The organism is Lachnoclostridium sp. An14, from assembly GCF_002160755.1.
GTDB lineage: Bacteria > Bacillota > Clostridia > Lachnospirales > Lachnospiraceae > Lachnoclostridium_A.
The window spans coordinates 1-57671 of record NZ_NFLE01000019.1 but is presented as its reverse complement, the minus strand read 5'-3'; the positions used below and the strand labels follow the sequence as shown (position 1 = coordinate 57671).

Annotated in this window: 51 protein-coding genes (1 of these 51 running past the window's edge); 15 read left to right on the top strand and 36 right to left on the bottom strand. The window is 53.4% G+C overall.

Features of this window, described 5'->3' with window-relative positions; genetic code table 11:
- The 6 genes from B5E84_RS21085 to B5E84_RS11835 all read right to left on the bottom strand — a co-directional run.
- A protein-coding gene (locus B5E84_RS21085; RefSeq protein WP_242963357.1) for a DUF6128 domain-containing protein crosses the window boundary here: on the bottom strand, nt 1-645 show its 5' portion. The gene continues 1713 nt to the left of window position 1, outside the view; the window shows 645 of its 2358 coding nt (coding positions 1-645); the start codon lies at nt 643-645; its stop codon lies off the left edge, out of view.
- 291 nt (nt 646-936) lie between these two features.
- Nucleotides 937-2367 carry a metallophosphoesterase gene (locus B5E84_RS11855; RefSeq protein WP_087222996.1) on the bottom strand — a complete coding sequence of 477 codons (1431 nt, stop codon included), beginning with the start codon at nt 2365-2367 and terminating at the stop codon, nt 937-939.
- A complete protein-coding gene (locus tag B5E84_RS11850) occupies nt 2364-4040 on the bottom strand; it encodes a glycosyl hydrolase family 18 protein (RefSeq protein WP_087222994.1) in 1677 nt (558 codons plus the stop codon). Before B5E84_RS11850 ends, B5E84_RS11855 begins: the two co-directional genes overlap by 4 nt.
- A gap of 664 nt (nt 4041-4704) precedes the next feature.
- A complete protein-coding gene (locus B5E84_RS11845) occupies nt 4705-4938 on the bottom strand; it encodes a hypothetical protein (protein WP_087222992.1) in 234 nt (77 codons plus the stop codon).
- Between the two features lie 62 nt (nt 4939-5000).
- A complete protein-coding gene (locus B5E84_RS11840; RefSeq protein WP_143469214.1) occupies nt 5001-5528 on the bottom strand; it encodes a hypothetical protein in 528 nt (175 codons plus the stop codon).
- 23 nt (nt 5529-5551) lie between these two features.
- Nucleotides 5552-6964 (bottom strand): serine/threonine-protein kinase, encoded by a 1413-nt coding sequence (locus B5E84_RS11835; RefSeq protein WP_087222988.1) that lies wholly within the window; start codon nt 6962-6964, stop codon nt 5552-5554.
- A gap of 221 nt (nt 6965-7185) precedes the next feature.
- On the opposite strand from B5E84_RS11835, the gene B5E84_RS11830 reads away from it, so the two are divergent.
- Nucleotides 7186-7914 carry an adaptor protein MecA gene (locus B5E84_RS11830; protein ID WP_087222986.1) on the top strand — a complete coding sequence of 243 codons (729 nt, stop codon included), beginning with the start codon at nt 7186-7188 and terminating at the stop codon, nt 7912-7914.
- Nucleotides 7915-8108: 194 nt separating this feature from the next.
- Nucleotides 8109-8726 (top strand): flavodoxin family protein, encoded by a 618-nt coding sequence (locus B5E84_RS11825; protein WP_087222984.1) that lies wholly within the window; start codon nt 8109-8111, stop codon nt 8724-8726.
- A gap of 212 nt (nt 8727-8938) precedes the next feature.
- On the opposite strand, the gene B5E84_RS11820 is transcribed toward B5E84_RS11825, so the two are convergent.
- Nucleotides 8939-9640 carry a MarR family winged helix-turn-helix transcriptional regulator gene (locus B5E84_RS11820; RefSeq protein WP_204248581.1) on the bottom strand — a complete coding sequence of 234 codons (702 nt, stop codon included), beginning with the start codon at nt 9638-9640 and terminating at the stop codon, nt 8939-8941.
- Between the two features lie 293 nt (nt 9641-9933).
- Between B5E84_RS11820 and B5E84_RS11815 the strand changes: the two genes are divergently transcribed.
- The gene (locus B5E84_RS11815; RefSeq protein ID WP_087222982.1) at nt 9934-11121 is read left to right on the top strand and encodes a MalY/PatB family protein; all 1188 of its coding nucleotides are present in this window, start codon (nt 9934-9936) and stop codon (nt 11119-11121) included.
- 46 nt (nt 11122-11167) lie between these two features.
- Nucleotides 11168-12400 carry a dicarboxylate/amino acid:cation symporter gene (locus B5E84_RS11810; protein ID WP_087222980.1) on the top strand — a complete coding sequence of 411 codons (1233 nt, stop codon included), beginning with the start codon at nt 11168-11170 and terminating at the stop codon, nt 12398-12400.
- Between the two features lie 180 nt (nt 12401-12580).
- Here B5E84_RS11810 and B5E84_RS11805 read toward each other — a convergent pair whose 3' ends face one another.
- From B5E84_RS11805 to B5E84_RS11780, 6 genes are all read right to left on the bottom strand, one after another.
- On the bottom strand, nt 12581-13111 hold the full coding sequence (locus B5E84_RS11805; RefSeq protein WP_087222978.1) for a GNAT family N-acetyltransferase: 531 nt from the start codon (nt 13109-13111) through the stop codon (nt 12581-12583).
- Nucleotides 13112-13378: 267 nt separating this feature from the next.
- Nucleotides 13379-13636, bottom strand: a complete 258-nt coding sequence (locus B5E84_RS11800; protein ID WP_087222976.1) for a glutaredoxin — start codon at nt 13634-13636, stop codon at nt 13379-13381.
- 26 nt (nt 13637-13662) lie between these two features.
- On the bottom strand, nt 13663-14910 hold the full coding sequence (locus B5E84_RS11795; RefSeq protein WP_087222974.1) for a dicarboxylate/amino acid:cation symporter: 1248 nt from the start codon (nt 14908-14910) through the stop codon (nt 13663-13665).
- A 52-nt stretch (nt 14911-14962) separates the two neighbouring features.
- Nucleotides 14963-16138, bottom strand: a complete 1176-nt coding sequence (locus tag B5E84_RS11790; protein ID WP_087222971.1) for a MalY/PatB family protein — start codon at nt 16136-16138, stop codon at nt 14963-14965.
- A gap of 452 nt (nt 16139-16590) precedes the next feature.
- Complete coding sequence (locus tag B5E84_RS11785; RefSeq protein ID WP_087222969.1) at nt 16591-18711, bottom strand: sigma-54 interaction domain-containing protein; 2121 nt, start codon at nt 18709-18711, stop codon at nt 16591-16593.
- Nucleotides 18712-18794: 83 nt separating this feature from the next.
- A complete protein-coding gene (locus B5E84_RS11780; RefSeq protein ID WP_087222967.1) occupies nt 18795-18995 on the bottom strand; it encodes a DUF1858 domain-containing protein in 201 nt (66 codons plus the stop codon).
- Between the two features lie 294 nt (nt 18996-19289).
- Here B5E84_RS11780 and pflB point away from each other — a divergent pair, with 294 nt between their 5' ends.
- From pflB to B5E84_RS11750, 6 genes are all read left to right on the top strand, one after another.
- Nucleotides 19290-21398 carry a formate C-acetyltransferase gene (gene pflB / locus B5E84_RS11775; RefSeq protein ID WP_087222965.1) on the top strand — a complete coding sequence of 703 codons (2109 nt, stop codon included), beginning with the start codon at nt 19290-19292 and terminating at the stop codon, nt 21396-21398.
- Nucleotides 21399-21456: 58 nt separating this feature from the next.
- On the top strand, nt 21457-21702 hold the full coding sequence (gene grcA3 / locus B5E84_RS11770) for an autonomous glycyl radical cofactor GrcA3 (RefSeq protein ID WP_087222963.1): 246 nt from the start codon (nt 21457-21459) through the stop codon (nt 21700-21702).
- A gap of 54 nt (nt 21703-21756) precedes the next feature.
- Nucleotides 21757-22515 carry a pyruvate formate-lyase-activating protein gene (gene pflA, locus B5E84_RS11765; protein ID WP_087222961.1) on the top strand — a complete coding sequence of 253 codons (759 nt, stop codon included), beginning with the start codon at nt 21757-21759 and terminating at the stop codon, nt 22513-22515.
- A gap of 77 nt (nt 22516-22592) precedes the next feature.
- The gene (locus B5E84_RS11760) at nt 22593-22760 is read left to right on the top strand and encodes a DUF362 domain-containing protein (RefSeq protein WP_087222959.1); all 168 of its coding nucleotides are present in this window, start codon (nt 22593-22595) and stop codon (nt 22758-22760) included.
- Nucleotides 22761-22820: 60 nt separating this feature from the next.
- A complete protein-coding gene (locus tag B5E84_RS11755; RefSeq protein WP_087222957.1) occupies nt 22821-23537 on the top strand; it encodes a gamma-glutamyl-gamma-aminobutyrate hydrolase family protein in 717 nt (238 codons plus the stop codon).
- 297 nt (nt 23538-23834) lie between these two features.
- Nucleotides 23835-24422 carry a 50S ribosomal protein L25 gene (locus B5E84_RS11750; protein WP_087222955.1) on the top strand — a complete coding sequence of 196 codons (588 nt, stop codon included), beginning with the start codon at nt 23835-23837 and terminating at the stop codon, nt 24420-24422.
- 139 nt (nt 24423-24561) lie between these two features.
- Here B5E84_RS11750 and B5E84_RS11745 read toward each other — a convergent pair whose 3' ends face one another.
- Nucleotides 24562-25149 carry a GNAT family N-acetyltransferase gene (locus tag B5E84_RS11745; protein WP_087222953.1) on the bottom strand — a complete coding sequence of 196 codons (588 nt, stop codon included), beginning with the start codon at nt 25147-25149 and terminating at the stop codon, nt 24562-24564.
- A 485-nt stretch (nt 25150-25634) separates the two neighbouring features.
- Between B5E84_RS11745 and B5E84_RS11740 the strand changes: the two genes are divergently transcribed.
- The 3 genes from B5E84_RS11740 to B5E84_RS11730 all read left to right on the top strand — a co-directional run bounded on the left by B5E84_RS11740 (nt 25635) and on the right by B5E84_RS11730 (nt 29909).
- Nucleotides 25635-26681, top strand: coding sequence for a Fic family protein (locus B5E84_RS11740; RefSeq protein ID WP_087222951.1), 1047 nt, complete (start codon nt 25635-25637; stop codon nt 26679-26681).
- 315 nt (nt 26682-26996) lie between these two features.
- A complete protein-coding gene (locus B5E84_RS11735; protein ID WP_087222949.1) occupies nt 26997-28211 on the top strand; it encodes an ATP-binding protein in 1215 nt (404 codons plus the stop codon).
- A 312-nt stretch (nt 28212-28523) separates the two neighbouring features.
- The gene (locus tag B5E84_RS11730) at nt 28524-29909 is read left to right on the top strand and encodes an MATE family efflux transporter (protein WP_087222947.1); all 1386 of its coding nucleotides are present in this window, start codon (nt 28524-28526) and stop codon (nt 29907-29909) included.
- Nucleotides 29910-29987: 78 nt separating this feature from the next.
- Here the strand turns inward: B5E84_RS11730 and B5E84_RS11725 are convergent, their stop codons facing one another.
- From B5E84_RS11725 to B5E84_RS11680, 10 genes are all read right to left on the bottom strand, one after another.
- Nucleotides 29988-30980 (bottom strand): Fic family protein, encoded by a 993-nt coding sequence (locus tag B5E84_RS11725; RefSeq protein WP_087222945.1) that lies wholly within the window; start codon nt 30978-30980, stop codon nt 29988-29990.
- Between the two features lie 246 nt (nt 30981-31226).
- Nucleotides 31227-32624, bottom strand: coding sequence for a uracil-xanthine permease family protein (locus tag B5E84_RS11720; protein WP_087222943.1), 1398 nt, complete (start codon nt 32622-32624; stop codon nt 31227-31229).
- A complete protein-coding gene (locus B5E84_RS11715; RefSeq protein WP_087222941.1) occupies nt 32621-33154 on the bottom strand; it encodes a shikimate kinase in 534 nt (177 codons plus the stop codon). The genes B5E84_RS11720 and B5E84_RS11715 overlap by 4 nt, the downstream gene beginning before the upstream one ends.
- Nucleotides 33155-33158: 4 nt before the next feature.
- On the bottom strand, nt 33159-33725 hold the full coding sequence (locus B5E84_RS11710; RefSeq protein ID WP_087222939.1) for a flavin reductase family protein: 567 nt from the start codon (nt 33723-33725) through the stop codon (nt 33159-33161).
- Between the two features lie 189 nt (nt 33726-33914).
- Nucleotides 33915-35573 (bottom strand): putative manganese-dependent inorganic diphosphatase, encoded by a 1659-nt coding sequence (locus B5E84_RS11705; RefSeq protein WP_087222937.1) that lies wholly within the window; start codon nt 35571-35573, stop codon nt 33915-33917.
- A gap of 444 nt (nt 35574-36017) precedes the next feature.
- On the bottom strand, nt 36018-36962 hold the full coding sequence (locus B5E84_RS11700) for an ROK family glucokinase (RefSeq protein ID WP_087222935.1): 945 nt from the start codon (nt 36960-36962) through the stop codon (nt 36018-36020).
- A gap of 31 nt (nt 36963-36993) precedes the next feature.
- Nucleotides 36994-38253 (bottom strand): DUF5711 family protein, encoded by a 1260-nt coding sequence (locus B5E84_RS11695; protein WP_087222933.1) that lies wholly within the window; start codon nt 38251-38253, stop codon nt 36994-36996.
- Nucleotides 38254-38332: 79 nt separating this feature from the next.
- Nucleotides 38333-39937, bottom strand: coding sequence for a LysM peptidoglycan-binding domain-containing protein (locus B5E84_RS11690; RefSeq protein ID WP_087222932.1), 1605 nt, complete (start codon nt 39935-39937; stop codon nt 38333-38335).
- Between the two features lie 61 nt (nt 39938-39998).
- Nucleotides 39999-40598, bottom strand: a complete 600-nt coding sequence (gene yyaC / locus B5E84_RS11685) for a spore protease YyaC (RefSeq protein ID WP_087222930.1) — start codon at nt 40596-40598, stop codon at nt 39999-40001.
- A gap of 152 nt (nt 40599-40750) precedes the next feature.
- Nucleotides 40751-41848, bottom strand: coding sequence for a hypothetical protein (locus tag B5E84_RS11680; RefSeq protein ID WP_087222928.1), 1098 nt, complete (start codon nt 41846-41848; stop codon nt 40751-40753).
- Nucleotides 41849-42012: 164 nt separating this feature from the next.
- On the opposite strand from B5E84_RS11680, the gene B5E84_RS11675 reads away from it, so the two are divergent.
- Together B5E84_RS11675 and B5E84_RS11670 are read left to right on the top strand one after the other, a co-directional pair.
- Complete coding sequence (locus tag B5E84_RS11675; RefSeq protein WP_087222926.1) at nt 42013-42279, top strand: hypothetical protein; 267 nt, start codon at nt 42013-42015, stop codon at nt 42277-42279.
- A gap of 74 nt (nt 42280-42353) precedes the next feature.
- Nucleotides 42354-43271 (top strand): ketopantoate reductase family protein, encoded by a 918-nt coding sequence (locus B5E84_RS11670; RefSeq protein ID WP_087222924.1) that lies wholly within the window; start codon nt 42354-42356, stop codon nt 43269-43271.
- Between the two features lie 103 nt (nt 43272-43374).
- Here the strand turns inward: B5E84_RS11670 and B5E84_RS11665 are convergent, their stop codons facing one another.
- The 12 genes from B5E84_RS11665 to B5E84_RS11610 form a co-directional block, all read right to left on the bottom strand.
- A complete protein-coding gene (locus B5E84_RS11665) occupies nt 43375-45234 on the bottom strand; it encodes an AAA family ATPase (RefSeq protein WP_087222922.1) in 1860 nt (619 codons plus the stop codon).
- 159 nt (nt 45235-45393) lie between these two features.
- A complete protein-coding gene (locus B5E84_RS11660; RefSeq protein WP_087223029.1) occupies nt 45394-46647 on the bottom strand; it encodes a diaminopimelate decarboxylase family protein in 1254 nt (417 codons plus the stop codon).
- A gap of 209 nt (nt 46648-46856) precedes the next feature.
- Nucleotides 46857-47504: a lactate utilization protein gene (locus B5E84_RS11655; protein ID WP_087222920.1), complete on the bottom strand. Its 648-nt coding sequence runs from the start codon at nt 47502-47504 to the stop codon at nt 46857-46859.
- An 18-nt stretch (nt 47505-47522) separates the two neighbouring features.
- A complete protein-coding gene (locus B5E84_RS11650) occupies nt 47523-48470 on the bottom strand; it encodes a carbohydrate kinase family protein (RefSeq protein ID WP_162612857.1) in 948 nt (315 codons plus the stop codon).
- A gap of 16 nt (nt 48471-48486) precedes the next feature.
- Entirely contained in the window at nt 48487-49161 is a 675-nt protein-coding gene (locus B5E84_RS11645) for a phosphoribosylanthranilate isomerase (RefSeq protein ID WP_087222916.1), read from the bottom strand.
- 97 nt (nt 49162-49258) lie between these two features.
- Nucleotides 49259-50227, bottom strand: a complete 969-nt coding sequence (locus B5E84_RS11640) for a nucleoside hydrolase (protein WP_087222914.1) — start codon at nt 50225-50227, stop codon at nt 49259-49261.
- Nucleotides 50228-50254: 27 nt separating this feature from the next.
- On the bottom strand, nt 50255-51187 hold the full coding sequence (locus tag B5E84_RS11635) for an ABC transporter permease (RefSeq protein WP_087222912.1): 933 nt from the start codon (nt 51185-51187) through the stop codon (nt 50255-50257).
- Between the two features lies 1 nt (nt 51188).
- Complete coding sequence (locus tag B5E84_RS11630) at nt 51189-52319, bottom strand: ABC transporter permease (RefSeq protein ID WP_087222910.1); 1131 nt, start codon at nt 52317-52319, stop codon at nt 51189-51191.
- Nucleotides 52316-53866, bottom strand: coding sequence for an ABC transporter ATP-binding protein (locus tag B5E84_RS11625; RefSeq protein WP_087222908.1), 1551 nt, complete (start codon nt 53864-53866; stop codon nt 52316-52318). The genes B5E84_RS11630 and B5E84_RS11625 overlap by 4 nt, the downstream gene beginning before the upstream one ends.
- A gap of 104 nt (nt 53867-53970) precedes the next feature.
- Nucleotides 53971-55110, bottom strand: a complete 1140-nt coding sequence (locus B5E84_RS11620; RefSeq protein WP_087222906.1) for a BMP family ABC transporter substrate-binding protein — start codon at nt 55108-55110, stop codon at nt 53971-53973.
- Nucleotides 55111-55150: 40 nt separating this feature from the next.
- Nucleotides 55151-56533, bottom strand: a complete 1383-nt coding sequence (locus B5E84_RS11615) for an MATE family efflux transporter (protein ID WP_087222904.1) — start codon at nt 56531-56533, stop codon at nt 55151-55153.
- Nucleotides 56530-57465: a nucleoside hydrolase gene (locus tag B5E84_RS11610; protein WP_087222903.1), complete on the bottom strand. Its 936-nt coding sequence runs from the start codon at nt 57463-57465 to the stop codon at nt 56530-56532. The genes B5E84_RS11615 and B5E84_RS11610 overlap by 4 nt, the downstream gene beginning before the upstream one ends.
- Between the last annotated feature and the right edge of the window lie 206 nt (nt 57466-57671).

Genomic DNA, 57671 nt, shown 5'->3' with positions numbered 1-57671 from the left:
CGTTTCCAGCGATTCCTCCCGGCTCATTTCTCCGGCAGAGCCATCTGCGCCGCTTTCCCCTCCAGACAAAGCATCCGGCTCCATCCTCCCAGCGGGAACAATGGCCCCGGAGCTCTCAAAATCCGCCGTAATCTGCGGCGGCGGAGCCTGCAGCAGCTGAAACGGTGTGACAGCCCTGCCTCCTTCGTTTTCCCTTTCCTCCTGCTTTCCTTCTCTGCGCAGGTTTTCGGAGGTCACCCCCGCCAGCTCAATCTCCGCCGCATAGGCCACCGTATCCTCCGAGTCCTGGGCAACAGCGTCATCCCAGATGGTAGTGTAGGCCCGCCAGCTGTCCTGCACATCGTGGATGGTCAGGCCATAGCAGCTGTCCAGAGTTTTCCCGCTCTCCTCCACATTGTCCACCTTGACCGCAGTGCGAAATTCCCCGGCACCGGAGCGGATAAAGATCTTTCCCAGGAGGATTTCCCCGCCTGCGGACAGCAGATAAACTCCCAAATCGTTTCCTCCTACGTAAACCTTTTTTACACTGACGCTGATTCTGCACTGCCCGTTTCTGGCCTCCAGTTTCGCGAAACCGATATTTTTCCCTTTTACAGCGCCTTCATACGCGTAGATATATGAAATCAGTCTCCTATAATTAGACAAGCGATCACCCCTTCCGTAAATATTCTATGCCGCCGCTGCCGCCCCTTAGAACCGGATCCGCCAGATTCCCCAGCCTCCCCTTTCAGCGCACCAAAAAGACGTGGAAAAAACGTGCGCCACAGAGCACGCGCGCGCCGGGACGGCGCGGCTGCGTCGCGGCTATCTTCGCCTGCGCGAAACACGCCTCCGCCGGTAGCTTTGTGTCATAAGGAGCGCCGTTTCCCGCGACAAAAAAGGCGCCGGAAACGGCCGTGGTCAATCCCCACGCCGTCCAGCGCCCGCCTGCGGCTATTATTCTACTTCCAATCTGTTATAATCTCTGTCCGCGTCATTTAATATGGAAACCACGTAATCCCGAAGGACCGTGATATATCCCTTGGAATCCCAGAGGGCATACGCCTCATCCACCAGGGCATCCTCCCGGATTTCCACCGCCTTTCCCTGATAATATTTATAATTCAGGCGCGCGTAATAATCGCACATGAGCAGCCGTTCCTCCTCTGTGATCTCCTCCATGTGCTGCAAAACACCGTAAGCGTCATTTTTAAACACCTGCTCCAGAAACGGTTCCCGGAAATCGTTGAAATGGAGCAGTTCCTCCTCCGTCCGGCCGTTCTTCCTGGCCCAGCCTTCCACATCCAGCTCCTTCGTATGATAAGAAAAGCTGCAGTCATCCCTGTACGTGAGAAACCCGTACCGGCAGTCCGGCGTAGTCATGGAGCTGGTGACGATCTCGTAGAGATTGTTGTCTTCCTCCTCCATCCAGTGCTGCACGTGAAGGTGGCCGCTGAGAAAAATGTTGATATTCCAGGCCGCCAGGATTTCCACCAGCTGTTCGCTGTGCTCAATGGTGCAGTCCACGGTATAAACCTCGCTCTCCTCCAGCAGATTGTGGTGGGCCACCGGGATCACATTCATCCCTTCCTCCCAGGCCGCCTCCAGCTGCTCCTCAATCCAGTCATAGGTCTCCGTGAGAATCGCCCCTCCCACCTGGGCATAGCCTTGGCGGTACTGACAGGTGTCCAGCATGAGCAGTCTGGTCATGGGATCCAGCTGGTAGACGTAGCTGAGCGTTGTCTCATCCTCACTCACCGCCTCGTCGTATCCAAATTCCCGGTAAATCTCCCGGAAATCCTCCGGAGAAGTCCGTTCCACCGGATACTTTTCACTTCCCCGATAGCCGCAGGCGTGGTGATTATTGATGTCGTGGTTTCCGGGTATCACCACCACCGGAATCCCGGCGTCCTCCACCCGGCGCAGCTTTTCCGCGAATTCCAGATGGCTTTTCCGCTCTCCATTAGTGCTCAGATCTCCGCAGAGAATCAGCACATCCGGAGCGTTTTCCACCACTTCCTCCAGAAACGCGTCTGTAATCTGATCAATGTAGGTGACCAGGCGCCCGTCCCCGTGGTCCACATCATACTGAAACGCCTCTCCGTAATCCGTCAAATCAGGGGACAGATAGTGAATGTCGGAACCCAGAATGATCCGTTTCTCAAAGCCCGGTTCCCGCTCCTCCATTTCTGTTTCCGTCTCTGGCGGGACCTCCACCGTCTCCGTTTCCGCTGGCGGAAAGGTTTCCGGCGGGATTGTCACTTCCTCCACCGTCACCGCCTCGCTGCCGCCAGTCTCCTCCCTGGGAGAACAGCCGCCCAGCGCCGCCGCCAGGGCCAGCACCGCCGCCAGACTCAGGGCACAGCCCCATTTCCGTCCCTTTCTCATGGAGCCACCACATCCCAGATGGTATCCGGCTCAAAGCCCAGTTTCCAGAACGCCGTGCCGCCAGCTCCGCTCTCCTCCACGGCCTCCGACTTTAAGGCCAGAGACTTCGCGTCCTCCATCCAGATGTACTGAACGCTGCCGTCCTCGCCTTCCAGCTCTCCGTAATACTGGCCTTCTTCCTCCAGCCATTCCAGGCTCACATGGTTTTCTTCGATCCATTCCTGGGCTGCTGTCATTCCCACCGCCTTGGACGTGGTCTCCCCGTCTTTTACCGTCCAGATCCTGGTATAAAACGGGAGCGCACCCACTACCTTTTCTTCTGGAACCACTTTCATGGTATTCTCCAGCCCATTCTTTACATAAGACAGGGAGGAAACCGTCCCCATCTCTCCGCCCGCGTAGTGCTCGTCGTAGCACATGACGATCACGTAATCCGCCACCACGCCCTGTTCTTTGCGGTTGTAAAACTCCGTATAGGCGCTGGGCACGTAATTGTCCACTGACAAAATGATCCCGTTCTTCCGGCAGGAAATGGACAGTTCCCGGATAAACTGGATGTAATGGACTCCCGCCTCCGGTTTCAGGCTCTCAAAATCCAGATTCAGCCCGTCGATGCCGTACCGGAGCACCTCCTCCATCAGATTCTCAATGAGTTTCTTCCTGGTGGAGGTAGAGGAAAGCAGAACCTCCGTCTGCACATTTCCACTGAAATTGTCCAGCAGCGCCCAGACCTGAAGTCCCTTGTCATGGGCCTTGCGGACATACTCGGCGCTGGCCAGGGAGTCGAAATTGCCCTCGTTGTCCGTGAGGGCAAACCAGGTGGGGGCCACCACATTGACGCCCTCCACACCGGCAAACATCTCGTCAAACTTTCCGTTGGCCGTCTGATTGGTCACCTGATGCCATACCAGGCGCACCGGCTCGCCGATGGACTGGCTCTCGTAAACCGGCGGCTGGAAGGCACTGTCCATGACCACGCTCTGCCTGTCCTTCAGCCTCCAGTTCTGAATATAGCCCATAAATCCCGTCTCCGTGCGCACATAGGACCAGTTGTCCATCTCCTCTAAAATCTTCACACCGGTTCCAGAGGCCACCTCAGTGATCACAGGGCTTTTCACGCCGCCTTTCTCCCGGAGAGCGCCTTTTCCTCTCACCGCGGCCTGCTGCTCCTCCCACTCGCTGTCGATAAAGATACGCCGGGCCGCCTTTTCATCCTCTGTCTTCTGGTGGACGGCAGGGCTGTCAAAATACACGGTCCGGATGTTCGTATAGTTGGAAACCAGACCGGCGGATAGATACACCCCATCCTCCTTTACCAAAAGCAGATGGCCGTTATTCCCCATGGTCTCCTCGTCCGCGTAGACAATGGTATCCGGCAGGGCGTAAACCAGCAGTTTCTCCCCGCTGTCCCAGTAAAATCTCTCATTAATATGATCGTTTACCCATTCCAGGGGCAGATAGATCTGGTTTTCCTCATAGATCCCTTCCTCCTCCTGCACCTCGTCGTTCCACACAATGGACACCCGGTTCCCCTGGGCCGGAAACAGCTCCGAGATGTCCGCCGTCTCCTTGGACGGTATGTATTTTCTCCCGATCCAGACACCTGCCACCGCAGCGGCAGCGAGAATCAGGACAATGATAACCGTAAATACGGCTCTGGCTGCTCGTTTCATCCGTTCCTCCTTCAAAAATAGTATGCGCTTGTCAATATCTTCTCCGCAAATAACGCTGGCGAAAATACCTCGCCAAGTGTTCACATTATACCTGTGCACTAAATTCGTGAACTACCTCATTAAGTGCACAGGCATATGTTCTCACTAGGCTCGTTAAGTACCTCGCCAAGTGTTCACATTATACCTGTGCACTAAATTCGTTAAATACCTCATTAAGGGCACAGGCATATGTTCTCACTAGGCTCGTCAATACCTCGCCAAGTGTTCACATTATACCTGTGCACTAAATTCGTGAACTACCTCATTAAGGGCACAGGCATATGTTCTCACTAGGCTCGTTAAATACCTCGCCAAGTGTTCACATTATACCATAGGTAAAGGAGGTTCAATCATTAATTTTTCTTTACTTTTTAAAGTCTCCAGCCGGTTTTCCGCCATGGGAAAGGCCGCAGAAAGGAAAACCGCAGAGATCCGTATCTTTCCCCGTCTCACACACGATTCTTTGGACAGCATTTTCCCCTCTCATGCACCCTTTCCCACAGCAGAACCCCTCTGCCTCTTATGTTCCATCTTTATTGCGGACGCCCGGAGGCCTGTTTCCTTCGGGCGTCCGCAGGAGTTTACGCAAAACAGCCAGGCTGATAACGGCTTTTTACGCTCTGTATCATTTGTATTTTACCTTATCAAACCGAATCTCCGTCAGCTGCCCGCTTTCCGCCCCCACATAGTCGCTCATGTAAAAGCTGCCGTCCTCCTGGATCTCAAAAATACGGCTCCATTCCGATTCCTCCAGCTCCTCGTCGTCAATGTAGATGGGTATCCCTTTTCTGTGATACCGTTTCAGACCTTCCAGATACATCTGACGTTCTTTTTCGTTTAATAATCTTCTGCCTCTCATACGGCCTCCCTTTTCGCAGCGTTTTCCACAAGCAGGATTCCATGACAACCTGTTATCCACATTCACTGCCGCAAAAAGAACGCTTGAAAAAATTCCAGGGTGCCGGGCGTCACCGTGAACGCGTCTGCTGAAAGCGGAATCTCCAAAACAGGGACTCTAAGCCCTCTGCTCACTTCCCTTCTGGTCTCGCCGCTGCCAAAGGCGGCCGCACACTCCCAGCTCCTGTCTGCTCTCTTTCCCTGTCTTACATATTCCCAGAACGCTCCCGGCTGCCATTCGCAAAATGAACCGATCAGCACCCTTCTTTCACAGCGCAGAAATTCATCCCGGTTCCTGTCCCCGATCACCCCGAAGTCCACGAGGACATACCGGTATCTGTCCAGGCAGGACGCCAGTTCCCTGGCTCCCGCCGCCTTGTAGTAATCCGTCCCCAGCACCTGGAACGGCTTTTCCGGCCGCACCTTTCCCGTACACACCAGCTCCATCCGCTCCATCGCGCCGCTTTCGTTCCATTCCAGCACCGCGGCCCGCTCTCCGGCCACCGCAGTCAGATAGTTCGCCGCCATCACGCAGAAGTGGGTCACTCCCACTCCCCTGCACGCTCCGCCAGCCCCTATCGTCCCGCACGCCTCACAAGCTGCCGCGCGCCTTCCAATCCCCGTCCGGAAACGCCCCCTCTCTCAATCCCGCACCGCCCGGACAGACGGGCATAAAACCTCCTGGCCCGCCCGGCAGGAAAAAACGGATCGGGAAAATAGGGGGCACAGACGAATTCTCTCCGCCCGGCGCCGCTTTTTAAGGAAAAATTCCAGACCACAACTCCCGGCGAAGGACAGACTCCCAGCGGGGAATTCCATGGCTTTCCGCCCCGGACCTCCACAAGGACGTCCCAGTCCTGTTTCCCTTTCGCATCCGCCTCTCTGCTCCAGACTCCCAGATCCTTTACAATCACCTGCCAGCTCCGTTCGTCCAGACGCACGTTTTCTCCAAGAAACGGCCGCACCGAAAGGCCAAACACCGCGGCAGACCCAAAGCGGTCCAGGCTTTTCCGAGAGTTTCTGAGAAGCTCTCTCACTGCTCCGCTCCGGTTTTGTTCCGCGTAAAGCGCCAGGAATCCCTGATCTCTCAAATACGCTGTCAGGCCCACGGCCAGGTGGGTGGTCCCCACTCCCGGACGGTTTCCGGCAAATGCCACTACAATGGGAAATGGCTCTCCTCCCTGCTTTCCTCCCGTGATTCCGGCGGGAAGGGCGCACACCCGTTTCAGGTCCGTCTCCAGCTGAGAGGCGGAAGGATACCGTTTCTCCCGCCGTCTTTCCAGGCATTTCCTGATGATCCTTCTAAGCCTTCTCTGCCGGATCCGCCGCAAACCGGCAGATGTCCCGTCCTGCCGCGGGCTCTCTCCCTCGCACAGAAAGTACAGGACCGCCCCGATCCCGTATATATCCGTCCTCTCGTCCGGCAGCTCCCCGGCATACTGCTCCGGAGCCGCAAAGCCCGGAGTCCCGGCAGCGCCTCCTTCCTCCCCGGGGAACGCGGCCAGCCCAAAATCCACCAGCTTTACCGTGTCGTGACACAAGAGAAGATTCTTTGGCTGCAAATCCAAATAAAGAATGGGATTCGTTTTTGCGGAATGCAAATGATGAACCAGATGGCAGATCTGGATTCCGATGGAAACCGTCCTTGCCGTTGACAGAGGGCCCTGCTCCTTTACCATTTCAAACAGGTTTTCCCCTTCCAGATATTCTTCGATCAGATAACCGTAGTCCTCATCCTCCTCCAGGTCATACACAATAGGAATCCCCGGATGGCGGATGGATTTTAAAATCAGGCCTTCCTTCCGGAACTGCCTGTAGCCTTCGGATGCCTTGGAAATTCTCTTGATGGCCCGTACCTCCTGCAGGCCCAGATGGGTAGCCAGATATACCGTAGCCGTGCCGCCATTTCCAAGGACGCGCTCCAGCCGGTATTTTCCGAACAGAACAGATTCTTTGATCTCTACCTCCTCCTTTCCGGGAGGAGCCATTTCCTGTGTTCATTGTACGGCTATTATCCGGTTTTGGCAAATAAAATATCCATAAACATTTCTAAATTTTTTCTAAACCCCTGGATTTCCCTTGTTTTTCCCGGAAAACCTTAAATTTTCATAAATTATTCACATACCGATTGATATTTTGATATATTATATAGTATAGTTATGTTGAGGAAGTGTATCTTTTTCATATACCTACAAAAGGAAGTGAGCCTATGAAGATCGAACGTGTCAGTGAAAATCAGATCCGCTGTACCCTTAGCAGCTTTGACTTAAGCGTCCGCAACTTAAACCTGCGGGAGCTTGCTTACGGTACGGAAAAGGCCAGGAATCTGTTTCGGGAAATGATCCAGAAGGCGTCAAACGAGGTGGGTTTTGAAGCGGAGGACATTCCTCTGATGGTTGAAGCGATTCCGTTATCAAATGAGAGTGTTATGCTGATCATTACAAAAATAGAGGACCCTGAAGAACTGGATACCAGATTTTCCAAATTTTCCCCGTCCCCGGAGGATGAGAGCGAAGATCTGCTCGCATCCCTGGCGAGCGAGCTTTTGGAGGGAGCCGACGGACTTCTCGGCCGCCTGGTTTCCCAGAATCAGGAGACGGCGCCCAAACAGCCTCAGACGGATGCCTCAAAGCAGGAGGAGCCTAAGCCCTCCGTCCGCATCTACCGTTTTGACAGCCTGGACGGCGCCACCGAAGCGGCCCACGCTGTGGGCGGAAACTTCACCGGGATGAACACCCTCTACAAAAAACCCGGCACCTCCCAGTATTACCTGGTGGTAAATGCCGGAGAGGATCAAAGAGAGTTCAACCGGGCGCTGAACGTCCTGGCGGAATACGGAACGAAACAGAAATTTGAATATGCCACCGAGGCGTATTTTCAGGAGCACTACGAGGTAATCGTAAAGGATAAAGCCCTCCAGTCCCTGGCCTTAGTGTAAACGGACGGGAGCCGGAACATGGTTTGAAAAAGCCAGGTTCCGGCTCCTTTTTCGGCCATTTTTCCCGTTTCTAAAGACAGGGCTGACCTTTTTTGCGAAACCGCCCCTGCCGATTTCCCACTTGACCGCTCCCTCCCTTCCGGTGTTATACTGATAGTATTCAGGCACGGATGCCTGGAGAGGAGGTTAGAACATTGAAGGTACTGATTATCAACGGAAGCCCGCGGCCAAACGGAAATACGTCCATCGCCCTGAAGGAGATGGAGAAGGTCTTTGCCGCCGAGGGCGTGGAAACGGAAATCCTGCAGATCGGAAACAAGGACATCCGCAGCTGTGTGGCCTGCGGCTCCTGCGCCAAAACGGGGGCCTGTGTGTTTGATGACATTGTAAATGAGGCCGCGCCGAAATTTGAGGCCTGCGACGGGCTGGTGGTGGCAAGTCCGGTGTATTACGCGTCCGCCAACGCCACCCTTGTGGCCTTTTTAACCAGGCTGTTTTACAGCACCCACTTCGACAAGACCATGAAGGTGGGCGCCAGCGTGGTCTGCGCCAGGAGAGGCGGCCTTTCCGCCACCTTTGACGAGCTGAACAAGTTCTTCACCATCAGCGGAATGCCTGTGGCCTCCAGCCGTTACTGGAACAGCATCCACGGCCGCCTGCCGGGAGAAGCCTCTCAGGACGAGGAGGGCCTGCTCACCATGCGCACCCTGGCAAGGAACATGACCTTCCTGATGAAAAGCATCGCTCTGGGAAAAGAGGCCTACGGCCTGCCGGAGAAAGAGGCGCCTGTAAGCACGAACTTCATCCGCTGACCCGCCGCTTAAGACGAGGCAAAACCAAGGCAATTCCCTGCGCCGGCAAAAGCCGGGGCGCCGGACCCTTCCTGAGATTCCGGCGCCCCGGCCATGTTTTATACTTTATTTACGTTATAGAAAGCATCCTTTTTCCAGCATAAAATCTCCCGGCTCAGACGCGCCGCGCGCCATCCTCTAATACAAAAAAGCATCCCGTCTCCTATTTTACATCAGCTCCCGCCAGCCTGTTTCTCACTTCCCAAATCCTGTTTTCTCCGTTTTCCATACCGTTTCGGAATCTTATTTTCCTCGAAATCCTTGCAGATCACCCGGTAGTACACGGACAGCACCTTATAAAAGGTATCAATCTCCGCGGACGTACATTCCCTCTGAATCTGGCTGAGGGTTTTTGTGATGTCCAGAATGTCATACAGCTTGTGGGCGCGGCTGGTCTGAAGGCCGGTCTCCGTCACATACAGGTGGACGGTCTTCGCGTTTCCCTCCTGCTTGACCTTTGTCACCAGTCCCAGATCCTCCAGCTTGCTCACAATCTGGGAAACGGCCCCTTTCGTCTTTTTCCAATAACCGGTGAGGTCCGTCACCGTCGTCCCCGGATGGTCCTCAATATAGGTAAGGGTGTGCACCTCAATCATGGTTAAATGGTAGCCGGTGCCATAGCTGTGCTCCGCGTAAATATAGTCGTCATAGCGCATAACAAATTCATAGATGATGTTGTGGCGGCCGTTTAACACCTGGAACGTCTCATTGATAAAGCTGCTCTCCGGATCGGACGAATCCGCCCCGGCGGCCTCCTGTCTCTCCTGTTCTCCGCCAGCCAGTGAATCCTCTGCCTTCCCTTTTTTTATATCTGCCAAAATAGACATCATTTGTTTAATTACTAAACTTTCATTTTCCATCTCTATTTCCGACATTTTTCATTCTCCTCTCTCCCATATTTATCATTATTTCCAATGATAAAATGGTTTTTCCATTAACTATTATAACATATTTCCATTTATAATCAACATTTTTATGTGATACTGCATAATTTTCTTCAAAAATAGTTTAATTTTTAAACCAAAATCACTTGACATCCCATTTTTCCGGTGATATGATATTGCCATAATAATTAGTTTAATAATTAAACTATATCGCGCGCGAATTTCCTCCAAAAGAAACGGAACCACAACAAAAAAACATTCCACCAAAGAAAGGATCACGAAACATGAGCAAACAGTATAATTTCGATGCAATCGTAAACCGCCGCGGAACCAGCTGCCTGAAATATGACTTCGGCATGAAACGAAAAGGCCGGGACGACCTGCTGCCCCTCTGGGTGGCGGACATGGATTTTGCCCTCCCGAAAGAGATCTTAGATGACCTTCACAAGCGCATTGATCACGGAATTTTTGGATATACCGATCCGGACGGCTCCTATTTTGACGCCCTGAACAAGTGGTTTTCCGAGCGCCACGGCTACCAGATCGACCCGGAGACGGTGACGGTGGGCTGCGGCGTGGTGTACGGCCTGGCTACGGGAGTAAACGCCTTTACGAAAGAGGGCGACGCCATCCTCATCCAGCAGCCGGTGTACTATCCCTTCCGCGAGGTAATCGAGGACAACGGCCGCGTATTCATCAACAACCAGCTCCACTACGAGAACGGCCGCTACACCATTGATTTTGATGATTTTGAAAAGAAAATCGTAGACAACAACGTAAAAGTGTTCATCCTCTGCAATCCTCACAACCCGGTAGGACGCGTGTGGACAAAAGAGGAGCTGGAGCGTCTGGGAGACATCTGCATGGCTCACGGCGTGGTGATCATGGACGACGAGATCCACTGCGATTTCGTATACGGAGAAAACCATTTCACCAGCTTTATGAACCTGGATCCCAAATACCGGAAAAACCTGGTTTTATATACCTCTCCCAGCAAGACCTTTAACGTAGCGGGATTCCAGCCGGCAAACGTGATCATTCCCGACGCGGACCTGCGGGCAAAATACCGTCACGCGAACGCCGCCGCCGGCTACAGCCAGGGCAACATCATGGGCATGGAGGCCGTAAAGGCCTGCTACACCAAGGGCGCTGCCTGGGTGGATGAGCTGGTGGAGTACATCTCCGGAAATATTGCTTACGTGCGGGAATTTGTAAAGGAGAACTTCCCGAAAGCTACGTTTGTGGAGCCGGAAGGCACCTACCTGGTCTGGATTGATTTTTCCGGATACGGATTCACCGACGAGGAGCTGGAGCACATCATGACTGAGGAGGCGAAACTCTGGCTGGATTCCGGCAAAATCTTCGGACCGGAGACGGCGCAGTTTGAGCGTTTCAACCTGGCCTGCCCCCGCGCTACCGTAGAACAGGCCTTTGAGCAGCTGAAACAGGCTATGGACGCTCATCAGAGATAATTCTGTTTCCCGTTTAAACCATTTCAACTGCAAAGGAGAATGTTATATGAAAAGTATATGGAATACTTATAAATCATCCTTTATGCTCCTGGGAGCTATGGTCGTCGGCGGAGTAGTCGGGCTGTTCTGGGGAGAGGGCGCGTCAGTCCTCCAGCCCGTAGCGGATATTTTCTTAAACCTTCTGTACTGCTGCGTGGTGCCTCTGATCTTCTGCTCCCTCACCTCCGCCATCTCCAAAATGGAGGACCTGGCGAAGCTGAGAAAGATTATGATCACCTTCCTGGTGGGAACCATTGTTACCGGCGTGATCGCCTGCCTGTTTATGGTGATCCCGTCCCTGATTTTTGATCCCGGAAAAGGCGCGGTCCTCAACCTCACAGAGGACGTGACGGACGCCTCCGGCAGCATGAATTTCCTTGGAATGTTTACCGTCAGCGACTTCCCGCTGCTGTTTTCCAAGTCGAACCTCATGGCCCTCATCGTGTTCACCGTGATTTTCTCCATCGCCATTATCATGGCCGGTGAAAAGGGAAAACCCATCGTTTCCACCATGGACTGCCTGACGGAGGTAATCGTAAAGGTTATCGGCATCGTGATGAAACTGGCTCCCCTGGGACTGGGCTGCTACTTCGCCATCCTGATCGGCCAGTACGGCAAGGAAGTGGTGGGACCGCTGTCCAGAGGAATCATCATGTATCTGGTGGTTGTGCTGGCCTACTACGTGGTTTCCCAGACGGTTATGGCCTATATCGGAGCCGGCGCGGAAGGCGTTCGGGTGTGGTGGAAAGGCGCGGCCGCTCCCACTCTGACTGCCCTGGGAACCTGTTCCTCCGCGGCATCCCTTCCGGTGAATATGATGCACGCGAAGGAAATCGGAATCCCCAGCGAGATCGCGGATATTTCCATCCCTCTGGGCGCAAACCTGCACAAGGACGGGGCCTGCATTATCCAGATCTTAAAGATCGCCCTGCTCTGCTCCGTATTCGGCATTGATTACGCCACTCCCAGAAACCTGATCATGTCCATCGTGGTGGCAGTGATCGCCTCCGTGGTCATGGGCGGCATCCCCGCCGGCGGATATGTGGCTGAAATCTTTATCATTTCCGTGTTCGGGTTCCCCACGGTGTCCATCCCGATCATGGTGCTGATCGGAACCATCACCGACGCCCCGGCCACCGCCATCAACGTCACCGGAGACACGGGACTGGCCATGATTATCGCCAGAGTGGTGGAAGGAAAAGACTGGCTCCAACGGGCGCGGGCGGATAAAGCGGCGTAGGGACGCCAAAACCGTCGTTTCAGCAAAGATACGAATTTCCATGGAATAAAGACCATCCCCATCGGGATCCGGGACATTGAAAAGGAATGTTCCGATCTCTGCGGGGATGGTTTTTTGTTTTTGCCGCCGCTGCTCCCCGCCTGACATTTGGTTTCCGTGTGCCGCCAGAAATCTTCCTCCTTAAACCGCGATCCAATACCTCTGAATCACTCCGCTTTTGCTTATCCCGGCCGTATCCGCCACTTCCTCCTCCAGAATCCCGCCGTTTTTGATGATCGTTCTCCGGGACGCCTCGTTTTCCTTATCGCAGGTCACCAAAACCCGCCACACCCCGGTTTTCTGACAGACAGGCAAAATCTCCTTCAGCATCTCCGAGGCGTAGCCTTTCCGTCGCTCCGACGGCCGCACGCTGTATCCGATATTTCCGCCAAAACGCAGCAGAAAGGGGGACAGAGCATGGCGGAAATCAATCATGCCCACCACACGGCGATCCTCCCGTCTTACCGCCAGAAACACCTCTGACGGCACGTAGCCGTCCTGATGTTTTGCCCTCAGCCTCTCCTCAAAACGGATCCATTCCTCAAAGGATTCCACATCTTCCAGGCCAGCGCAGCCGTCAAGGCTGTCTCCGTTTTGCTCCATTTCCCTTTTGTACTCCATGACCTGCGCCGCGTATTCCTCCGTGGGCCTCACCAACACAATTTTATCCATCGCCGAATCCTCCTGACAAAAGCAAATATGGTCTTTCCCCTCATTCTACCACATTTGTGTGTCATGGAAACCATAAAAAGTGTGTGCTTGGCGCACACTCGCGCCGGAGCGCGGCTGCGCCAGCAGCCATTTTCCTCTGCGCGGAGTGCGCCTCCTTGCGGAGCATTTTTATTTAACAGGAAACGCAGTTTCCTGTTAAATAAAAAGTGCGGCACAGCCAAAAATGACCATGCCGCATCCGTTCTCCGTCCTCTGTTTTTCCGAATCCTACTTATGCCCTAAAACCTCTCCCAGCTCCAGGGTCACCCGTCCGTCCTCGCACAGGAAACAGGGGATTCCCAGGCGCTCCGTGCCTCTGATTTCCCCGTAGAGCGGGCTGTTGTCCCGCAGCTCCAGGTAGGCCTTAAGGTCGCTGTGGCAGGATAAAATATCCTTAAAATCAATCTCCGCCCCCTCGGCAGATAATTTGTTTAACGCTGCCAGGGTGTCCGGGCAGAGATGACTTCCGATTACAGTTACTTTCATGATTCATTCCTCCTGTTATGCAGTATTTAAGCTGCTTCTTTTCTCTTGGTTGCCTTTTCCAGCCAGTCTTTTCCCTCTACCATCCGGGCCACGATCATGGACGCGATGGTGTCGCCGGAGGAGTTTAAGCAGGTAGCGGCCGGGTCTACTAAAAATCCGATAGTGGCGATCAGCGGGAACGCCTCTCCCGGGAAACCGAACAGGCTCACGATGAGCATTTCACCCACCAGGCCGCCGCCGGGCGCTCCGGACAGCACGAACGCGCTCAAAATAGATACCACAATGGCCATAGCGTAGGTCCCCGCTCCCGTAAACGGCATCTGGAACACGCCGAACAGGAAGGCGATCTTCGTGATGGAGGAGAGCACGGAACCGTCCATGTGCATGGTCGCTCCCATGGGAAGAACGATGTTGCTGATGTCATCCGGTACACCGATTTCCTTGCAGGCCTCCATATTGACCGGGAGAGCCGCCACGGAGCTCTGGGTGGCAAAGGCGGTCACCGCCGGGTTGAAAATGTTCTGAACCATCTTCTTCACTCCCAGCTTTCCACCCGCGAAGTAAGCGTAGGCCGGGAAGAACACGATGCCGTACACGGCGCAGAGCGGGTAGTAAATCAGCATGGTGCGGCCGTAATCACCGATCAGCTGGGGCCCAAACTCGCCCACCAGGTTGGCAAAATACGCGCCCAGACCGATGGGAGCCAGTTTCATAATCATTCCCACGATCTTCATGATCACGTCATTTAAGTTGACAAGAAGTTTTCCCACCGGGCTTTCCTCGCCTCCGCAGGCAGCCACGGCAATTCCGGAAATAATGGCGAATACGATGATGGGCAGCATATTGTTGCGGCTCATAAGACCGCTGAAATCATCTACAGTCAGCGTGCTCACGATCATGGAGCTGATGTCTGTGGCCTCCTGCATGGCGGCCTCGCCCATGGTAATGCTGGTGTTGGCAGCCGGCGGCCAGATATTCACCGTCACCAGGACCAGAACCGCGGCCACACAGCCGGTGGCCACGAAGGTCAGCACCAGGCTGCCCAGGATTTTGCCCAGACGTTTCATGTTTAACATACTTCCCACCGCTGTGGTGATGGAAACGAACACCATCGGCACCACGATGGTAAACATCAGGTTGATAAAGATCTGGCCCACCGGCTGCAGCACCGTCGCCCTTTCCCCAAAAATCAGTCCGATTACCGCGCCGATGATGATACCGGCCAGCAAAATCAACGGAAAGCGATAGCTCTCCCAAATTTTCTTCTTATCCATAATCACAATCCCCTCTCCAGTATTTTGCGGTTTTATCCCCTCGCGGCGGCTTTTACAGCGCGTTCACCGCGTTTCTTAACTGTCCCAGCGCCTTTTCCAGGACGGAACGGGGGCAGGCGGTGTTTAATCTCATAAATCCTGTCAGGCTGCGGCCGAATTTCCAGCCCTCGTTTAAGCCCAGACCGGCTTTTTTCACCATGAAATTCCTCAGCTCCTCGTTGGTCATGTTTAGCTCTCGGCAGTCCAGCCATACCAGATAGGTGGCATCGGGCACGTTGGGCTTGATCTTCGGGATGTATTTCTCGCAGTATTCCTTCACGAAGTCGAAGTTGCCGGACAGATACTCCAAAAGCTGCTCCAACCACTCCTCACCTTCCCGGTAGGCCGCCTCCATGGCCACGGAGCTGAAGGCGTTGTTTCTGTGGATGTCCATGTTCATCCAGAAACGGTCAAACTTCGCTTTCATCTCCTGGTTGGGAAAAATGGTGGTGGAGGCCTGAAGTCCCGCCAGATTGAAGGTCTTGGTGGCGGATACGCAGGTCACGATGTTTGCGGCGATCCGGTCGGAAATCATAGCCGTGGGCGTGTGTTTTTTCCCGTGGAAAATCAGGTCGGAGTGGATCTCGTCGGAGACCAGCAGCACGCCGTTGTCGATGCAGATGTTTGCCATCCGCTCCAGCTCCTCCGGTTTCCACACGATTCCCAGGGGGTTGTGGGGGCTGCAAAGCAGGAATACCTTTACTCTCTCGTCCTTCGCCTTCTTCTCAAAGTCGTCGAAGTCAATGGCCCAGGAGCCGTCCTTTTCCACCAGCTGATTTTCCACCACTTCTCTGCCCCAGGCCTCTGTCACGTCGTAGAACTCCGGGTACACAGGAGTCTGGATCATAACCTTGTCGCCCTCGTCCGTATAAAGCTTTACCAGGGCAGACAGGGCGGGCACCACGCCAAGGCACCAGCTCATCAGGCTCGTGTCCACGTCCCAGCCGTTCCGCTTTTTCTCCCACTCCTTCACAGCCTCGAAATAGCTGGCCGGGCGGGAGGTGTAGCCCCAGATTCCTTCCTCCGCCTTCTTTTTGCAGGCGTCAATGATGGGCTGCGCCGTCTTGAAATCCATATCTGCCACCCACAGCGGAATCACGCTCCCGTCGCCGAAGGTTTTCATTCTCTCGTCATACTTTGATGACCTGTTCTGACTTCTGTCGATCACTTCGTCAAAATTATACTTCATGGCAAGCTTCCTTTCTTTGCCGGAAGGTTTTCGTTCTCTCGTTTCCGGCGTCTGACCATATATAAAGCAATTCCTGTGCCAAGTTTTTTGCTGGCGGCGGAATTTTTCTTGAATTTTTTTCAAAATATGCGGGGGAGGCGGGAAAATTGCAGGGTCTTAGGGGGTTTTAGAAGAATTTTAGAGGGGTTTTAGAGGGGTTAAAAAAATGGATGAAATGATAAATGGTCGAAAATGAAACGAAGAAAATAGTCGAACCAGGGATAGAATTGAGAAAATAATTATAGATTCTGAAGAAAAATTCGCATTTATTGGTTAAATTGGTTGATTGGTTTTTATTAAAATGGTCTAATTGGTTTTTAAATCTCGAAAATTTTTCTGACCAATTAGACCATTTTTATTATTTTTTACTGTTCTGGAAAATGTCCGGATGCCCCGAATATCCCAGAGCCTTCCTATGCCTCCGGTATTCCGGCAGCCCCGGCCGCGTACTGTTCCCACTGCGCCCGCCCGGTTGGGGTAATGCGGCTGCCGCCGCGGCCGCGGCCCACTTTGACCAATCCCCGGGCGGACAGCTCCGCCAGCGCCAGGCGGACTTCCCGCTGAGAAACGGGCAGATGACGGCCGCGGGCCGTTTCCAGCAGCTTTTCCCGTCCGATCAGCTCCCGTTTCTCCTCCGCCTGATACAGTTCGCCCAGGAGAAACCAGAAAAGGGCTCCGTCTGCGGAAATATGGGGAACGTCTGGAACGGAATCCCCATAAGATTCCGGCAGTTTCCCGGTCCCATTGGCCGTTCCAGCCCCGCTTTTCCCTGCCAGCCGCCCCATCATCGTCGGCGGCAGATCCGCCATCCCAATGACCCGGCTGCCGGTGTAGTTGAAATATTCCACCGCGTTCCGCAGCTCCCGGATATTGCCCGGCCACGGATAATGGAGGAGAAAGTCTCTCACTTCCTGGGAAATATCAAATTCCCCTCCCACCTGGCGGCGGAAGTGGTTCAACAGGATCAGAATATCCCCATCCCGCTCCCGCAGAGGCGGCACCAAAATGGTCAGGGCATTGAGCCGGTAGTAGAGATCCCGGCGGAAGCTTCCTTCTTCCACCTTCTGCTCCAGAGACTCGTTGGTAGCGGCCACAATCCGCACGTCCACCCGGACAATACGGCCGCCGCCCACCCGCATGACCTCCCCTTCCTGGAGCACCCGCAGGAGTTTCACCTGCATGGACGGACTCATGCCCTCTACCTCGTCCAAAAACAGCGTGCCCTCATGGGCAAACTCAAACAGTCCCGGCCTGCCGCCCTTTTTCGCCCCGGTAAACGCCCCCTCCTCGTAGCCAAACAGCTCGCTTTCCAGAAGGTTTTCCGGCATGGCGGCCACGTTGATGGCGATAAATGGCCCTTTGGCGCGGCGGGAGGCGCAGTGGACGGCGTGGGCCAAAAGCTCCTTTCCCGTTCCTGTCTCTCCCACGAGCAGCACCGGGCTTTCCGTAGCCGCCATTTTCAGCAGGATTTCCCTGGTACGGCGGATGCAGGCCGACTCTCCCAGCACATCGTCAATGGTATATTTTGCCATGTGCCCCTTCTGAAGAAGCTGATTCCGCAGGCTGGTCTGTCTGGATTCCAGGTCATTGTACCGCTGCAATACGGCGAAAGCGCCGATGCACTCCTTCTGGCGCAGCACCGGAATCACGGAAATGCCCACATTAATGCCGTAGAGTTTCGTCATCTTCGCCGGGATTTCCTGCTTGTCCTTCATGGCGCTGTAAAATGGAATATAGGGAAAGACCTCCTCTCCCCGCCGCCCCATCACCAGCTTTTCCTCCACCCTGGCGATCTGACAGGCCTGACGGTTGCAGGCAAAGATTTCCCCTTTTTCATTTACCCCCACCAGGCCGTCCCCCAGAATCTCCATTAAAATATGAAACTGGCTCTCCAGGCGGCAGGATCTGGCGTACATCTGGTCAAAGCTGTAGTTGCTGGTAGCGATGGACTGCAAGTAGGCCTGAAACGGCTCCGTCTCCAAGAGCTGCTCCAGCCCCAGACGTATGGCCACCTCGATCATCATGCCGGAGGTACAGGGGCGCTGGCCGATGTTGATCACCCGTTTGATCCCGGCAGGTACATACCGCTCCTCGTCCGGCGTCACCGCCAGCTCCACCGGCTCCTTTAACTCCGCCCCCGGATAAAAGGGGATGAAATGGATGTGGTTCACCCCCAGGGAGGCCAGCTGGGAAATCGCCTCCCGGCTCATAGTCTCCGTCATGTTCACAAACAGCGCCTTCGTCCCCTCCGGAATGCACCAAAGCTCCTCCAGGGTGCTCCAGCGGTAGGACACCTCGATCCCCATGGTCTCCGAGTCAATGGGCACGTGGCGGGCCACCTCCTCCGCCGAGCCGTAGGCGTCCGTGGAAATGACAAATAAATCCGCCTCCGGCAGCTGCCTCGTAGCAGAGCCGTCCTTCACGCTGAAACAGCGCACATCAGCGTATTCTCCAAACAATTCCTCGATCTGTCCCGCGTAAAATGCCGCGGCCCTGGGATCCAGTCCCACCACCACAATCGTTTTCTTCCTCATATCAGCCCGTTCTCCATCCAATCCCCAAATACAGCGCGAGGGCGCCGAACTTATCTCCGGCGCCCTCTGCAATTATTTTTCGATTATTTATCCGCCAGGATCTCGTTTAACTGGCTTACCAGCACGTCACAGTCAATGCCGTGTACCATGCAGGCCTCCTCCAGGGATTCCGCCTGGGATGCCGGGCATCCTAAGCAGTGCATTCCCGCACGCATTAAAACCGGCGCAACGCAGTCGTCCATCTGGACAAGAGCGCCGATCAACATATCTTTGCTGATCTGCATACCGCAATTCCTCCTTTTTGTCGATATGAATACTATAATACTTTTCCCGGCGGTTGGCAAGGCTTTCTTTTTTCCAATGTCCCGCCAAGACCCCTCTCAAAGACCATTCTTAAAATAAGTTAGGTTTTCCTAATTTACTATAAGAAGAAGTATGTGAAAAAATACACAAAACCCCTTGACTTGTATACAGTATTCTTTTATAATGATGCCATCGTTATGAAAAGTCACTTTTTGATAATGATTTCAGCTTTCATTACAACTATCATTTACCATTTTAAAGGAGGAACCCCTATCATGAGAAACGAATGGCGCACATTCAACGGCGGCGTATGGGAGAGAGAGATCAACGTCAGAGATTTCATCCAGAAAAACTACACTCCCTATGACGGCAATGAGGAATTCCTTTCCGGCCCGACCCAGAATACGAAGGATCTCTGGGACCAGGTCATGGACCTTACAAAACAGGAAAGGGAAGCGGGCGGTGTTCTGGATATGGACACGAAGATCATTTCCACCATCACCTCCCACGGACCCGGCTACTTAAATAAAGACAAGGAGACCATCGTCGGTTTCCAGACAGACAAGCCCTTCAAGCGCTCCTTACAGCCCTACGGCGGAATCCGCATGGCGGAGAAGGCCTGCGCGGACAACGGCTATCAGGTGGATCCGGAGGTAAGCGAGTTCTTCACCGTTCACAGAAAGACCCACAACGCCGGCGTATTTGACGCCTACACCCCGGAAATGAGAGCCTGCCGCTCCAGCCACATCATCACCGGACTTCCGGACGCTTACGGCCGCGGACGCATCATCGGCGACTACCGCCGTATCGCCCTGTACGGCGTGGACCGTCTGATTGAGGACAAGGAGGAGCAGAAGGCCACCACCAGAACCATCATGTACTCCGACGTAATCAGAGAGCGGGAGGAACTGTCCGAGCAGATCCGTGCCTTAAAGGAGTTAAAGAAACTGGGCGAGATCTACGGCTTTGACATTTCCAAACCGGCGACGGACGTAAAAGAGGCTATCCAGTGGACCTACTTCGGCTACCTGGCTGCCGTAAAGGAGCAGAACGGCGCGGCCATGTCCCTGGGACGTACCTCCACCTTCATCGACATTTACGCGGAGCGTGACCTGACAGAGGGACGCTACACCGAGGAGCAGATCCAGGAGTTTGTGGACCATTTCATCATGAAACTGCGTCTGGTGAAATTTGCCCGCACCCCGGAGTACAATGCCCTGTTCTCCGGCGACCCCACCTGGGTAACCGAGTCCATCGGCGGCGTGGGAATCGACGGACGCCACATGGTAACGAAGATGTCCTTCCGCTACCTGCACACCCTGGAGAACCTGGGAACGGCTCCGGAGCCGAACCTGACGGTGCTCTGGTCCACCAGACTGCCCATGAACTTCAAGCGGTTCTGCGCGAAGACCTCCATCATGTCCTCCTCCATCCAGTATGAGAACGACGACCTGATGAGAGTGACCCACGGCGACGACTACGCCATCGCCTGCTGCGTATCCTCCATGAGAGTGGGCAAGGAAATGCAGTTCTTCGGCGCCCGCGCCAACCTGGCAAAATGCCTGCTCTACGCCATCAACGGCGGTGTGGACGAGGTTTCCAAAAAGCAGGTGGGACCGAAGTACCGCCCGATCACGTCCGAGTACCTGGATTACGACGAGGTAATGGACGCGTACAAGGATATGATGCAGTGGCTGGCCCGCGTTTACGTAAACGCTTTAAATATCATCCACTTTATGCACGACAAATACTGCTATGAGAGAATCCAGATGGCCCTCCATGACAAGAAGGTGACCAGATGGTTCGCCACCGGTATCGCCGGACTTTCCGTTGTAGCGGACTCCTTATCCGCCATCAAGTACGCGAAGGTAAAGACCATCCGCGACGAGAACGGCATTGTAGTGGACTACGAGGTAGAGGGCGATTTCCCGAAATATGGAAACAACGACGACCGGGTGGATTCCATCGCCGCTGAGCTGGTGCACACCTTCATGAACTACGTGAAGGGCAACCACACCTACCGCGGAGGAATTCCCACCACTTCCATCTTGACGATTACCTCCAATGTGGTATATGGTAAGAATACAGGCTCTACCCCGGACGGAAGAAAGGCCGGAGAGCCCTTCGCGCCCGGCGCAAACCCCATGCACCATCGTGACGCTCACGGAGCCGTGGCTTCCCTGGCATCCGTGGCTAAGCTGCCCTTCAAGGACGCGCAGGACGGTATTTCCAATACCTTCTCCATCATCCCCGACGCCCTGGGCAAGGACAACCAGGTATTCATGGGAGACTTAGAGGTGGAAATCGCCGGATTTGACGGCGACTGCTGCGTAGGCGGCGCCTGCGACGGAGCTACCCTGTTCGAGGGACTTGACAGAGAGTAAGAACAACCTTTAGAACGGCAACTTTGAATAAAACTTTGACTTAAGGAGGATTTTTGATATGGCAAACATCAACGAGGCTCAGATCGACAACTTAGTTTCCCTGCTGGATGGCTACGCGGCCCAGGGCGGACATCACCTGAACGTAAACGTGTTTTCCAAGGACACCCTGTTAGACGCGCAGGCTCATCCGGAGAAATATCCTCAGCTCACTGTCCGCGTTTCCGGCTACGCCGTAAACTTTAACAAGCTGACCAAGGAGCAGCAGGACGAGGTTATTTCCCGTACCTTCCACACGGCCATCTAAACGCCGTCTGGAACGCTTTCCAATTCATTATCATATAAAAATAGGAGGCAGAGCATGAAAGGACGCATTCATTCCATCGAAAGTTTCGGGACCGTAGACGGGCCTGGGGTAAGGCTGGTGGTATTTGTGAAAGGCTGTCCCATGCGCTGCCTCTACTGCCATAATCCGGACACCTGGACCATGGAGGGGGCCGAAGAAATCGAGCCGGAGGCCATCATCCGCCAGTACATTTCCGCCGAGGGCTTTTACCGCAACGGGGGCATCACCGTTTCCGGCGGGGAACCGCTGCTGCAGATGGAGTTTCTGACGGAGCTTTTCACCCTGGCAAAGGCCCACGGCATCCACACCTGCATCGACACCTGCGGAATCACCTTCCGGCCGGACGATGCCGCCTACATGGAGAAGTTAAACGCCCTTCTGAAACTGACGGACCTGATCCTTTTAGACATCAAGCACATCAACCCGGAGGAGCACGAAAAGCTCTGCTGCCAGCCAAATGCCCCCATTCTGGCCTTTGCCCGGTATTTGAGCGACATCAAGCTCCCGGTGTGGATCCGCCACGTGGTGGTGCCCGGCATCACCCAGAATGAGCGTTGGCTCTACGAGACGGGCCGTTTTATCGGCAGCTTAAACAACGTGAAGGCCCTGGACGTTCTCCCCTACCACGACATGGGAAAGGTGAAATACGAGAAACTGGGCATGGACTATCCCTTAAAGGACACAAAGCCACTGACCAAGGCAGAAGCCATCGCCGCCCGCAAAATCATCCTGGACGGCATCTGTGCTTTTAAATTAGAACAAAGGAAACAGTAATTTCCACTTGAATATTTGACAATTTTAATATACAATAACAGTAATCTATACAATATTTATTCAAGGAGGTATTTACAATGGCATATGTAATTACTGATACCTGTGTTTCCTGTGGTGCTTGTGCTGGCGAGTGTCCCGTAGGCGCTATCTCTGAGGGAGATGGCAAGTACGTAATCGACGCTGATACCTGCATTGATTGCGGTACCTGCGCAGCTACCTGCCCGACAGGCGCTATCGAAGGCTAATTGGCATTACATAAAAGCCCCTTCCGATGGAAGGGGCTTTTATCATATAAGGAGGCAATTATGAAAAAACCTATTATCGGCTTGACTCCCAGCCACGAAACCGACAAAGATAAGCTGTTCATCAATTCCATCTATCTGCGTTCCGTCCGCAACGCCGGCGCTATCCCCATGATTTTCCCCTATGAGCTCACGGAGGAGGATCTGCGGGAGCTGGTGGATCAGGTAGACGGCGTGCTGTTTACCGGCGGCGACGACATCCACCCCTTCATGTACGGGGAGGAAACTCACGCCAAGTGCGGAAATATCTCCCAGCCCAGAGATTCCATGGAGATGGCCCTTTTCCCCATCGCCCTGGAGGCTGGAAAACCGATTTTTGGCATCTGCCGCGGCATTCAGCTCATCAACACTGCCATGGGCGGAACCCTGTACCAGGATATTCCCTCTCAGTTTTCTTCAGAGCTTTCCGTGGCCCACGTCCAGCCCTTTGCCTATAAGGTGCCGTCCCACACCGTGGATGTGACTCCCGGAACCCTGCTTTCCAGGATTCTCGGCGAGGAAATCACCTCCATCGCGGTGAACAGTATGCACCATCAGGCCATCAAGGATGTGGCTCCCGGCCTGGAGGTGTGCGGCTACGGCCCTGACCAGATGATCGAGGCCGTGTACGCGCCGGACTATCCCTTCCTGTTAGGCGTACAGTGGCATCCGGAGCACCTGGCGGCGATTCAGCCGGAGGCGGCGGCCCTGTTCCGGGCGTTTGTGGACGCCTGCAAATAGGAGGCAAACGGCATAAGTTTTTTATATGATCCTATATCCCGGTTTTCTCCCCCACGGCGGAAACCGGGATCTTTCTTTTTTATCGTTCTACTATAATTATTTTTGTTAATTTTTTCAAAAAGCATTTCTTTTTGTTATAAAAAAGGCGGAAAATACCCATTAAAAACTTTAAATATTGTGCAAACTTTTCTCCCCGAAAGGACTATAATGAGGGCGTAACAGGAGGAAATACTTAACAGCCTGTTTCTCAAAAAAGACAGGCCCGCTAAGCATTCAGTTTTATGGAGGAAAAGATAAATGAATACTTTAAAAGCTGAAAAAAGGGACATGAACACGAAGGCCAAAAAGCTTAGACGGGAAGGATTTGTCACCGGAAACCTGTTCGGCAGACAGATCAAAGAATCCATACCGATTCAGATTGCCCAGAAAGACGCCGACCGGATCCTGAAAAAGAACGGCAAAGGCAGCCAGGTGATGCTGGAGGTAGACGGTCAGACTTATGACGCCCTGATCAAGGAGCTGGACTACGATTCCATGAAAAATCAGATCCTGGAAGTGGATTTCCAGGCCCTGGTAAAAGGGGAGAAGGTTCACTCTGTGGCGGAAATCGCGCTGGTGAACCACGAAAAGGTACAGGCCGGAGTGGTTGAGCTGCTGCTGAAGGAAATTTCCTACAAGGCCCTTCCGGAGGATCTGATCGAGAAGGTAGAGATTGACGCGGGCAGCCTGCACATCGGAGATACCCTGAAGGTAAAAGATCTGCCCATCGCCTCAAACGGGCGCATTGACCTGATGACCGACCCGGAGACCGCTGTGGTGACCGTATTTGAGGTTCACGGTGAGGCGGAGCCGGAAGACACAGCGGACGAAACGTCAGAGAAATAAAAAACATCATAGGAAACGAAAAAGGCAGTGCCCTGTTTCTGTCCCGGAGCCGATATAGCTCAGGCTCCCCCCCCCAGGCGGCACTGCCTTTTCCTATTTCATAACCATTCTCATTATAAAGAGACTGCTTTTCAACCGCTTACAGCTCCGTCTCCACAAACCGCACATCGGAAATATCCCAGTATTTTCTGTAAACTCGCTCCTCGTTTCCGTCCAGGTTCAGCTGATACATCCTGAAAGTGACAAGAATATCTTTTGGCTGCCACTGTTCCTCATAGGAATACTGGTATTTCATGCCCACATTTCTCATCACGCCGCCGCTGCGGGGATTGTTTCTGTCGTGGGTGGCGGTGATGTAGGGCAGACCGTCCATTTTTACCTGTTCAATGACCGCCCGCGCCGCCTCGGTGACGATGCCGCGGTGCCAGAATTCCTTCCGCAGGCCGTATCCGAAGTCGTGGTGGTCCTCCATATCCACATTGATGTATCCGATGGGGACGTTGTCCGTTTTCATGCAGATGGCGTAAGCGTAAGCCTGGGGCTTTTCGTACTGCGTCTCATACCGCTCCTTAAAAAACGTCCTGGTTTCCTCCAGGTTCTTTAAGGGAAACCAGGGCAGAAACCGGTTTACCTCCTCGTCGCTGTAAATCGCATACAAAGCCTCCAGATCGTCCTCGGTAAATTTTCTCAAAATCAGGCGTTCTGTGTTTAGGGTGGGTGTGTTCATTGATCTTCCTCCCCTTTGTTGTGATCTGTTTTATTATACCATCTCGACTTCCGTCTCGATGGAGTTTCTCGTCAAACGTGGATTCGTGCAAGCACGATCCACGCTTTCCTCGTTATTATACCATGTGCACTAAATTCGTAAAAGACCTCATTAAGTGCACAGGCATATGTTCTCACTAGGCTCGTGAAAAACCTCGCCAAGTGTTCACATTATACCATGTGCACTAAATTCGTAAAAGACCTCATTAAGTGCACAGGCATATGTTCTCACTAGGCTCGTGAAAAACCTCGCCAAGTGTTCACATTATACCATGGAATATGAAAAACAGCATAGGCGCAAATTTACGGCAAATCAAGATTGTTTTTCCCTTACAGATGTATAAAATCCCTTAAATTTGAAACACTAATAAGGGAAAGTTTCTTCCAAGAGTTGTATTTCCCTTATTTTATGATAAAATTTAAGGGAATAAAGGAGGGAATAAGGATATGCGCACATTCAATTACTCCGCAATCCGAGAACAAAAGTGGGACTCGGAGATCCTCAGCCTAGTTGCGGCGATCTATAAAGAGGCCGGAAAACAGGAACTCTATCTGAAACAACGCCCGGAGGAATTAGAGAAACTGGTGGAAATCGCAAAGGTGCAAAGCACTGAGGCATCCAATGCCATTGAGGGCATCGTGACCACAAATACCCGTATCCGACAGCTTGTGAAGGAGAAAACGACACCGAGAAACCGGGATGAGCAGGAGATTGCAGGTTATCGGGATGTGCTGAACCTCATCCACGAAAACTTTGACGCAATCCCCATTACACAAAACTACATCTTACAACTCCACAAGATCCTCTGCAGCCACATGAACAATCCTATGGCAGGCAGGACTAAAAGTGTGCAAAACTACATCAGCGCCACCTATCCCGACGGCCATGTGGAGACTCTGTTTACCCCCTTGACCCCCTATGAAACGCCGGAGGCCCTGGACAGGATCTGCGAGGAGTACAACCGGGTCATTGGAAACATGGAAGTGGAGCCGCTGATCGTCATTCCCGTGTTCATCCACGACTTTCTCTGCATTCACCCCTTTAACGACGGAAATGGCAGAATGAGTCGTCTGCTGACCACACTGCTGCTTTACCGCAACGGGTTTTATGTGGGAAAATATATCTCGCTGGAGGCTAAGATCGCCAAAAACAAGGCCCTCTATTATGATGTCCTAAGTCAGGCGCAAACCGGATGGCATGAAGGCACCGAAGATGCGGTGCCGTTTATCAAATATTTGCTGGGAACCATTCTTTCCGCCTACAAAGACTTTGGAGACCGCTTTGCCCTGGTGGAGACCAGACTCCCCGCTCTTGAGACTGTGCGCCGGGCTACCATGGAAAAGGTTGGCCGGTTTACAAAACAGGACATCCGGGAACTCTGTCCTTCGCTAAGTATCAGTTCCATCGAGGGAGCGCTGCGGAAATTAGTGGCATCCGACGAATTAAAACGAGAGGGTGTTGGGAAGAATATTTGCTATTATAGATTAAAATGATTTCTTTCATCTAAATGGAAGAACACAGGGAACCCCCGCCAAGCCTTTATTTTCAATGCTTGGCGGGGTGTTTTGATTATATAACTGTAAAACTCAAGTCAAGGCTTTTCCGGTATTCCGTCACTTTGTCAAAATCAATCAACGCACAGATACAGGGAAACTCCAGAATTTTACCGATTTTCTCATTTTCAACTGTCAAACTATGTCGAATTTTAAATTTTAGCGGTTATAACCGTTAAATTTCACAAAACTTTATTGAACATCCAGCATATCCGTGATATGATAGCAGTAGTCCCAGAAGGGAGGCTGATAATTATGATTAAACGAGAAACCTATATGAGCCGAATCCGTCCGTTTATCGGAAACGACCTTGTAAAAGTCCTGACCGGCATCCGCCGCAGCGGGAAGTCGGTCATGCTGGACCTGATTAAAGAGGAACTGTGTGCATCCGGCATTGACAGCCGCCAGTTTATCTCCATCAACTTTGAAAATATGAGCAATACCCACCTCTGTACGGCCACGGCGCTCCATGATGAAATCATCCGTCTGGTTTCAGAGATAGGAGACAAAGTCTATCTTTTCTTTGACGAGATACAGGAGGTAAAGGCCTGGGAGAAATGTATCAATTCCTTCCGGGTGGAGCTGGACTGCGATATTTATATCACCGGCTCCAATGCAAAGCTGCTCTCTGGCGAGCTGGCCACTTATCTGGCCGGACGGTATGTGGAATTTGTGATTTACCCATTTTCCTTTTCAGAGTTTATGGAACTGTACCATACCATCTACCCGGAAACAGATTCCCGCCAATGTTTCAGCAAATACCTGACGGCGGGAGGGATGCCCTATCTGATCAACCTCCGTTATGAGGAAACGGCCAGCCGCCAATATCTGCGCGACCTGTTCAACTCCGTGGAGCTGAAAGATATTGTGAAACGCAACAACATCCGGGATGTAGACCTGTTGGAACGGATCATTGCCTATGTGACCAGTGGAATCGGAACCACCTTTTCCTCAACGGCCATTTCCAAGTATCTGAAAAGTGAAGGGCGGTCCGTATCGCCGGAAACCGTATTGAGTTATATCAAAGCCTGCACAGACGCTTTTCTCTTTTATCAGGTGAAACGGCAGGACTTGCAGGGCAAAAAAATACTCACGGTCAATGAGAAATACTATGTGGCCGATCATGGCATCCGGGAAGCGGTGTACGGCGGCAACATGAAAGATATTAACCTGGTTCTGGAAAACATCGTTTACATGGAACTTCTGCGCCGGGGCTATACCGTAACTGTCGGAAAAGCAGGTGACCAGGAGATTGACTTCGTTTGTGAAGATCAGGGCAACAAGCTGTATATCCAGGTGGCGTATCTGCTGGCCTCGGAAAATACCATAGCCCGCGAGTTTGGAGTCTATGACCGGGTGCGCGACAACTTCCCCAAGTATGTGGTCACACTGGACGAGTTTGACATGAGCCGGGATGGGATTAAGCACCGCAATATCCGAGACTTCCTCTTGCAAAAGGACTGGAATTAATTCCGTAAATTTGCCCACCCCCTCCGCCATTTCCCTCCCTTTTTTGCGCTCATTGCCAGTTTTTCCATTCTGGTAAATTTTCATCTGTACAAAAGGAAAAATCCGTTCTATAATAATGTCCTTGTAAAACGTCCGCCCACCGGCAGGCTGCAAAGGCGCAGCCCGCGGGGCGGCTGTTTTCATGTTTGGCGGCGGCTGCATTCAGCGGCTGCGCCATAGACGGAATTGATATTTTACAGAGCTGCGGATTTACTGACAGGGCCGGACACGACCGCCCTGTTTCCAACGGCTCACAGAAAGGCGGCAGACAGTATGGCAAAACATGAAATCAAGGATATGACCTCAGGATCCCCTCTGAAACTGATCCTGGGCTTTGCGGTGCCCATGCTTTTAGGGCTTTTATTCCAGCAGTTTTACAGCATGGTAGATACCATTATTGTAGGAAAATATCTGGGCGTAACGGCCCTGGCGGCGGTGGGCTCCACCAGCTCCATCAACTTTATGATCATCGGTTTCTGCACGGGGGTGTGCAGCGGATTTTCCATCCCCGTAGCCCAGAAATTCGGGGCGGGAGACCATCACGGCCTGCGCTGTTTCGTGGCCAACGCCGCCTGGCTGTCGGTGATTTTTTCCGTGGTCATGACCCTGGCTGTGTGTTTCCTGTGCATGGACATCCTGCGCTGGATGAACACGCCAGACGACATCATTCAAGGCGCCTTTGACTACATTTTCATCATTTTCGCGGGCATTCCGGTCACCTACCTTTACAACATCCTGGCCGGCATCATCCGCTCCCTGGGAGACAGCAAGACCCCGGTGTACTTCCTGCTCCTCTCCTCCGTGATCAATATCTTCCTGGATTTATTCACCATCGTGGTGATGGGAATGGGCGTGGAAGGGGCGGCCTACGCCACAGTGATTTCCCAGGGCGTGTCTGGAGTGCTCTGCCTCCTCTATATGCGCTCCCGTTTCCACATCCTGAAAATGACGAAGGAGGAGCGGAAAATCGACCTGGGCATGATGAAAATCCTCTGCGGCATGGGAATCCCCATGGGCCTGCAATATTCCATTACCGCCATCGGCAGCGTTATTTTACAGACCGCGGTCAACGGCCTCGGCTCCCTCTACGTAGCTGCCGTGGCCGCCGGCAGCAAGGTGACCATGTTCTTCTGCTGCCCCTTCGACGCCCTGGGCGCCACCATGGCCACCTGGGCGGGCCAGAACGTGGGCGCGAAGAAACTGGACCGGGTGCGGGAAGGCGTAAAATACGCCTCCATCATCGGCTGTATTTACGCGGTGATCGCCTTTGGAGTGCTGACCCTGTTTGGAAAAACCATCGCCCTGCTGTTCCTGGACGCGGACGAGGCCGCCACCATCAGCAATGTCTCCCTGTTCCTCATTGGAAACAGCGCGTTTTACATTCCTCTGGTGTTTGTAAACGTGGTTCGTTTCGCCATCCAGGGCATGGGATTCAGCAAATTCGCCATTTTGGCCGGAGTCTGCGAGATGGCGGCCCGTACCTTCGCCGGCATCTGCCTGATTCCCATTATGGGCTATCCCGCCGCCTGCTTTGCCAGCCCCCTGGCCTGGATCGCCGCCGACCTGTTCCTGATCCCCGCCTTCCGCTACTGCCTGCGGCGGCTGCGGAATGTATTTGACGGAAAGGAAAATCTGGAAGCCGGCGAGATGCTGCCGTGACCGGAAACTATACTGGATTACAACAGAAAACCGGATTTCACTTTGCCGTGAAATCCGGTTTTCTGTTAAGCACAAATATCAAATCTTTATATATCTTTGGTTTCTGCTGTTCGGCTTATCTGGAATGGTCATCCTAATAAGATTTAATTCCACAGCAGGGCGCAGATAATTTTTGCGGAAACCTTCCCTGGATTTTAGCTCCAGCTTGTCCATAAGGGTTCTGCTTGTATAGGGAATGCCGTATTCCATGACTTCCAGCAGTTTTTTGACCGTTTCAGGCAAATATCCGTTTTCTTCCGTGATCTGAACAGAAACTTCATCCAGAATCCGGTCAATCTGCGAGAGCATAAACTCGATAAAAATGGTAGATTCTCCGGCCACATGGCACCTGGCAATGGCCTCGTAATATTCCTCCTGGAATTTTTCAATCTGGCTTTCGATGGGAATGTATTCAAATACCGGCTTCCATTTCGTGAGAATGGCCGTGTGCCACAATCTAGCCATTCTGCCGTTTCCATCAGAAAAAGGATGGATAAACACAAATTCATAGTGGAACACGCTGCTCAAAATCAGCGGATGCACCACGTCCCGCGCCGTTTTCATCCATTGAAACAGTTCCTCCATCAGCTGGGGAACGAGCCGGGCAGGCGGAGCCACAAAAATGCACTGATCGCCGCTAAATACCCCTTCTTCCCCTAAGCGAAACTCTCCGGATTCCTCCGTAAGATACTTTGTCATGATCCCGTGAAATTGTTTCAAATGCTGGATGCTGTAGGGATCAATTTCTAAAACCCGTTCATAGGCAACATAGGCATTCTTCACTTCCTGGATTTCTTTTTGTTCCCCCAGTACGGTTTTGCCGTTGAGGACATCCTTAACCTGCCCCAACGTCAGAGAGTTGGCTTCGATTTTTAAAGAAGAATGGATGGATTTGATTCTGTTGTTTTTTCTCAAATGCGGTTTTGCCTCCAGGCTGCTGGTGGCCGTTATGCGTCCGATTTTTTCAGAAATCGACGATACATAGGACAGGATTTCATTCGTTATGGTAAAAGGCGGCTGATCGTTCTTCATGAAAACACCTCCATTATCTTCCATATTATCTTACGCATTATCTCCCTCTATTATACATGGATTTTGAGAGAATTTCCACTATCTTGCGCATTATCTTACGTACTTTTTTCCATCCTTTTTCCGTTCTCTTTCTTCATCTACGCAAAAAAAGAGCCGAACGCCATCTTTCTGGCGTCCAGCCCTCTTTTCCAAAGCTGTCAATTTTTATATTTCCTGTCCACAGTTCCAGACAACAGTCCAATCCAGTTATTCTTCCGTCTCCTCCGGCAGCAGCACATTCAGCACAATCGCCACCAGCGCCGCCGGCACGATGCCGGAGCCACCGAAAATCAGCTGCACCGCCTGGGGCAGGTGCACCAGCACGCTGCTGTTGGCACCGATACCGTAGCCCAGTCCCAGGGCAACGGACACGATGGTGATATTTCTGGCAGTCATGGGTTTCTTCGTGATGAGCTGGATTCCGCTGACCACGATGGAGGAAAACATCATTACCGCCGCGCCTCCAAGGACGCTCTGGGGCATGATGGACACCAGCGCCGCCAGTTTCGGAAACAGTCCGCAGAAGATCAGGAAAATAGCTCCCGTGGCCAACGCGAAACGGTTTACCACCTTCGTCATGGCCACCAGGCCCACGTTCTGGCTGAAGGAGGTATTGGGCAGCACGCCGAAGATGGCAGCCAGGGAAGAACCCAGGCCATCGCAAATCACGCCGCCGGACAGCTCTGTGTCCGTAGCCTCACGGCCCATTCCCCCTTCCATTACGCCGGAAATGTCTCCCACCGTCTCCACGGCAGTTACGATAAACATGATCATTACCGGCACAATGGCGCGAATATCAAATACAATGGGCACCGGAACCAGCTTCGGCACCGCGAACCAGTCCGCTTCCGCCACCTTGTCCCAGTTTAACGCCCAGGCCTTCAGGTACTCCGTCCCGTCCTCGGCGATTCCCACCGGATCCATGAAAATTCCCATAATTCCACAGATTACATAGCCCGCCACGATTCCGATCAGAATGGCGGAATAGCTGGTAATTCCTTTCGTGCAGTGTTTCATCACGATAATGATAACAAGCACCACACAGCCTAACAGCAGATTTTCCACTGAACCAAAATCCTTGGCGCCGCTGCCGCCGCCGAAGGAATTGATTCCCACGCCGACCAGGGAGAGGCCGATGGAGAGCACCACCGTACCGGTCACCACCGCCGGGAAAAATTTCCTAAGCGGCTTTAAAAACGCTCCCAGCACGCCCTCAAACAGTCCGCCCAGCACAGACGCGCCCATCATGGCGCCATATGTAACCACTCCGCCGCCCAGCATATTGGCAACGCTGCTGAATACTCCGATGAAACCGGAGCTGGTACCCATGATAATCGGCACCTTTCCGCCCACCGGGCCGATGGCGTAAAGCTGAATCAGGGTTACAATTCCGGCCACCAGCATGGCATTCTGGAGCAGAGCCACCTGAAGCTCCGCCAGATCGCTGCCGCCGGTGATGCCGCAGGCTCCCGTGATGATCAGAAGGGGCGTTAAGTTCCCCACAAACATGGCAAGGACGTGCTGCAATCCCAGGGGAATGGCGTCCTTTAATGGAATTCTCCCGTAAAAGTCATACGGGCTGGTATAGTTGCTTTTTCTACTCATGATTTCTCCTTCGCGATGGTTTTTATGAGTTCCACCAGACAATCCACGGATTCCTCTATGGTATTCCCTTTCTCGTCCAGGGTAACATCCGCGTATCGCTCGTAATAGGGCGTCCGCTCCTCATACAGCTTTCGCAGCGTCATGCCGTTTTTCAGCACGACCCCCCGTTCCACCGGATTTCCGATCCGTCTCTCCATCTCCTCCAGGCTGAGCTTTAAATAGACCACTGTACTGATCTCCTTTAAATTCGCCATGGCCTCGGCCCCGTAGATTACGCTTCCCCCCGGAGCGATCACGCAGCCGTCCAGACAGAGTCCGGCGTTGACCCGGTTTTCGATCTCCATAAACCCATCGTCACCCTCGTCGGCAATGATTTCCCGCAGCAGCCGCTTTTCCTCCGCCTCGATGATTTTATCCACATCCACGAATTCAAAACCCAGCCGCTCCGCCAAAAGCCGCCCCAGCGTACTCTTTCCGGAAGCGGGCATACCGATCAGCGTCACATTTCCCCTTTTTCCGTCTCCCCTCATATTCCTACCTCTTTTTCCGGACAGAATAGCCAAATTTCCCGATGGCCTTTCCAAGCTCCCGGTATTCCCCGTGGGAGTAGGCGATCAGCCCCGTGCTGTTCAGCTCAAACTTTCCGTTTTCCTTCATATAAGCCTCGTCCACATCCACGGCCAGCACCTTCGCCAGGAACATATCGTGGGACCCCAGACGCTTGACCTCTGTCACCTGGCACTCGATGTTCACCGGGCACTCCCGGATGATGGGAACGGAGACCTTTGACGCCTTCTCCGGCGTCAGCCCCGTGGCTTTCCATTTATCCTCATCCCGGCCAGATCTCACTCCGCAGTAATCGGTGGCGAACGCGGTGGCCTTCGTGGTCAGGTTGATCACAAATTCCCCGGTTTCCTCGATCATATGGTGAGAATAGCGCTCCGGCTTGATGGAAACGTAGGCCATGGGCGGATCGGAGCAGATCGTCCCGGTCCATGCCACAGTGATAATATTGGTATTTCCCGCCTTGTCAGCCACGGTCACCATGGCGGCCGGCACTGGATAAACCATATTTCCCGGTTTCCAAACTTGTCTTGCCATGCCAGTCCTCCTCTATAAGTTTTTTTGATGTTTCACTGCTTATTTATTGCACAGCTTATATAATAACAAAAAATGAGGGTGATGTACACCCTCATTCCAAATTCTGTCATAAATCCGGTAACCGTCCTGCTATCCCCTTTATAATTTGACAGATTTTACAGTACCGGCCAACATTTCTGCCTCCTGCCGTCAATTCTGAACTGCCAGCATAATGGCGGGAATCAGCTGCTTTTTCCGGGATACCACGCCCGGCAGATGGATCACCGTCTCGTAATTTTCGTCCTTCGTCCCGCGAAGCGCCGCCTCGATCATCTGGTCAGACCCCTGGCCCTCGCAGATCAAGTCCGTAGATTCGGTGAGAATGTTGGTGAGCATGAAGAACAGCATATCCACGCCTTTTTCCTCCCGCTCTTTTCTGGCGTAAGGAATCAGACGTCCTTTCAGCTCCTCCAGCTCCTCCTCGTTGACAGAGCTGATCTGGCCCACGCCAAAGGTCTTTTTCCCGGCGGCGAAACGCTTGAAATCCTGGTAGAAGATCTCCGCCTCCGTCTTTCCCTTCAGGTCGCTGGCCGCCGCGAACATCTCTCCGGCATACTTTTCGATCTGGATACCAGCTAACTCCGCCAGCTCCAGGGCCGCCTGCTTGTCCACCGCCGTGCAGGTGGGAGAACGGAACAGCAGCGTATCGGAAATAATGGCGCTGCACAGAATCCCCGCGATCTCCTTCTCCACCGGAACCCCGGCCTCGCGATACATCTGGTACACAATCGTACCGGTGCAGCCCAGCGGCTGATTTCGGAAGAACACCGGGGAAATGGTTTCGATGGTGCCCAGCTTGTGGTGGTCGATGATCTCCAGGATCTCCGCGTTCTCCACGCCGTCCACCGCCTGGGTCCTCTCGTTGTGATCCACTAAAATCACCTGTTTTCCCTTGGCTCCCAACAGGTTCCGGCGGGAAATCATGCCGCAGTATTTTCCATCCTTATCCAGAATCGGGAAATCTCTGTGGCGCTTGCTGGCCATCACGTCCCGGATGTCGTCGATATAGTCGTCCCGCTCAAAGGTGATCAGGTTCTCCGTCTTCATAAAATAGCTGATGGGAATACTCTGGTTGATCAGCCTGGCCGCCGTGAAGGCGTCGTAAGGCGTAGTCATCACCGTGCAGCCCCGCTCCTGGGCCAGTTTCCGGATGGTCATGGAAACGGCAGCTCCCTCGCAGACGATAATGCAGTCTGCCTCCATCTCAATGGCGCAGAGCTGGGACTCATAGCGGTTTCCAAGGATCACCAGGTCGTGGGGCTGGATGTAATACTCCATCATATCCGGGTTGGCCGCCGCGATCAGCACCTTTCCTTCCCGGAAATACTCCTGCTCGTCCCCGATAATGATCAGTCCCTCCAGGGTCTCCACGATGTTGGCGTACTGGGTGTTCGCCTTGGAAAGAATGCTGCTGTCATACACATTCATGTAGGATTTTGCAATGTCTCCTACAGTGATCAGCCCTTCCAGCACTCCGTCCCCGGTGACCACCGGAAGGGTCACCACTCCGGCCTCCTGCATCAGGTTCCAGCCGTTCTTTAAGGACATATTCCTGTTTACTCCCGGCATTTTGCGGATCTCGATGTCCTTTACCTGGGTACGCACATCCTTGATGAGCTCCGGCTCCGAAACTCCGAAATAATCCAGCACAAACTTCGTCTCCCGGCTCACGCTCCCGGCCCGTCCAGGCACGTACCGGCCGCCGGTTACCGCCCGCTTTAAGTTGGCGTATCCGATGGCGGAGCATATGGAATCGGTGTCCGGATTCTTGTGGCCAATGACGATCGTCCGCCTCTCCTTCTGTTCCATTTCTGTACCTCCTATACCTCTATGTTTCATAATCTATTAACACAGAGTTCATATTTTGTTCACATTTGTTTTTTATACTATTTGCATAGAAATCAAATAAATAATTTCAGAAATATAGATAAAGTGCACATAGATTTTTCATAATTGCCCCGGTTGCCTCTAACGCCGGGGTCTCCTCATGTCTGGGGCTGACTGTCTAAAAAAGTGTGCGCTTGGCGCACACTCGCGCCGGAACGTGGAGTGCGCAGGCAGCGATTTCCCGCCGCGCAAAAGACTTCTCTGACAATAGCATTTATGGCATAGGGCGTCTGCGGCATAAGGCACGCCATTTCCCCTATGACCATAAAGATAAGTCAAATATTTCTCCTGCCGGGGCAGGAGCGCTCCATCGCGGATCCGCGCCGGGGCGCTCCTGTTTTCCTGCTTGATTCCTATTTATTCCCGTCACTCCAGAATCAGTTTCGCCGCTCCGAAGATGCCGGCGTCATTTCCCAGCTTTGCCAGGCTGATGATTCCCTTATTCTCAGATACCGGAGAGTAGAGCTTATAATATTTGTCCACAATATCCGTCAGGTAGGTGCCCGCCCTGGACACGCCACCGCCGATTACGAAACACTCCGGATCAATGGTCAGAGCCACGTGGGACAGTACCAGGCCCAGATAGCGGGCTGCCTTCTCCACGACCTCCGCCGCCATCTCATCCCCGGCTTTCGCCGCGTCCAGCACATCCTTTGCCGTCACCTGGTCGCCGAACTGGCGCATGGCGGACGGTTTATCCGACGCGGCCATGGCCCTTCTGGCCTCTCTGGCGATTCCCGTGGCAGAGGCTACCTGCTCCAGACAGCCCTGTCCGCCGCAGTTGCAGTATTCCTTTTCCTCGTCGCGCACGTGCATATGGCCGATCTCTCCGCCCAGGCCGTGGCGTCCCGCCCAGATCTTTCCATACAGGATCACGCCGCCGCCGACGCCCGTTCCCAGGGTCACCATGAGAACGTCGCTGTAGCCTTTTCCGCCGCCCTGCCACATCTCGCCCAGGGCCGCCACATTGGCGTCATTTCCGCTGGCCACCTTCATACCGCCTAAGAGGGCGCTCAACTCCTTCGCCGGGTTCATGTCTCTCCAGCCCAGGTTTACACAGACCTCCACATAGCCGTCCGGCAGCACCGGGCCGGGAAGTCCCATGCCGGCTCCCAGCACATCTTCTTCCTGAATGCCGTTCTCCGCCAGTTTTGCTTTCACGGACTCCGCAATATCTCCCAAAATATAGGCGCCGCCGTTCTCCTTGCGGGTGGGAATCTCCCATTTTTCCACCAGAACGCCGCTCTCCTCAAAAATTCCCAGTTTTACCGTCGTTCCTCCAATATCAATCCCCACACATTTTTTTGACATATCAATGCCTCCCTCTCTTTTCTTTTGATTATCACTGAAGCCTGATTTCCTTCATCACCTGCGGTCCCGTCACGATCACGGACGTGCCGCTGCGGCCCTGGTTCATCTTCGTAATCTCCATTCCCAATCTGCCGGAATACTTCAGGCTGCCGCCAGTGCTGTAAATCAGACACGCTTCCTCGTTATAAAGTATCACCATGTCCTCGGAAATGTCCACTTGTTTATACTGGAAATTAAACTCCTGCTGAAACACCTCGTCCCCGTTTACCCTGTAAAGCTGGAGGCGGTACGGGTTTTCACCGCCGGAGGTCCGCAGGATAATCCCAGCGTACTCCTCTGAATAAAACACGGTCTCGATGGTCTCGTCCACGTCCACCTGGGCAGTGAGCTCCACAGCCGCCTGGTTCTTGGCGGAGAAAAAGCGGATTCCCCTGTCTGTAAACGCCAGAGCGTGGGTACTGTCGGGATAGACGACTCTGGCGGCGATGGTTTCCGCGAACTCGTCGTCAAAACCGCCCACCAGGTGTTTCTGGTTTTTTCCAATCTCGGAAAAGTCATAGAATACCACCCGGTTTTTCAGCTCTCCGCCGTCCACCCGCATATAGGACGCGATGGTCTGGTTCCCGTCCGGAGAAAGGGCGATGTCCAGAGGATAGCCGTCTCCGGACAGTACCGCCTTGATGGACAGGTCTATGGAGCTGCCGTCCCGGTTATAATACTGGATATAGCTGGCCGCGGAGTCCTCCAGCACCGACGCCGCGATGCCCGTCTGAGAAACCGCAGCCTTGATAATGGGAAGAACGGTAGACGCCTGTCCCAATACTCCGTTTACGTCACAGATAAACAGGGTGTTGCCCTGGCGGTCTGCCACTACGGCGTAATCCCCGTTGACACATGCGGACGGGTTTTTCATCTCGTAGCTCTGCATCCACACCGTTTTCCCCTGGCTGTCGATGTAGGACATTCCGTCCTTGGTGTATTTCAGCACGTTGGTGCCAAAGCTTTCATAGCCAACGGTGCCGCCTTCCTCGATGGGCACTTCCCACACCACCCGGTAATCCATAAACTGGCGCTCCAGAAAATAGTACCTGGCTCCCAGCCCCAAGCCTGCCGCCAGAACGGCTAAAATGAGGAGTTTTAAGAAAATGTGTTTCTTCTTTTTCCTGCCGCCCATACCGCCCCCGGCGGCGGCCTCCTCCTGGATGGCCTGGGCCTGGCCCGGAGTAGAAATCATCTGCCTTTTCAGTTCTCTCTTTTTCCGTTCCCGGTTCATGGAACTCATATCGCTCATACTGCGCTGTCTCCTGAAATGGTTGTTTTTCGCATAACAACAGTATACAACATTTCCAAAAGAAACGCATTACCTTTTTCTACGGAAGAATCAATTTCTGACCCGCCTTAATCTTGTTTACGTCCTCCAGGCCGTTCAGGCGGCAGATCTCGTCCACCCGTTTCAGATTGTGATATTTCTCCAGGCAGATGCCGTAAAGGGTCTCCCCTTCCTGAACCACGTGAGTGCTGGCAGACGCCAGCTGTTCACCGATGGCCGTCATCTGCTCGTCCGCCTCCTCCAATGAGGGGATGTCCGCCTCCGGGAGAGCGGAGGCAGGGACGCTGTCCTCTGATCTTCCGGAATCCGCGGATGGGGCGGAATTGGCGGACGAAGTTCCCGCGGCGGGAGAAAGGGCAGAATCCGCACCGGCGGATGAATCAAGCGCAGCCGTATCTGAGGATCCGGCGGCTGCCGTTTTGGAAGATCCGTCTCCGGACGCCCGGTTCTCGCCTGTGCCGGAGGTTCCGGCAGCCTGGTTTGCGGTGTCCGCGCCGGTTTCCGCCGGTTTTACAGTTCCGGTGCCGGAGGTATTTGTCTTGGCCCCGGTTTCTCCGGTTCCATTTCCAGTACCTCCGGCTCCGGCGGAGGTTCCAACGATTTCGGTTCCATGTCCGGCGTTCCCGGCTCCGGCAGTTCCGGCATCGGCCGCGCCGCTGCCAGACTCACTGCCTTCCGGCTCCGTTCCGGCCCAGACGGTTTCTGATCCATTTTCGGATAATATTTCCCCGCCATTGGCTTCATTTCCGGCTGTCAGGCTCTCTCCCGTTTCCCCTTCCATGGTCTCCGGGAGCACCGTCGTCCCGGTCTCCAGCACCAGCTCCGGCTCCCCGCCCAGCCCATAGTCCTCCAACAGGCTGGAGCCCGCCGGCAGCACTGACACCAGCACGCTCTCCATCTCCTTCATTTTCCCATAGTTATTGAACATGACAATGCCGCCGGCAAGCACCGCCACGGACAGTGCCCCGCAGATGCCTCCCAGCACATTCACCGTACTCCTTCTGTCCTCTGCCTCCTCCTTTCTCTCCTCCATCTTTCTCCTAAAATCCCGGATCACCGTATCATTTACTCCGGCGTCCACCCGCTTGACGTCCTTCCTGGAGATCATATAGTCCTGCATCATCTGATTCCGCTCATAGTAGATGCTGTAGCCCCGTAGCTTATAAAAACCGTCCTCCGACGCTATGTAAAGGGCCTCCTCTCCTTCCAGCCCGGAATTCAGATACATAATCATGTTTTTTCCCGGAAAATGCTTGCTGTGGATTTTCCAGTAATTGAGAGGGCTCAGCTGGCTCCCCGGCGCGCCGCAGAGAAACCATCCCTGGACATTCCGTTTCGGGAACATTTCCTCCATATCCCGGTACGCCTTCTTCCACGCCTGGTCCGTCAGCTCCACCTTCTCACCGCCGCAGGACACGCCTTCCATCTCCAGCGCCCCGTCTATGAAAATGCAGGGAGCGCCTTCGTCTTCCTCCGTACTGCCTAATAAAAGGCCGCACCGCAGGTCTTCGCCTCCTGCCGGATACAGCCTTCTTAAGTACGTATTCACATAATCTTCCACATATAATTTTACAATCTGGTCCCTCTCTCCGATCTGCCGGATATTTTTCGGCAGCTTGGGATAGGGGTTATAAAGTTCTCCCATGTGTTTCACCCCGCTATCATTTAATCTCATAAATGATAGCACAGGCCCCACGAAAAACTTGTCAAACGGACGCGGCCCTGTCCCATAACTTTTCGACAAAATAAATGCTTTCGCTGATGCAGTCCGCCAGGCGCATCACCACCGACAGCCGGATGCTCTGGAGCATAAGGGGATCGTGGCTGCCGCAGCTGCCCACAATGCCTGTGATAAATAAGTCCCCTACCTCTCTTAGCTCCTTGCTCACCCCCAGCCCAGGCTTTAACGGCCCTTTTCCCAGGGTGATGTAGCCCACGTGCTCCGCGTTTCCCACGGACGCGTCCACCGCCACCGTCAAATACCCGGGATAGCGGGATTTCACCACTTTTAAATACTCCTCCAGATTCATGGCATGGACCGGCTTTTCCAGGGTTCCCACCACCTTGGCATTGCGCATCCGCCGCTCCTTTAGCTTGTAGCCAATGAGCGGGCCCAGGCTGTCCCCCGTAGACCGGTCCGTCCCGATGCAGAGAAAGAGCACGCCTTTCCATTTTCCGCTCTCCATCTCTCCGCCCACCATGTTGTAGAGCTGCAAAGCGAAATTTTCGATTTCCCGTTCCTTTCTCGCGTCGTAATAATATATTTCACGGCCCCCGCAGAGCCGGATCCGTTCCAAGAATTTCATACCATCCCGCCTGTAATGTTTTCTTATGCCAATGCTGAAATCCCCGGGTCAAAACTCCTCCCGCAGGCAGGCCTGCATGGGATTTCCACCGTTTGCCACTGGCATCTTATACTCTATTATAGGCATGGATGATTCTCTTTATGCACGGACAATCACTGCTGGGCCTTCGGCGCCTTTGCCGCCTCCATGGCCTCGCTGATATTGGCCGCCCGGCCGCTGCGGATGATCTCCATCAGCTCTCCGATCTTCATGGGATCCATGTATTCCTTTCCCAGATAACCGGCGTATTTGCTGGTGACCTCCAGATTCTTTTCCTTGATCTCCGCCTCCGTCTCCGTGATGGACTGACGGATGTCCCGGTAGCTGGCCGCCAGCTCGTCGATCCGCGGCTTGGCCCCCGACAGAATTTCATCGGAAATGATGGTCTTTGTCACCTGCTCAAAGGAATTTAACGCCTCCTGTTTCTGGGCGGCGATGTTCTGAATCTCCTGCTCTAAACGGGAGATCTCATCGTCGTACTTCTCCAGGTCATACATTTTCTCATTTTTGTCCCGCTGGATGGTCCTGGTGATCACATGGATTTTCTTGCGGTTGGCGCGGATGTGATCCCGCATTACCCGAGCCTCTTTTAAGGTCTCCATATGGCGGACCTTCGTCCGGTTCATCAGCAGTACGTAAATGCCGCCGAATATGAGGACCGCCAGGAAATAAATCCCCACCAGATGGAGCGGCTGCCTTTTGGGAACCAGCATATAAGCTCCGTAGGGAATGGCCAGAAAGCACAGGAAAATCGTGACCAGAAACATCAGGATTTCCTTGAAATGCCTGGGAAAAAACAGGGCGAAATACCAGCTGGTATTGCAGTACGCCGGAATGTGTTTCTGCTTAAACAGCGTCCTGATTTTCTCCTTCACGTCCCGGTTCTCATCCCGCAGATCCGCCGTCTCCTCAGCGATCCGCTCTCTCATTCCCTGGTTTTTGGCTTTCTCCCGTTTCACCCGGGCCTTTTTCAGCTTGTCCTCTGCCTTGTCCATTTCCGCTTCATAGCTGGAGGAAATGGCCTCGCGGCGCTTGCGGACCGTGGTGTTGATGGTTTCCTCCACCGTCCTTTTTTCCACCTCCAGGGTTTTGCCCACTTTGATCTCGTCGATTTTCAGCTGCTTTTCCCGATCCTTTACCACGCCCAGCTCCTCCAGAGCTGTCCTGGCCTCAATGAGAAAAGCGATCTGGTCCGTCGTCTGCTGTCCCATATCCGGTTCCTCCTTCGTACTGCCCTATGGTAATAGATTACTACAAATAAGCCTCTTTCACAAGGGGCAGGCCGCAATTTTGCCCTTGCCAAAAGAAACCTGTTTCCTGTATACTGAAAGCATTGACAAACGATTAACGTACATGGGAAAAGGGAGGTGAAAATATGTTCCGAATGTGGGGAAAAATATGGAAGGACAACCGTCTGGTCCGCGATACCGTGGCCTGTCAGACCGACTATTCCCTGTCCAGGACACAGATGGTTTTCCAATCCCTCGACGAGATCTGCTACACCTTCGACCTGGGCAAGCCGATCTGGCTGGACGCAAACATCCACGATTTCCAGCTGCACGACAAGACCAGATTCAGCCAGGATAATTTCATCGAGCACATTGACTTTGACTATCTGGAAATCCACGTTATTGAAGAATAAATTTATTTTATTTGAATTCTTTAAATAATATAGAAAATTTAGATAAACGGTAAAGTTTTGAGGGGAGGAACAGTATGGACATAAGAAAAATTTCCATTGTGGGAACGGGAACCCTGGGATTTATGTACGGCCAGTTTTTAAACAGCCGTCTTCCGGAAGGAAGTGTCCGTTTCGTTGCCGGCGAAAGCGTAATCGAGACTTACAAAAACGCGGACATCACCTGCAACGGGGAGCCCTGCCGTTTCACCTTCATTCCCTTTGGGACCGTAGGCCCCGCTGATCTGGTCATCTTCGCCATGAGATTCTGCGAACTGGACAATGTCATCCGCCGCATCGGCAGCCAGGTGGGGAAAAATACGGTCATCCTCTCTTTTATCAACGGCATCACCAGCCAGGACCTGCTCAGCCGGGCTTTTGGAAACGGGCGGGTGCTGCTCTGCACCGTTCAGGGCACCGACGTCTCCCGTTCCGGCTCCCAGATCCGATACAATAACATGGGCGTGATGAACATTGGCACGAACGACGGGCTGCCGTCTGATTTTATGCGCGCCCTCACCGCCTTTTTCGACAGCATGGAGTTTCCCTACCGCTGTCATCCGGATATGAAAAAGAATCTCTGGGAGCGCCTGGTTTTCAATACCGGCATCTGCCAGGCTGTGGCCGTCTACGAAACGGATTTTGACGGCGTAAAACGGGAAGGCGAGCCGCGGCAGATCATGATCAGCGCCATGAAGGAGGCCGTGCAGGTGGGCCAGGCCGAGGGCGTTCCCGTGAACGATCAGACCATCACCGACTGGCTCACTCTGATTAACGGTCTGGACGGCATCGGTATCTCCTCCATGCGCCGAGACCTCCGCGCCGGCCGCCCCACCGAAGTAGAACTCTTTTCCGGCACCATCCGCGCCCTGGGCCAAAAACACGGCATTCCCACCCCTACCAATGATTTTCTGTATGAGAGGATTAAGGAGATGGAACTGCGGGAGGGGGAGTAGGGGGAGAAGGAGTTTCCTTACAGAGTACAATCAATAAATCATCCAGCACTATTTTCTCAGTATTAAGAAGACGGTGCTGGATTTTAATTTGTAAAGAATTAAGTCACCGATCCCTATCCCAATGATCTCCCGCCACCTGCACCCGTTTTCCGCAAAATGCGACTCCCATCCGCAGAACCGTCTTCACGCCGCGGCTTTTCATCTCCACATCATAGCCGCGGTCGCCGATCTGGCGGAGCGCCTCGCGGGAAAGCTTGGAAAGCTGTTTTTCATCCATTCCCTTTCCTGCCTTTAATTCCATGAGGATTCCCGGCAGATCGTTTTCCTTCGGCATTAGCTGAATATCAAAGCGTCCGTCCCCCGATTCCCTGTTTGACGTCACATAATAACGGTTATCCATCACCGCGCAAAGCCCCAAAACCAATCCGTGATAAAAGCTTTCACTGGATGCGTCGTTATAGCTGATTGTCTGAACCAAAAATGCCTGCAGTGCCTTCTGAATCTGCTCCCCATCTCTGGAATAGAGCGCCTCCTGGATTGCCAGCGCTGATGAAGGAGATATAACTTTTTCAATTTTCCTGAGAATCTCCCTGCTGTAAACAAAAAAGATTTCCTGATTTGGCAGAGATACCTCACATATATAATCTCCGGAAAACTGCTGTTTTATCTTCTCTGCCTTCAAATACCCTGTCACCAAAAGAAAGCTGTAGATCGAACCTGGATTCTGCCGGATCTGAGGATAAATTACACTTGTGTCAATATGGGCGAAAACTCGTTCCCCATTCATCAGAGAATATAGCTGTTCCACTGTCTCCCTGTCTGCGTCCAGTAAAATATCCCCAATGATCTCGTTACTTCCGGTAGAGACCCAAAATGCCTGCGGACGGCAGTCATTGTTGAAATACCCGATTACCGACCAGGGATTGAAAATGTCCGTATTTCCAAAACGGTAGCCATCGTACCACCTGCCGATTTCCTCATAGTGGTCTGAAACCTGGTAATACTCCGCCATGCCGCGCACCTCCTCCTTTGTAAATCCAAAGTAGGAGCTGTACCTGTCATCCATAATAGAATTGACCTTCAGGTTATTCATGCCACTGAAAATGCTCTCCTTCGCCACCCGCAAAATCCCAGTGAGAACCCCAAAAGACAGATGAGGATTATCCTTAAACCCTCCTGAAAATAAGTTTCTCATAAAAAGGATGACATCCTCATAATATCCATAAACGTACCCTTGCTGAATTGGCGTGTCATATTCATCAATCATCAAAAGAGGAGCAATTCCGTGATGGTGGTCAAGCATCTGAGACAGCATGGCGAGAGCCATGGAAAGTTCCACCTCTGTGGCTGTTCCATTTACTACACGTTCATAATATCCCCGCTCATAGGAATTACATTTCTCACTGCCCTCCAGCTCTCTGTGCCGGGCAAATTCATCGCGCAGAATCGCGCAAACTGCCTCCAGCGTCTGATTCCATTCCCTAAATTTCACATCCTTAAAACTTATAAATATCACGGGATATTTCCCCTGGAAACTGCGATAATACTCCCCGCATTTCCAGATCTTTTTGTCCTTAAAATAAACAGACGTATCCCTATCCGTTTTCTCAAAGAAAACCTTCAGCATATCCATGTTCAGGGTTTTTCCAAACCTGCGGGGCCTGGTAAACAGCGATACCTTCGGCCTTTCATCCAAAAAATCCCGGATCAGCAGCGTCTTATCCACGTAGTAATACTCCGCAGACGCCTCCTTGAAATCGGAAACCCCAATGGGAAGGGGCCGCCTCCGCTCCCGCTCCGCAAGCCTTTTATCCGCTGGTTTTTCCGCTCCTTCCGGAATCATCCAGCTGCGCCCAACCCTGTAAACTCCTGGAATCCTTCCTTCTTTGCACAAAACAGCAATCCGCCGTTCCGATATTCCCCACAGCTCTGCCGCCTCCCGACAGGTCATATCGCCAGACATTTTCCTACGCCCCCTTCCTTTATACGATTACAATACCTTTATTATATGCTTTTATTCGAATAATATCAACTCACCATTTATTCGAATAACATCCTTTTTTCCATTTCACTGTCTTTTTCCATTCAAAATTCCCTTAAAAATTTGATTTTCTTTCGGTATTCACCAAACCGGCATCTCTCTCACCGCCACCTCCCCACTCTCCCTCAAAAACACCTCCGCCGGCCTCTCCTGCGAAGAAAACTGCGCAGGGGACAGCACCGCTCCATAGCTTCCGGCGTTGGTAAAGATCACCACATCCCCGACGTCCAGCCGTGGCATCGTCACATTCTCCGCTGCCACATCTGCCGCCGTGCACAGATTCCCCACCAGCGTCACCGTCTCCTTCTCCGCCCCGTCCTCTTTCAGCGTCCGAATCTCAAACGCGTCCCCGCTGGTAAACAGCGGCTCACAGGGCGCCGGACAGCCGTTGGCCGCGCCGCCATAGCTGCACACCAGCCGCGCCAGAGACGGCCTTATAAATCCATTCAGCGTATTTTTCAGAATCAGATAGGTTTTCCCGCAGGAAACCTTCCGGTCCATTACCTTCGTGACGTAAATCCCGCTTTTTCCCACAGCATACCGCCCCACCTCAATTAAAATCCTGGTATGGGGATTTTCCCGGCGAAACCGAGCAAACAGTTCTTCCGCCCGGCCTGCCAGCCCTTCCACGTCCAGAGGACGGTCCGACGGCCCGTAGGGAATCCCGATTCCCGAACCCAGATTGATGTATTCCAGGGGAGAACCGGCGGCGGCCTGCACCCGCTTTGCCAGGGCTATCATATTTTCATAATACCCCGCCAGCACATCTCCGTTTAACTCCTGGCTCCGCAAATGCACGTGGATTCCTGTGATCCTCACCCTGCCGTCTCCGTCGCCGCGGGAGAAAAGCTCATAGACCTGTGCCTCGTCAATCCCGAACTTCGACGGATGGCTGTTTCCGTCGTAAAAAGAAAACTCCGGATTGATGCGGATTCCAATATTTACAGAGATCCCCAGCTCCTCCGCCACGCTCCAGATCCGCTGAACTTCACCGACACTGTCCGCGATAAGCGTACATTCAGAAATGGACTGCCGGATGTCCTCCATGCTCTTTCCTGGAGCCGAATAAAAAATGTGCTCTTTTTCCAGCCCCCATTTCCTGGCCATCCGCACCTCCCCAAGACTGGCGGCGTCCGCCCCAAATCCCTGGGAAAATACGCATTTCACCACCTCCGGATTGGAATTGCATTTGATGGAATACAGAAATTCCGTCCGCGGAAAGCTCTTTTTCAGCCGCCCCGTATACTCCGCGATTCCCCGCTCCTCATACAGATAAAAGCTGTTATACTTTTTCGCCTGCTCCAAAATCACATCCTTCATATCTCTCAGATCCATGTCCTGTCCCCCTTTTCCATGGCAGATTTCTTCTCCAGCCCCCATTCCCGCCGGTTTTTGCCGGAACAACCGCCAAAATCATCTTTTTACTCCCCCTCAAACCTTCCATCCAAAACCATCCACAAAAATCCAAAACCATCCGCAAAAGAAACGCGGAGGCCAAAGCACCCGTCTCTCCGTGCTCTGCCTCCGCGCCTATTTCCCATTCTTTAATACCCCAGTTCTTCTCCCACCAGAATCAGTTTCATCCTGCCGTTCTGCCGGGATTTTCTGGTAATTACAAACTCACAGCACATGGAGTCCGGCGTGAAACAGTTTCCGCACCGCCCCAGGTTGCTGCAGGCCGTATTCCGCCCGCCGGCCACCGCCAGCACCGGGCAGACCTCGTTCTGAATCCGGTCGATGGCCGTCTGAACGTCCGGGGAAATCTTATTGATGCCGGCGATGATCACCACCTGTTTCGGTCCGTAAATCATGCGGGAAAGCCTGGTTCCTGCCCCGTCGATATTTACCAGCTCGCCGTTTTCCGTGATTCCGTTGGTGCTCATAAAGAAATAGTCCGCCCCTACGGAATCCTGATAGATCTTCGCCGATAACTCCGGGTCCCCGTTGGCCTCATCCATGTCAAACAGACGGCAGCCTTTTTCCCGCAGGGCATCAAACAGCCCCAGCTGTTTTAATGTCACGGAACCGCCCCATCCGGCTGACGCTCCGTCCGGCACCAGCTCCGTGACCAGTTTCAGGGCCTCCTCCTTGGTCTGGCAGTAAAAGCCCTCTATGTTCCGTTTCTTCAGTCCCCCAATGATGGTTTTTGCTTTTTCCCGCCTTGTCTCCAGCTCCTCATATCCTATGCCCATCCGTTTCAAGCCCCCTTTTTACACTCTTTTAAGCCATTTTTCTGTTTTCTCTGGTATCTCAAGATGTCCTTTGTGGCTTATCATGTAACCGGCCATTTCGTTGGCAAACTTTACACTCTCCACCGTGGAAAGCCCGTGATTTTCAGCGCACAGAAACGCCCCGTTAAAGGTGTCCCCGGCCCCCACCGTGCTCACCACCGGTACATCGGCGGTTTCCACTGCCGTCACGTCCCCGTTTTCAAAAATCAGGACCGGTTTCTTCCCGTCCCTGGCGATCACACGCCGGCCATCCACAGCCAGAGCTGCCGCCGCCTCCTTCAGTTCTTCTTTTCCGGTGAGCGGCCCAAACTCCTCTATGCCGGAGCCCATCACCACATCCGCCAGACCGATCATCTGCTGATAGTACCAGCGCCGTTCCTGGTTCAGGCCGTAGGTCTCGATCCTGGTGTTTAAGTCAAACACAAACCGGGAGCTTGTGCGCTCCTTCATCTGCCTGATAAAAGACAGCACCGCGCCCATGCTCTTTCCGTCGTTGTTTAACGACATTCCGCCGGTAAACAGCAGCCATTCTCCGTGGAAAAGCCGCGGATCAAAGCTTTCCTCTGTAAATGTGGGATACCCGCCGCCTGGAGGGATCCAGGGAAACATGGTCCGCTCTCCGTCTTCCTCCAGCACGGCAATGCACACCATGGCCCCTCGCTCCCCCACACGTGAAAAGGACATATCCACCCCATGACCTTCCATTTCCCGCTTTAAAAAATCTCCGATCCTGTCTCCGCACAGATCTGTGACAAAGACCGGACGCTCTCCCAGCTTTCCGAGCACCACCGCCGTGTTTCCCGCAGTCCCCCCGGACCGCAGTTCCACCTCACAGCTTTCGATGACCCCTTCCCGGATCCGGGACAGCTTTCGTTTCGTCTCTCCATAGGGGATGATGAGATCCGCACATAAATCCCCTATGCACAAGATCCTTCTCATATTCCTACAATTCTACCGCCATGGCTCTGCGGCAGAATTCTCTCACCTTGTCCAGGTCTTTTCTCACCAGGACTCCGTTTTCCTTTACGCTGGTCTTCGTCAGGGAATCCACACCCGCCGGACGTACCGCGCGGATGGCGTCCTCCACGTTGTCCGGGCCCAGGCCTCCGGCTAAGATCACCGGCACGTCCACCGCCTCCACGATGGCCCGGTCGATGCTCCAGTCGTGGGTAACCCCCGCGGCTCCCACGCCCGGCACCGTTTTGGAAACGCTGTCCAGAATCAGCAGGTCAGCATACTCTGCCTTCTGTTTCGCGTCCTCCACAGCGCTATCATCCTCGATTCCCACAGCCTCCATGAGCAGAACCTCCGGGATCTCCTCCCGCATCCGCTCCCGGAAAGCCGCGTTTCCTGTGAAATTGGCGCAGAGGTGAAGCACATCCGGCCGAAGCCGTTTCGTCTGCTCTAAAATATCCCTCTCATTGTCCGCCACGGAAATCAGCACCCGCACGGCTTTTCCCTTCAGTGCCTCAAATATTCTCCCGGCCTCGTCCTCGTGGATCGCGCAGGGAAACTTTCCGCCGGGCGTTCCCACCAGAACACCCACGCGGTCCGCTCCCGCCTCCACGCAGCCCAATGCCTCCTCTACCGTCTGTATGGAATAGATCTGCGTAAACATTATCCGCCCTCCTGTCGCGGCGCCAAACCGCCGCTGCTGTCAATTCCGTGCCCAAGCGCGTCACGCCCGGCACTTGTCTTCCGCTCTCCGAACTGTCTTACTCCCCGTAGGACGCGATGGTGCCAAACAGCACTTCCCGGAACCGTTTCTCATCAAATTCCAGGGCCACATCCACATTGGGAACCAGATCCGACTTGTCATACTGTTTCTCATGGGCAATGTCCATCTTCGGATCCTTGCCCATATACTCTCTCCAGTCACACAGGGTCATGCCTCTGGTAAACTCGCCCTTCGTCTCCACATCCACGTGCACCTTCGCGCTCTTTGTGATAATGTGATCGTCCACCATCCAGGAGACGGCACAGGCGTCACAGAGTCCCGTCCGGCCATCCTGACCGGCAGTAAAGGACAGAATCTCCGCCGCGAAGTCAGCCACCGGATTGCCCATGGCCTTTAAGGTCTTTACGTCCTCAAAGGTCATATGATTCTGTCTCGTCACGTTCAGTCCCACCATGCGGATGGGAATGCCGGACTCAAACACGATTTTCGCCGCCTCCGGATCCACGTAAATATTAAACTCCGCCGCCGGCGTGGTATTTCCGCAGAACGCGGCCCCGCCCATGCAGAGGATCTCCGGGATCCTGGTCTTTAACTGCGGCTCCTTTAAGATCGCCTGGGCCACATTGGTCAGCGGCCCTAAGGTGATCAGGGAAATGTCGTCGTGATTCATAAAAGTGTCGATGAGGTAATCCACGCCGTGCTGCTTTTCCAGCTGTTTCTTCGGCTCCTCAATCGCTACGGTGCCAAGTCCGCCGCTGCCGTGAACCTCTGTGGCACGTACCAGCTTGTTAAGCATCGGCATATCATAACCGGCGTAGACGGGGATGTCCGGCCGTCCCGTGAGCTCCGTCATGTATCTGGCGTTTCTCTCCGTGTATTTCAGGCCGGTATTTCCGCCCACAGCCACGATTCCCTTTACGTCCAGATGCTTAATGCAGAGCATCAGGGCAAAACAGTCGTCAATGCCCGGATCGCAGTCAATCACCACTTTTTTCTTGTCAATCATTCCAAACCTCCTGCTATGCTGTCAGTATTATTTTCCGCCCCTCTGGATCTTCTTTAAGTGGCTCATGCGGATGGAGCTGATCACTACCAGGGCGATGATCGTCGCCGCGTAGGGGATCATATCCAGGAACTCTGTGGGGAAGGTTCCTCCCTGGCTCTTTAAGGTAGTAGCCAAAGCGTCAGAGAATCCAAAGAATACAGCCGCGATACCGGAGCCGATGGGGTTGCCCTCCGCGATGTTCATAGCGGAAAGTCCAATGTAACCACGGCCGTTTATCATGTTCTTCATAAAGAAACTTACCCAGCCCATGGACATGAACGCGCCGCCAAAGCCGCAGAGCACGCCGGCAATCAGGAAGGAGATATAGCCGATCTTTTTTACATTGATACCTACAGAGGACGCCGCCTGGGGATTCTCTCCCACAGCCCTCATTCTCAGTCCCAGCCTGGTCTTATAGAGGAAGAACCACACCAGGAAAATGCTGATAAAGGAAAAATACGTCAAAACATTGTGTCCGGAAACCATCGGCCCGATTAACGGGATCTTGTCGATCAGCGGGATGGTGATGGACGGCAGCGTATACGCCTTGATGGCCGCGGACGTGGTCGCCTTCTCACCGGTAAGCAGGAACATGGCAAACACCGTTCCGCCCGTAGCCGCCAGGTTTACAGCGATACAGGTCAGATACAGGTCCGTCTGCCCGGAAATGTTGGCAAACGCGATGACCCAGCCTACGATCACGCCGATCACCACGGCGCCCACAAGGCCGATCCACACATTGTTCGTCGCTCCCGCGAACACCACGCCACCTAAGGCCGCGGAAAGCATCATGCCCTCAAGAGCCATGTTCAGCATACCGGCCTTTTTATTGATAACGGCCGCCAGAGCTGCGAAAATCAGGGGAGTTGACAGACGGAATACCGAAAATCCAAAATTTGCAAACCAATCTAATGTAAACATATTATTGCTCCTTTCCCTCGCCGTCCTCGGACATGAGCTCTTTTACTTCTTCCTTCTTGTCCTTGTCCAGTCCTTCTGCTGCCGCCTTGTAGATCATGTTCTTCTTGAATCTGCCCATGAACTCCTCCGCTGCCACCAGCAGGATAACGATACCCTGGATTACGGTGATGAACTCGATCGGAATATCTCCTCTGGAGTTTACCACGTCAGCTCCGATTCGGATGTAAGCCAACAGCAGGGCTGCCACCGGCACCAGGATCGGGTTTCTTCTTGCCAGAACGGCCACCATCAGGCCGTCAAAGCCGTGCTGGGTGCTGGCCACCCATTTGTAACGGTCATAGTTTCCCAGGATCTCGCAGGCGCCGCCCATTCCGGCTAACGCGCCGCCGATCAGCTGTGCGATCACGATGGTTCCCACCATGTTGATTCCGCAGGCCTTCGCAAACAGCGGGTTGCTGCCTACCACTCTCATCTTGTAGCCAAATACCATCTTGTAGAACAGGATAGCCACAGCGATCACCGCGATAATAGCGATAAAGAGGCCGGCCTGGATACGGAACTTTCCGAAGATATTCGGCAGTACCGCATTATCCGGAAGCGGGTAAGAACCCATGGATCCGATGGAGGGATCTCTCATCTGATATTTCAGCACCCAGATGGAAAGGAACACCAGGATGCTGTTGAGCATCAGGGATACCACGACGATGTTGGAGTTAAATTTTGCGTCCAGGAACGCCGGGATGGCGGTCACAACCACGCCGACCACAGCTCCCACAATCAAAAGCACCAGAATCATCAGCGGGAACGGAAGTCCCTCGCCCAGATTGATGGCCACTAAGGTCACAATACATCCGGAGAACATGAAAATGCCCTCGCCGGACAGGTTAAACTTATTTACCGCGTACATAAAGCAGAAACAAAGTCCTGTAAACGTAAACGGAATCGCCAGGTTGATGATACTTCCCACACGCCTTACGGATGAGAACGGCCCCAGCACGAACTGCTGGATAATGTAGATCGGGTCATCACTTATCAAAAACAGGGTTACCAGAGCGATCACATAGGCGATAGCCACCGCCACCAGAATCCGGACCAGCTCTACGGTCATTTCGATTTTTCTCGTTTTGTTCATAACAGCCCCTCCATTTCCTCAGCAGTCATGGTCTTAAGTCCGAGCATATACTCGCCAAGCTCTGCCTCCGATACCTCATTCGCCTTCGGGAATGCTGCCACTACCTTTCCTTTCCGGAATACCAGCAGTCTGTCCGAGCACTCCAGAACCTCGTTTAAGTCCGCGGAGATCAGAAGGGTCGCAGTGCCTTCCTCTCTGGACTTTTTCACGATGGTCTTACGGATCATCTCCGCCGCGCCTACGTCAATACCGCGGGTCGGCTGGTTCGCCAGAATGAAATTGGAGCCGGAGGTAAACTCTCTGGCCACAACCACCTTCTGAATGTTTCCGCCGGAAAGCATTCTCACCGGCTGGCTCTTGTCGTCGCAGGCGATCTCAAAATCCTTGATGTACTGGTCTACCAGATCATCAATGTATTTCTTCTTCATAAAGGGGCCGCTCTTGTACTCCTTTTTAAAGAAACGGTCTGCCATAATATTGTCACGGATGGACATATCTCCGGCACAGCCGTATTCCATACGGTCCTCGGGGATGTAGGCCATACCCATGCCACGGATGTCGTGGACGGTCTTGCCCTTGATGTCGTTTCCGTTTACCTCCACGGTTCCGGAGGAAAATCCGCTCATGCCGCTGAGCACGTCAGAGAGATCGCTCTGTCCATTTCCCTCAACTCCCGCGATTCCCACTACTTCGCCCTCGTGGATGTCAAAGGAAATGTCATCCAGCACGTGTTTTCCGGCCTCGTTGATCTTTACCAGGTTTTTGATGTGAACCACCGGTTTGCCGATGTTCGGGGCTTCCTTTTCAATCTTCAGAACAACGTCACGTCCCACCATCAGCCTGGAAATATCCGACTCATTCATATCCGCCAGATCATAGCTGCCCAGGCAGTAGCCGTGGCGCAGAACCGTTACTCTGGAGCAGATCCGCTTTACCTCCTCCAGCTTATGGGAAATGAAGATAATGGAGTGGCCGCTGTCTCTTAACAGGATCAGCTGCTCAAACAGTTCGTCCGTCTCCTGAGGCGTCAGCACAGCCGTCGGCTCGTCCATGATGATGATCTTCGCGCCCTTGATGAGCACCTTCATGATCTCTACCTTCTGCATCTGTCCCACGGACAGATCCGCCACTTTCATCTTCGGATCAATGTTGAAGTTATACTTGTCCGCTACCTCCTGGGTCATGGAAACGGCGGTATCAAAATCAAACAGCCCATTCTTCATGGGCTCAATACCTAAAACCACGTTCTCCGCTACTGTCAGGGACGGCACCAGCATAAAGTGCTGATGCACCATTCCGATTCCCTTCCCGATGGCGTCCAGTGTGTTTAAAATCTTTACCGGGGCCCCGTTCATGGTCACCTGGCCGCTCTGGGGCGCCTCCAGTCCAAACAGCACCTTCATAAGAGTGGTCTTTCCGGCACCATTCTCACCTACAAGAGCAAGGATCTCGCCTTCGTTCAGCCAGAACGTCACGTTCTTATTGGCTACGAATCCATTGTCGTATATCTTGGTGATGCCTTCCATTCTCAATACTTCCTGAGCCATACATTTTCCTCCTATGTTATATCAGCAGGCCCCACAGGAGAGGCCTGCTGATATAAAATTTATATGGTCTGCCGGCATTCCGGCTGATTTCCTGCTGCTTTCGATTACGGAGTTACGGAATCAAGCAGAGCCTGATACTCGGACTCATCAGCAAAATCATAATAGGACTTCACGTCGATCTCGCCGGCTGCGATCTTCTCGGCAGCCTCTGCCATCGCGTCTCTTACCTCCTGGGGAACGTTCTCCTGGAAGAACTCGTTGTCCACATAGCCAACCGCGTTGTCCGTAAGTCCAAGGCTGTTTACCTTGCCCCATACGTCCTCGCCAGCCTCTACCTGATCGAAGAACGCTACAAAGGAGTCGCCCACGTTCTTTAACATGGAGGTTAAGATTACGTCTGCCAGCTCCGGATTCTCGGAATCCTTGTAGTAGGTGTACTGATCGGAGTCAACGCCGATTGCCCAGGTTCCGTTCTCCTTGCAGGCCTCAAACAGTCCGGCGCCGGAGCCGCCTGCTACCTGATAGAATACGTCCGCTTTCTTATCTCTCGCCTGAGCCAGGCACAGCTCTTTCATCTTAGCCGGCTCGGTCCAGGAACCAACGGCTGCCTTTACAACCTTTACGCTGGGATCATAGTCCTGTACGCCATTGATAAATCCGGTTACGAAGTCAGAGATAACGGGGTTGTCCATACCTACGTTTACCGCTACCACGCCGGACTCGGTCATGCCTGCTGCCAGCTGGCCTACCAGATAGGAACCCTCGTTCTGAGCGTAGAAGATAAATGCCACGTTGTCCGGGATCTCGGACTCATCCATGGAGTCGTCGAAGATGATAAACTGGTTCTCCGGATACTCCTCTGCCAGTTTCAGCATAATGTCTCTGTAGGTGGAAGACGCTACAAGGTAGTGATAGCCCTCGTCGATGGCGTCTAACATGGTGTCCTCCCACTTGTCAGCCTTCGTCTCGTCGCCGGCCTCGATGGTCTTGCAGTCCCATCCGGCCTCTCTTAATTTCACCATTCCAGTCTCACCGGAGTCGTTGAAGGATTTGTCTCCCAGGTTTCCTACGATGTAGGCGATGCTCTTATTCACATCCCCTGCTGCGGCCTCCTCGCCGCCGTCTGCCTCTGCAGCGTTTCCATTGTCAGCTGCCGGCTCCTCAGAACCGCCGCCGCCGCAGGCTGCCAGTGAAAATGCCATCACTCCTGCCATTCCCAGTGCCATCAATTTTCTCAGTTTCATAATGTTTCCTCCTTTTATGAAATATTCATGCGTTTTATTATCAGGCCGAGGTGAGATTCCTGACCCATTTCATGGTACGGATCCTGAAGATACCCACCAGAGCCTCTAATACAATGTTAAATTTGATAATGGAGATCACCACGTAGGGCGACAGTCCCAGCACAAACGCGCTTAAGGATGCCAGCGGAATGGTAATCAGCCACATGGTAAAAATATCGGTGATGAACCCGGTCTTTCCGTCGCCTCCCGCCCGGAGCGTGGCGATCATTCCTGTCATCTCCATGCCGGAAAACGGCCAGATCATGGCAAAGATCACCATAAACCACCTGGCGTACTCCGCCGCGTCGGGAGTAAGGGTGTAAATGCTCACGAAAGCACTTCCCACAAGGAGCGTCATCACTCCCAGAACCGTTCCTCCTACGCAGCCGATGAGCACCATGGTGTAGGCCTCCTGGCGGATCTTGTCCTTTCCGGCACCCGCGCCGATGGTCTTTCCCATGGTAACGGAACAGGCGTGAAGGATTCCGTTCATCACGCAGGCCATGAGCTGGTACAGCACATTGGCCACGTTGTAGCCGGTTACGATCACCGTACTCATCTGCCCGGTGATGGAGCTTCCCGCAGTAGTTCCCGTGGACCATATCATCTCATGGGCCACAATAGGCGTTCCCACCCGCAGGAAATCCCGGCTTAACTTCTTATCTTTTCTCAGCATATCCCTGGGAACCAGCTTTAACCGCTTTTCCCTGCGGAAGATAAACCGGCAGAGGACACCAAGCTCTACCAGCCTGGCGATCACCGCCCCGCAGGCCGCGCCGCGGATCCCCAATTCCGGAAATCCGAACGCCCCAAAGATAAAACAATAGTCCAACACAATATTTAACGGATAGGAAATCGCGTTGGTGGTGAAGGAAACCTTCATCTCCTCGATTCCCCGGCAGCACGCGAACAGCATACTGCTCACCGCGCAGGGCAGATACATCAGTGCCGCGATCCGCAGATAGGACACGCCCAGAGCGATCAGCTCCGGATCACTGCTGTAAATCCGCATCACCTTGTCCGGCCAGATCATCACCACCGCCGCCACGGCAATGGCAAACACCGCGATATAGCGCACGCCCACGGCAAACAGCGTCCGGATGGAATCCAGATCCCGTTTCCCCCAATACTGGGAAATGAGCACGCAGCATCCCACCGCGAATCCATTGCAAACCGTGTAGAATACGAAAAAGATCTGCTGCGCCTGGGACACCGCCGACATCTGGATCTGGTCGATCTGTCCCAGCATAATGCTGTCCAGCGTATCCACGCTGACCCGCAGAAACTGCTGCAGAATGATGGGAAGGGCCAGGATCAGAATGTTCCTGTAAAAAGAACTCCTGGTCACAAATGCCGTCATCCGCTTTTCACTGGCGCCGTTCATGCCTTTCCGCAGCGTTTAATGCACTCCACCAGCCAGTCCTTGAAGATGTCCAGGGAAAGCTCCACAGCCACGGACGCGTTCGGTTTCTTTCCCATGCGGCCCCGCAGGTCTGTCACCGTATGTCCCGCGGTGTACTCCCCGCGGCACTCCACATCCAGAAACGTCTCCTTACAGGTGAGGCACTCCGGGATCACCGCCGCTGCCAGCGCCAGAGCGTCGTGCATCAGGGCGTCCTCGCCGCCTCCCTGGCAGCGCTTAAACATATATTCCAGAATATCAGCCGTCAGCACAGAGGCCTTGCTGCCGTACTCCCGCAGCTCCTTCTCCTCTTTCCGGCCAAGTACCGCCTTTTCCGTCACATCCAGCCCCACCATGGTCAGCGGGATTCCGGATTCCGTCACGATCTTCGCCGCCACCGGATCCACCCAGATATTAAACTCCGCGGTAGAAGTCACATTTCCGCCCTTTACAGCTCCGCCCATGAACCAGATATGCTTGATCTGCTCCTTCAGCTGGGGATACAGGCTGAGGGCGATGGCGATATTCGTCATCGGGCCTACTACTAAAAGCTCCAGCTCGCCGTTTTCCTCGGCCGCGATCCGGCGGATCACCTCCGGGGCCATATCCTTTGAAAATGAGGAGTGCTGCGCGTCCGGCAGATCCACATCCCCAAGGCCGGTTCTGCCGTGGGTCGTCCCATAATAATTCCCTCTGGGATAAAAAGGAAGTGTCGCACCTCTGCTCACCTCCACATCAATTCCCAGATACTCCATCAGATTCAGATTGTTCGCCGACGTGTATTCCTCGCGGACGTTTCCATTTACGGAAGTCACAGCCCGGACTTTGATCTCCGGACAGCCAAAAGCGGCCATCAGCGCGATCGCGTCATCCGTACCGGTGTCACAGTCGATAATAAATGGTCTCTGCGTCATCGTTTCCTCCTCGATCCGGTTTCAATGCCTTTGAATTTTCCATCAAAAAACATTTTCCGAAAATTATTTCCTTATACACAGAATATTACCTGAATTATTCACGACTTTGCCACGAATGTGGCTGAAAGCCACATAGTTACTGTATTTTAACTGAATATTGCTTTTCACCTATCAAGTGAATGAAAAAAGAGCATCCATTTGTGGTA

Bases quoted from the DNA above. Each gene is read 5' to 3' on its own strand.
- B5E84_RS11855 (WP_087222996.1), bottom strand. From the start codon at position 2,367: ATGAGAAAGGGACGGAAATGGGGCTGTGCCCTGAGTCTGGCGGCGGTG.
- B5E84_RS11850 (WP_087222994.1), bottom strand. From the start codon at position 4,040: ATGAAACGAGCAGCCAGAGCCGTATTTACGGTTATCATTGTCCTGATT.
- B5E84_RS11845 (WP_087222992.1), bottom strand. From the start codon at position 4,938: ATGAGAGGCAGAAGATTATTAAACGAAAAAGAACGTCAGATGTATCTG.
- B5E84_RS11835 (WP_087222988.1), bottom strand. From the start codon at position 6,964: ATGGCTCCTCCCGGAAAGGAGGAGGTAGAGATCAAAGAATCTGTTCTG.
- B5E84_RS11830 (WP_087222986.1), top strand. From the start codon at position 7,186: ATGAAGATCGAACGTGTCAGTGAAAATCAGATCCGCTGTACCCTTAGC.
- B5E84_RS11820 (WP_204248581.1), bottom strand. From the start codon at position 9,640: ATGTCGGAAATAGAGATGGAAAATGAAAGTTTAGTAATTAAACAAATG.
- B5E84_RS11815 (WP_087222982.1), top strand. From the start codon at position 9,934: ATGAGCAAACAGTATAATTTCGATGCAATCGTAAACCGCCGCGGAACC.
- B5E84_RS11810 (WP_087222980.1), top strand. From the start codon at position 11,168: ATGAAAAGTATATGGAATACTTATAAATCATCCTTTATGCTCCTGGGA.
- B5E84_RS11805 (WP_087222978.1), bottom strand. From the start codon at position 13,111: ATGGATAAAATTGTGTTGGTGAGGCCCACGGAGGAATACGCGGCGCAG.
- B5E84_RS11800 (WP_087222976.1), bottom strand. From the start codon at position 13,636: ATGAAAGTAACTGTAATCGGAAGTCATCTCTGCCCGGACACCCTGGCA.
- B5E84_RS11795 (WP_087222974.1), bottom strand. From the start codon at position 14,910: ATGGATAAGAAGAAAATTTGGGAGAGCTATCGCTTTCCGTTGATTTTG.
- B5E84_RS11790 (WP_087222971.1), bottom strand. From the start codon at position 16,138: ATGAAGTATAATTTTGACGAAGTGATCGACAGAAGTCAGAACAGGTCA.
- B5E84_RS11785 (WP_087222969.1), bottom strand. From the start codon at position 18,711: ATGAGGAAGAAAACGATTGTGGTGGTGGGACTGGATCCCAGGGCCGCG.
- B5E84_RS11780 (WP_087222967.1), bottom strand. From the start codon at position 18,995: ATGCAGATCAGCAAAGATATGTTGATCGGCGCTCTTGTCCAGATGGAC.
- pflB (WP_087222965.1), top strand. From the start codon at position 19,290: ATGAGAAACGAATGGCGCACATTCAACGGCGGCGTATGGGAGAGAGAG.
- grcA3 (WP_087222963.1), top strand. From the start codon at position 21,457: ATGGCAAACATCAACGAGGCTCAGATCGACAACTTAGTTTCCCTGCTG.
- pflA (WP_087222961.1), top strand. From the start codon at position 21,757: ATGAAAGGACGCATTCATTCCATCGAAAGTTTCGGGACCGTAGACGGG.
- B5E84_RS11760 (WP_087222959.1), top strand. From the start codon at position 22,593: ATGGCATATGTAATTACTGATACCTGTGTTTCCTGTGGTGCTTGTGCT.
- B5E84_RS11755 (WP_087222957.1), top strand. From the start codon at position 22,821: ATGAAAAAACCTATTATCGGCTTGACTCCCAGCCACGAAACCGACAAA.
- B5E84_RS11750 (WP_087222955.1), top strand. From the start codon at position 23,835: ATGAATACTTTAAAAGCTGAAAAAAGGGACATGAACACGAAGGCCAAA.
- B5E84_RS11745 (WP_087222953.1), bottom strand. From the start codon at position 25,149: ATGAACACACCCACCCTAAACACAGAACGCCTGATTTTGAGAAAATTT.
- B5E84_RS11740 (WP_087222951.1), top strand. From the start codon at position 25,635: ATGCGCACATTCAATTACTCCGCAATCCGAGAACAAAAGTGGGACTCG.
- B5E84_RS11735 (WP_087222949.1), top strand. From the start codon at position 26,997: ATGATTAAACGAGAAACCTATATGAGCCGAATCCGTCCGTTTATCGGA.
- B5E84_RS11730 (WP_087222947.1), top strand. From the start codon at position 28,524: ATGGCAAAACATGAAATCAAGGATATGACCTCAGGATCCCCTCTGAAA.
- B5E84_RS11725 (WP_087222945.1), bottom strand. From the start codon at position 30,980: ATGAAGAACGATCAGCCGCCTTTTACCATAACGAATGAAATCCTGTCC.
- B5E84_RS11720 (WP_087222943.1), bottom strand. From the start codon at position 32,624: ATGAGTAGAAAAAGCAACTATACCAGCCCGTATGACTTTTACGGGAGA.
- B5E84_RS11715 (WP_087222941.1), bottom strand. From the start codon at position 33,154: ATGAGGGGAGACGGAAAAAGGGGAAATGTGACGCTGATCGGTATGCCC.
- B5E84_RS11710 (WP_087222939.1), bottom strand. From the start codon at position 33,725: ATGGCAAGACAAGTTTGGAAACCGGGAAATATGGTTTATCCAGTGCCG.
- B5E84_RS11705 (WP_087222937.1), bottom strand. From the start codon at position 35,573: ATGGAACAGAAGGAGAGGCGGACGATCGTCATTGGCCACAAGAATCCG.
- B5E84_RS11700 (WP_087222935.1), bottom strand. From the start codon at position 36,962: ATGTCAAAAAAATGTGTGGGGATTGATATTGGAGGAACGACGGTAAAA.
- B5E84_RS11695 (WP_087222933.1), bottom strand. From the start codon at position 38,253: ATGAGCGATATGAGTTCCATGAACCGGGAACGGAAAAAGAGAGAACTG.
- B5E84_RS11690 (WP_087222932.1), bottom strand. From the start codon at position 39,937: ATGGGAGAACTTTATAACCCCTATCCCAAGCTGCCGAAAAATATCCGG.
- yyaC (WP_087222930.1), bottom strand. From the start codon at position 40,598: ATGAAATTCTTGGAACGGATCCGGCTCTGCGGGGGCCGTGAAATATAT.
- B5E84_RS11680 (WP_087222928.1), bottom strand. From the start codon at position 41,848: ATGGGACAGCAGACGACGGACCAGATCGCTTTTCTCATTGAGGCCAGG.
- B5E84_RS11675 (WP_087222926.1), top strand. From the start codon at position 42,013: ATGTTCCGAATGTGGGGAAAAATATGGAAGGACAACCGTCTGGTCCGC.
- B5E84_RS11670 (WP_087222924.1), top strand. From the start codon at position 42,354: ATGGACATAAGAAAAATTTCCATTGTGGGAACGGGAACCCTGGGATTT.
- B5E84_RS11665 (WP_087222922.1), bottom strand. From the start codon at position 45,234: ATGTCTGGCGATATGACCTGTCGGGAGGCGGCAGAGCTGTGGGGAATA.
- B5E84_RS11660 (WP_087223029.1), bottom strand. From the start codon at position 46,647: ATGGATCTGAGAGATATGAAGGATGTGATTTTGGAGCAGGCGAAAAAG.
- B5E84_RS11655 (WP_087222920.1), bottom strand. From the start codon at position 47,504: ATGGGCATAGGATATGAGGAGCTGGAGACAAGGCGGGAAAAAGCAAAA.
- B5E84_RS11645 (WP_087222916.1), bottom strand. From the start codon at position 49,161: ATGTTTACGCAGATCTATTCCATACAGACGGTAGAGGAGGCATTGGGC.
- B5E84_RS11640 (WP_087222914.1), bottom strand. From the start codon at position 50,227: ATGATTGACAAGAAAAAAGTGGTGATTGACTGCGATCCGGGCATTGAC.
- B5E84_RS11635 (WP_087222912.1), bottom strand. From the start codon at position 51,187: ATGTTTACATTAGATTGGTTTGCAAATTTTGGATTTTCGGTATTCCGT.
- B5E84_RS11630 (WP_087222910.1), bottom strand. From the start codon at position 52,319: ATGAACAAAACGAGAAAAATCGAAATGACCGTAGAGCTGGTCCGGATT.
- B5E84_RS11625 (WP_087222908.1), bottom strand. From the start codon at position 53,866: ATGGCTCAGGAAGTATTGAGAATGGAAGGCATCACCAAGATATACGAC.
- B5E84_RS11620 (WP_087222906.1), bottom strand. From the start codon at position 55,110: ATGAAACTGAGAAAATTGATGGCACTGGGAATGGCAGGAGTGATGGCA.
- B5E84_RS11615 (WP_087222904.1), bottom strand. From the start codon at position 56,533: ATGAACGGCGCCAGTGAAAAGCGGATGACGGCATTTGTGACCAGGAGT.
- B5E84_RS11610 (WP_087222903.1), bottom strand. From the start codon at position 57,465: ATGACGCAGAGACCATTTATTATCGACTGTGACACCGGTACGGATGAC.